Consider the following 57,671-nt stretch of genomic DNA (forward strand, 5'->3'; position numbering starts at 1 on the left):
ACAAGACAATCTTGATGGATAATCAGGATATTCTTGCAGCCTAACCATTTCCACAATCGTTTCTCTAATGGCTCTAATTGTTTGATCCATGTAATTCATAACGACTGTAGCATTTTCATTCTTTATATGTAATTCTTCATTTGTATAATGTTCTTTTAAAATTTGTATAGAATCTTTACCATTAGAATTTAAATGTTTTCTTTCAAAAAAGAAGTGGAATAGCGTATTAGTTTGATTTTTATTAAATTGAATGCTTTGTCCGATCTTCATTTTTTTCCTTGTTACGATATGATATACGAAAAATCCTTGTTCATTCATGGTTCTCCTCCTAGTAGTAATGTTTCAATTTAGTAATTCAACATTGAAATATATAAAACCTTTATAAGTAAAAGTGAGAATTTGAGTTGAAAGCAAAGAAAATATATGAAAACGTTTTAAATTTGTTCACAAAATGTTCACTTACGAAGAGGTTTCCAATATCGATATAATGACAAAGACTCAAAGAGAAAGGATGATGAATTTTGCCAACAACAAGAAAGGAAAACCTCCAATTTGGTATGATGATGTGCCTTGGGATGGTTATCGTAATGACGTTTTACAATTTACTAACGAATGGATCAGGAGGGCCAATTCATATTAGGGAGATTGCATTAGAACTACTAATTGGATTTATTATTGCGCTATTAATTGAAATATGTATCGTTGGACCTTGTGCGAAAAAAATTGTATTCATGCTACCGTTTGATAAATCGAAGAAAATAAATATTATAGTTGCGATGGCGACAGCAATGGTAATCGGAATGGTGTTCTTTATGTCATTTTTCGGAATGACTATGATGCATTTACATGGTGGGCTACAAGGGGATTCATTTGTTTCAATATATTTTACAATTTTTATTAAAAATTTCATTATGGCTTATCCATTACAATTAATTATTATGGGGCCACTTGTGCGTTTCTTATTTGCAAAGTTTATTTTGAAGAATAAAGCTGTAAAAGTAGCGTAAATAAATTTGTATTATCTAATTATAAAAATTATATAATGTTAAATGTGGTCTATTGAAAGATTGTAGCATGCATAATGAAGATAATCTAAATCATACGTTTAGTTAGGTGAAAACATTATGAAAATTAAGAAGGTATTATGAGTCAAAAAAATATAAGTAGAGCTATGTGTGAAAAAGAGATTTTAAAGTAAAACAGTGACATATAAAAAGAGGGGTGCAAATGCAACCCTCTTTTTACATTCTATAAGCTTTACCGTGTCAAAGAATATGGTATATGTAAGAGTCTTGATAGGTTTATTGCTTGGATTGAACCAACTTAAAAAAGGATTGTACGTTTTGTGGGCTTGAAAAATTATCAAAGACAATAAAATCGTCTCCATGGTTCATGGTTATTTTTTTGATAAAGGGAATTGCAGACATCTCTAATACAACCCCATCCGTATGACTGAAATCTTCTATTTCAGTATATTTGAATTCCCATTTTAGTCCTTTTCCAAACATAGCATCAGAACAGAACAATAATCTTTTATTTGTAGCAGCTAAAATGCCAGATCTACTGATATAACCAAAATTTATTACGCAGTAGAGTGTAGAAAGAATATCTTCTTCACTGTTTAAGTGTTCTTTTATTGTTCCTAGATTCGCCTTCATGAGCAGGCCCCCTTATTATTGTAAGTAAAGTGTTGTTAAATTTATTTTATCATATATTAACATTTTGAAATTTGTATTATTGAATTTTAGTTGAGGGATGAAAAGGGAAAGAGAATTCTTTTTAGTTTCTAGTACAATAAAGTAAGGAGAATATGAATAGAAATTAAAATATTACTAAATATACGTAACTAATGAATACAATGTCTTTTTCAGTTATTAAGTTGTAAATCATTTTATGATAAAATCTTTTACATAATTTAATAAAGGGGTAGTATTCAATGGGTTATTTCTCAAATGGTTTATTAGTTTTGTTTGTGCTTATCGTATGTAGTTGTATAATTTTTGGTTAATAATATAATGAGAGTCTTATATAAAAGAAGTTATCTCAAGTGAGATAACTTCTTTTTATTTTATGTTGAGAAGGAATTCTATTTTTCTTATTGAAGTTTGTTCTAGTTATTTTCACGTCAATCGCAATTTTCATAAGGGGCATTTTATGGAACATTAACAAACTATAGAATAAGGAGTATTTACATGAAAAATAGTATACACTACACAAGTGAACATCCTACAAAATTTAATGAATTATTAGCTTTATATGAATCTTTAGGATGGAATTCTCTTAAATTAACAGTGAATGAATTAGAACAAATGTGTAAACAAAGTTGGTATGCAATATATGCATTTAAAGAGGAACAATTAATTGGGATGGGGCGTGTTATATCCGATGGAGTAATAACAGGCGTTATTTGTGGTGTATGTGTAATGCCGGAGTATCAGTATATTGGTATTGGAAAAGACATAGTGAAACGATTAATCCATCACTGCGAACAAAACAAGGTTATTCCGCAACTTATGTGTGTGGAAAAATTGCAATCTTATTATGAATCTATAGGGTTTGAAGCATTCTCTATTGGGATGACAAAACATATTATGAGATAGCGGTGCTTTATATTTTCAGTTTACTCGTACATATTTTCAAACTTCAGTTGTAAAGGAGAATTGCTGTATGGAGATTGCTAAAGGAGTAGAAATGTTACAACTTGAGTTTCAAGAATTTATCATTCACCCAATTCTTTTATGGGATGATGAAATGGCAGTTTTAATAGATACTGGTTTCCCTGGACAATTTGAAGATATACAAGTAGAGATGGAGAGAGTTGGGGTATCTGTTGATAAGCTAAAAGTTGTGATTTTGACACACCAGGATATAGATCATATAGGTAGCCTTCCTAATGTATTGGAGAATGGTGTAAGCGATATTAAAGTATATGCGCACGAGTTAGATAAGTCATATATTGAGGGAGATTTACCTTTATTGAAAGATGTACATGTAGAGAATCCACCAAAAGGAAAAGTGAGTGACACAGTGATTGACGGGCAAGAACTTCCGTATTGCGGTGGAATACGAATTCTTCATACTCCAGGGCATACTCCGGGGCATATTAGTTTATATTTGAAACGAAGCAAAATTCTTGTCGCTGGAGACTCGATGTATAGTGTGAATGGAAAGTTAGGAGGAGTTCATGCTCCAACAACTTTAAATATTATGGAAGCACGGCAGTCTTTGAAGAAGTATTTAAATCTAGATATTGAATCTGTAGTTTGTTACCACGGGGGATTAAGTAAGGGGAATATAAAGATTCAACTTCAAAATTTGTAAAAAATGATAAAAAAGCATGTTTGAAGAAATACAAACATGCTTTTTTATTAAAGGAAACCCATGTAATTTTAACGTCCTAATCCGTTCCAATAAAAAGAAACGATTTCTTGTGCTAATTCATCTATATTTGTAAGAATAGGATTGTCATTTTCATCTTTAAAATTCCCAATTGATAATAAAGATACGAATGCATGAGCGGCAAATTTAGGGTTTCCTTTTTGGATTTCTCCAAATTGCATCGCTTTAGCGAGTGCTTTTTCTAACACTTCATACATGCTATCTTCAGCTTTTTTTAATTCTTTCAATTGTTCTTCAGATAACGACAGTTTTGCATCTTTCATAAAATTTTTCATATCGATATCCATTGTGGCATGTAAGTAAACTTTAGCAAAGTTTAATAATCTCTCTTCTAAAGTATTGTTTGTAGAGAGTATTTGCGACATATTCTCACGTATACGTACCATCATTTGAATCATAGTAGCGGTAAATAAATCTGCTTTTGTTGAATAGTAATAGTAGACGGTTGCTTTCGTAACACCACAAACTTTTGCTACTTCCTCCATAGAAACGACTTGATAATTTTGAGTAAGAAATAACCGAGTTGCAACTTCTAAAATGGTTTCTTTTGTAGATTTTGTATTTTTATTTTGACGAGGCCTTCCAAGAGGGCGTTGTTTTTGTTCCAAATCCATTCGCTCCTGACATGTATTGTTTAGATAATTATAACATAATTTTTATTCATTCTTGATTAATTAACCGACCAGTATATATAATTAATAGTGGAGGAAAAAAGGAAGGTGGGTTTTTTATGAAAAAGCACCCGTTACATATGTTAGGGAGGCTTGTAGCAGGGAAAAATACGCAATGGATCACTTTATCGGTATGGATTCTTATTACATTATTACTTTCATTTACGTTACCACAAGTAAACAGTACGAAAGAACCGAACCCGAAAAATTTACCCGAAACAGCTATGTCGCAGCAAGCGGAAGCACTTATGAAAAAAGAGTTTCCGAATAATGCGGGGAATCCGTTGTTAGTAGTATGGTATAGAGATGGTGGATTACAGTCACAAGATTATAAACTCATACAAGACGTTTATAAAGAGTTAAAAGCTAGTCCTTTAAAGGAACAATCAACGTTACCACCATTTGATACAATCCCGGAACAAGTATTATCAAAAAGTGCTTCAAAAGACGGTACATCATTTGTTACACCGGTATTTTTTAACAAGTCGGCTGGAACAGATATATTAAAAGGAAATCTTGAAGATTTAAGAAACATAGTGAATAGTAAAGTCGATGAAGATCCATTCAAACGAAAAATTAGTGACGCTGGTTTACATGTTCGATTATCTGGACCTGTAGGCATTCAAACGGATGCAGTTAGCTTATTTAGTCAAGCTGATGTAAAACTGTTAGTTGCTACTGTATTACTTGTATTGGTTTTATTAATCTTATTGTACCGCTCACCAATATTAGCGATTTTACCTTTACTTGTTGTTGGCTTTGCATACGGTATTATTAGTCCTACACTTGGTTTTTTAGCTGATTACGGATGGATTAAAGTCGATGCCCAAGCGATATCAATCATGACAGTGCTATTGTTTGGTGCTGGAACGGACTATTGCTTATTTTTAATTTCGAGATATCGGGAGTACTTGTTAGAAGAAGAAAGCAAATATAAGGCGCTGCAACTTGCAATTAAAGCTTCTGGCGGGGCCATAATAATGAGTGCGTTAACAGTTGTACTTGGATTAGGAATATTATTACTTGCTCATTATGGTGCCTTCCATCGATTTGCAGTACCATTTAGTGTTGCTGTATTTATTATGGGAATCGCTGCTTTAACAATTTTACCAGCGTTATTATTAATTTTCGGTAGAGCTGCATTCTTCCCGTTTGTACCGAGAACAACTTCGATGAATGAGGAATTAGCAAGAAGGAAAAAGAAAGTAGTAAAAGTTAAAAAATCAAAAGGTGCCTTTAGTAAAAAACTTGGAGATGTTGTAGTACGTAGACCGTGGACAATCATTATGCTTACTGTATTTGTATTAGGGGGATTGGCATCATTTGTACCACGTATTCAATACACGTATGACTTATTAGAATCGTTTCCTAAAGATATGCCTTCACGCGAAGGGTTTACGTTAATTAGTGATCATTTTTCAGCTGGTGAACTAGCGCCAGTAAAAGTTGTTGTTGACACGAAAGGAAAAGAGCTTCCTATTAAACAAGAACTAGAGAAATTTTCTTTCGTAAAAACAGTGAAAGACCCAAAAGAGGGGAAAGAAAATAAGCAAATTAAAATGTATGAGGTTTCTTTAGCTGAAAATCCATACTCAATTGAAGCATTAGATCAAATCCCTAAATTGAAAACTCGTGTAGAAAAAGTATTAAAAGACGCTGGAGTTAGTAATGCAGAAGATCAACTATGGATTGGCGGAGAAACGGCTTCATTATATGATACAAAGCAAATTACAGAACGTGATGAAGCGGTTATTATTCCAGTAATGATTAGTATTATAGCTTTATTATTACTTGTTTACTTACGATCAATTGTCGCGATGATTTATTTAATTGTAACTGTTGTTTTATCATTTTTCTCTGCATTAGGAGCCGGATGGATATTACTTCACTTCGGTATGGGGGCACCGGCTATTCAAGGTGCAATACCGTTATACGCATTTGTATTTCTAGTTGCTTTAGGTGAAGATTATAATATCTTTATGGTTTCAGAAATATGGAAAAACAGAAAGACACAAAATCATTTGGATGCAGTAAAAAATGGTGTTATACAAACAGGTAGTGTCATTACATCTGCAGGTTTAATTTTAGCCGGAACTTTTGCTGTATTAGGAACACTTCCAATTCAAGTGCTCGTTCAATTTGGTATTGTAACAGCAATTGGTGTATTACTAGATACGTTTATTGTAAGACCACTACTTGTACCGGCAATCACAGTCGTTTTAGGCCGCTTTGCTTTTTGGCCAGGAAAACTTTCAAGGAAGAGTGAAGAGATACAAAAAGTGGATGCGTAGTTGAAAAAGCCAAGGATATTTTCCTTGGCTTTTTTCAATGTAATTAATTTTTTGAAGTCAAATCATCAGATGCAGCATGATCAGCATCTTCAATATCGGTTTCTGGCATTCCATATAACCCGTTCATTGCTTGTTCTTCGATAGTAAGATTGGCAGTATTATTATTTTGAATAGGTGTAGCGTTTTCGATAACATTTTCTTTTTTATTTATATTTTTGTTATTCATGTATGAATCCTCCAAATTTTATTTGATTTATTTATAGTATGTGGATGGATTTCCAGAAATATGTGAATTGATTCTTATAGATGTAATATAATTAAATAAACAATTATGGTGAAATGTAAACTGTTAGGAGTGAACAATTATGGTGAAAGCAAGGAAATTAGCCTCCTAAAATAAAAAGAAAATTTTAGGAGGCTATTAAAATGAAGTTTCATGTAATTGATAGAGAAAATTGGAATAGAGAGCAGTATTTTGAGCATTATTTAAAGTTGAAATGTACATTTAGTATGACTGTTAATGTTGATATCACGATGTTATTAGAGGAAGTATATCAAAAGGGAATAAAATTTTATCCCGTTTTTATATACTTAGTTTCTAAAGTAGTAAATAATCATAAAGAATTTCGAACATCTTTTAATGATGAAGGAGCTTTAGGCTATTGGGAGGAAATGATACCGAGTTATACAATCTTTCATAAAGATGATAAGTCTTTTTCAAGTATATGGACGGATTATTCAAGTGATTTTCGCATTTTCTATAAAAATTATGAAAAAGATATGAGATGTTATGCTAGTGTTCATGGTCTTTTCACGAAAGAAAATATTCCGCCTAATGTATTTCCGATTTCAAGTATACCTTGGACTAGTTTTACTGGATTTAATCTTAATATTAATAATGATGGTGATTTTCTATTACCGATTATAACTTGTGGGAAATATTTTAATGAAGAAAATAAGATTATGCTACCAGTTTCATTGCAAGTACATCATTCGGTTTGTGATGGATATCATGCAAGTCGATTTATAGAGGATTTACAGGAGTTAAGTAATAGTTGTAACGAGTGGCTGAAATAAAAACTAATTTTAAATTATATACAAGTGAAAATAAATAATAGAAGAGATCATGTTTATATTGCATGGTCTCTTTTTTATTCATCTAAAGAACAGTGGAAAATATAGGTTGATTTGTAGTTTAATAATAAGTAGAATGATTAATTTTAATTTTCTTTATTTTATAACTGTATTGTTTACAAAAATATTATCTTGTAATAATAAAGGGGAAAACAAAAATGGCAATAATATCTATAGAAAAAGCTACAATTTTAGATGCTGAAAAATTAACAGAAATAATGACAAGAACATTTGATGAAGAAGCAGAACGATGGTTATGTGGTCAAGGTGATGTTATTGACTATAACATCCAACCACCAGGGTATTCTTCAGTAGAAATGATGAGATATTCAATCGAAGAATTGGATTCTTATAAAGTAATAATGGATGAAAAAATAATCGGGGGAATTATAGTTACGATCTCAGGTAAGTCATATGGCCGGATTGATCGTATTTTTGTAGAGCCTGTTTATCAAGGGAAAGGAATTGGATCAAATGTTATTAAATTAATAGAAGCGGAATATCCAAGCATAAGGATTTGGGATCTCGAAACATCGAGTAGACAAATTAATAATCACCATTTTTATAAAAAGATGGGTTACCAAACAATTTTTGAATCAGAAGATGAGTATTGTTACGTGAAAAGAATAGGGACGAGCTCAAACAAAGAAAGTGTATTTAAAAATGAAGACATGAAAAATAGCCAATACGAAAACTGCAACTTGGAAAATACAGAGTATTATCAAGTAAATTTAAAAAATAGTTCATTTGTTGGCAGCAATATAAGGAATATGAATATGAGCAATTGTAATGTAAGTCAATCCAAGTTTAGAAATATTAATTTTAGAAGTTCTTCATATGCAGATTTAAATCTTTCTGGCAGTAAATTTAGTTTGGTGATTTTAGGTGGAGTTCAATTTAAAGATACAAGTCTTGGAGAAAATAAATATCCTATTTCATTTAATAGATGTGATTTAGAAGGGAGTACGATAAGTAGTAGTAATCTAAAAAATATGGAAATAGAAAATTGTGATATAGCCGGTATGAAAGTAAATGGTATTCCAATGGAAAAGCTGCTTGCGTTATATAATAAAGTAAAAAGTTAACCGGTTAATGTAGATAAGTTTGTTCGTAAAGCTAATATTATGCCGAAATAATTATATAAAAATAACATAAAGAAATAAAGGAGAGAAGGGGTTTCATGCGGGAGGCTAGAATGAATATATGTATTGTTAAGAATATGGAGGGAAGAAAATATGACGATCAAAGTAAGAGCAGTAGAAATACAAGATGCCAGAGCGATTCACCGTATATGCATACAAGATGACGTTTTACCTTATATGATTTTCTTACCTAGCATGCGTGTAGATGCGATGGAAAATAGAATTCGAAATTTAGCACCAAATCAATTTGAATTTGTCGCAGAGTATGATGGGGAAGTTGTAGGATTTGTTGGGTTAACCCAAAGTCCTGGACGTAGATCTCATTCGGGTGATTTGTTTATCGGGGTAGATAGTGAATATCATAATAAAGGCATTGGAAAAGCTCTTCTTACAAAAATGCTTGATTTGGCTGATAATTGGTTAATGTTAGAGAGAGTAGAACTAGGTGTTTTAGAAACGAATCCTAAAGCGAAAACTCTATATGAAAAATTCGGATTTGTAGAAGAGGGAGTAAAGATAGGAAATTTGAAAGCTTACGGAAAGTTTATTAATGAAATTATGATGAGTCGTTTTAGACCTGATGGTTTAATTGTACATAATGGATAGTGAAAGCATGACAGTATAATGTCATGCTTTTTTATTAGAATTTGGTTGTAATAAAAATAATGCAAGACCAATAAAAATAACTGTAATGCCTAGTCCTTGTTGTAAAGAAATAGTCTCATTTAATATAAAGTACGCTAGTATACAAGTCCCAATTGTTTCTCCTAAAATGCTCATGGAGATTACAGTAGCACTCATCCATTTTAATAACCAATTAAAAATCGTTTGCCCTAAAATCGTAGCAATAAACGCCAAACCAATAAAGCATAGCCAAGTTTGTGTAGAGTAATGGATAAGAGATTCGTGTTTCATATAAGCAAATATACCAAGAAAACAGGCGCTACTTCCATAACTAATGAGCGAATACGGTATAAGTGACAAATCTTTACGAACATATTGGCTAATGAAAAAGTATGCGGTAATAATTCCTGCCGCAATAAATGCTAAAATATCTCCGTATAAGGCTTCCACGCTAATTTGGAAATCTTGCCAGCCAATGATGATACTTCCTGAAATAGCAATGAGACAACCGATAATCGCGCCTCTCGTAAACCTTTCCTTGAATAAAAAATAACCACCAATCATTGAGAATAAAGGTTGTAACGTTACGATAACAGTAGAGCTTGCTACAGAAGTATATTGTAACGATTCAAACCATAGTACATAATGTGCAGCTAAAAATAGCCCAGAAATGAATCCGAATCCCCATTGTCTTCTTGTTATTGTTTTTAGTTCGTTTCGATTGTTTCGATTAAAAAGTAATAATGGCAACAGAATTAATACAGCGAAAAATAATCGATAAAAAGCAATGATAGTTGCAGGAGCATCTGCCAATTTTACAAAAATCGCTGAAGTTGATAAGGCGAATACACCGAAAAATAAGATGCAATATGAAAGAATAGGTGATTTCAAAGTTTGTCCCTCCGATAGATTGTCTATTATAATAAACTAAATACGATAAAATGTACAAAGGTAAGTATATAAGTCTCGGAGACGATAGAAAAGGATTATTTGCCTTTGTTTAGTAAGTCAACACAAAAGCGATGAAATATATATTATGATGGACGAAGGAAGGATTTACTATGATACATGATAGGCTTGGACAAACTGTATTAAGTTATCGTAAGAAAAATAAGATGACAATTCGCGAATTTGCGGATTATGCAGGAATTAGTACTTCATTAATTAGTCAAATTGAACGAGGACATGCGAATCCCTCGTTAAGTGTATTGGAATTAATAGCGAAAGCGTTAAATGTACCGCTATTTACACTATTTATTAATGAGATTGATACAGATTCACTCATTTCTAAGAAGAAAGATAGAAAGAAAGTATATCGAGAAAATAGCGATCACATAGTTTACGATGTATTAACACCAGATTTTATGAAAGCGCGTATTGAAATGTTAATGATGGACCTAAATAAACAAGCAAATACAACGGAAAATCACTATTCACATGAAGATAAAGAAGAAATTGCTGTTGTTATGAAAGGAGAAGTTTATGTGGAGTTAGAAGGCAAAGAGTACTTCTTAGAAGAAGGAGATGTTGTACGTATCCCGCCAAATGTGAAACATCGTTTTTTGAATAAGAGTGATGAATCCAATCATATTTTATTTGTATTGACGCCATCTTTAGGATGAGTATAAAGTGATTTTTTTACGGGGGATAGAAAGATGGAAAATAAAACTGTTTTAAAAGGTGGCTTGTCAATTGATTGGGATTTTGGACATGTTTTTAAATTCTCATATAGTTACTTTGATCATATTAGGAGGGCTCCAAAATATAAAGATATAACTTTAGAGAAATTCCGATTTGTTATGAATACGTAATGAAGCCTAATGGTCTGTATTAAGGTACAAAAATATAAATTTATTTGTTGTTAGTATATTATTTTAAAATATGTAAGATTTTACATGAGTATTTTACTTTTACTAATTATGTAAATAGGCTATACTAAAATACATACATTTTAGTATTGGAGAGAGAAGTAAAACGACATGGAATTAGTGAAATTGGAAAAAGTAATTGAAATAAAGAAAGAAGAACTTTTATATTTAGTATCAGATTACGGAATTCAACATGAAAAAGTATTGGCATTAAGTCAAGAAATAGACAAACTGATTAATTACTTTATGTTTTTAAAATAGGAAGAACTATGACATGATGTGAAAATGTTATAGTTCTTTTTTATTTGGAAATTCAGATGTATATTCTATATACTAATAATAGATGGAATATTCTGTTTTAGAGGAGGCGGATACATGATATTACATACGTACATTTCAGGAGAAGGGGAACCAATCGTACTTTTACATTCTGGTGGTATGACAGGTTTAGTAGAATATGAAGAGCAGGTAGCATTTTTTCGAGAACAAAATTATCAAGTCATTCGCCCTGATTTAAGAGGGCATGGAAAATCAGGGGGGACATTGGAGAATTATTTCCTACGTTCTGCAAAGGATTTATATGATACGTTAGAGCATCTACAAATTGATAGATGTCATATAGCGGGTGTTTCACTAGGGGGATTAATCGCTTTATTATTTGCAAAAAAGTATCCAGAGAAAGTGAGAACATTAACTTTTTCAGGAATCTTTCCGGTTAAGAGGGATAATTGGGAAGAGTCTCTGGAGTATGAAGCGAAGTGTCACGAGCAATTGATGAAAAATGAAGAAGTTATAACGTATATGAATCAAATTCATGAAAAAAGTGATTGGAAAGCATTGCTTGAATCGTGGCAAGTTAAAGATTGGTATCCTTTCGATGAAACTGGTGATGTAGCGAATCTTCAAATACCTACACTCTGTATTGCTGGGGGAGATTCAGAAGATGAAGTTACAGCTGTTACAACGTTCAAACAATTAAACGGAAATATTCATATTGCCGTTATTCCGTTTGCCGGTCATTTAGTACATAATGATCAACCAAAAATTTATTCGGATATATTGTCTAATTTCTTACAGAATGCGCAAGTTGCTAGTCGAATATAAGGACTTTTGGGTATAATAATAAAGGAATTATTAATTGTATCGGTTAGGAGCGCAATACATATGAAAACAGTTGTTGTCATCGGTGGAGGTATAACGGGACTTTCTACTATGTTTTATTTAGAAAAATTAAAAAAGGATTATAATATAGATTTAAATTTAATCCTTGTAGAAAAAGAAGAGTACTTAGGTGGGAAAATCCATAGTGTAGAAGAAAAGGATTTTATTATGGAATCCGGAGCAGATTCTATCGTTGCTCGTAATGAACATGTCATGCCGCTTATAAAAGATTTAAATTTAGAAGAAGAAATGGTATATAATGAAACGGGTATTTCTTACATATATTCGGATAATATTTTACATCCAATTCCTTCTGATACTATATTTGGGATACCGATGAGTGCCCGATCGTTGTTTAGCAGTACGCTAGTATCAACGAAAGGGAAAATTGTTGCTTTAAAAGATTTCATAACGAAAAATAAAGAGTTTACAAAAGATACTTCTCTTGCTGTATTTTTAGAAAGCTTTTTAGGAAAAGAGTTAGTAGAAAGACAAATTGCTCCGGTGCTTTCAGGTGTATATTCTGGTAAATTGAATGAGCTTACTATGGCGTCTACACTACCGTATTTACTGGATTATAAAAATAAATATGGAAGTATTATTAAAGGTTTTGAAGAGAATAAAAAGCAGTTTCAATCAGCAGGAAACAAAAAGTTCGTATCATTTAAAGGTGGATTATCTACGATTATTGATCGTTTAGAAGAAGTGCTGACTGAGACGGTTGTTAAGAAGGGTGTTGTAACGACAGCTGTAAGTAAACAAGGTAATCGCTATGAAGTCTCCTTTGCAAATCACGAATCAATCCAAGCTGATTATGTTGTTTTAGCAACTCCGCATGATATCGCAGAAAGTTTATTACAGTCTAATGAGTTAAACGAGCAGTTTCATACATTTAAAAATTCATCACTTATAAGTATTTACTTAGGATTTGACATACTAGATGAACAATTACCAGCGGACGGCACAGGATTTATCGTAACAGAAAACAGTGATTTACATTGTGATGCTTGTACATGGACAAGCCGGAAGTGGAAACATACATCTGGAAACCAAAAGCTATTAGTGAGAATGTTTTATAAGAGTACGAATCCGGTATATGAAACGATTAAAAATTATAATGAAGAAGAACTAGTACGAGTCGCTTTATATGATATTGAAAAGAGTCTCGGAATTAAAGGTGAACCAGAAGTAGTTGAAGTGACAAAATGGAAAGATTTAATGCCGAAATATCATTTAGAACATAATCAAGCAGTTCAAACATTACAAGAAAAAATGACGGATCTATATCCTAATGTATACTTAGCAGGTGCCTCATATTACGGTGTCGGTATTGGTGCGTGTATTGGAAATGGAAAGAACACTGCAAATAAGATAATTGCAACATTAAATGAACCGACAAATTAATATAGCATACATATATAAATAAAATGTCCCTCCAATATAACGGAGGGACATTTTATTTATTTTACTTGAATTGAGATCTTTTTATTCGTTGTATGATTCTCAGTAATCGTTAATGTTATATTACCGGATTCTTTAAATGAATATGATGAGAGTTGATAAAGCTCTTTTATACCATGTTTCTCTTTTAATTTATTGGCAGGAAGTAATGTTATGTTCGGTTTCCATGTTTCCTGTTTACCTGAAGGATAGTTTACTATTATTTCTGGATTATTTAATTGCATTGGTTTCCAAGAGGCAAAATGTAGCTTAACTTCTGTATCTTTTTTTAATAATTCTTCTGAGAAATATCCAAGCTCTCCAACGTTACCGAAAACAGTAAAGTTTTGATTTTGTAATGTGATATCTAAATGTTTAGATTGATATGTTGCTGCGTGATAGATTCCATATGAAAGAGAAAGAGTAGCGGCGATTAAAATGCTGATTGAAAATGTCTTAAAGCTATTGCCTTTAAAACTAGTCATCATGAATGAGTTTGGAGTGAACTTTTTTGCGAATAAAAATATGAGTAATATGAGTAAGAGGGATAAGCTGATGAATATATACAAAGGAAATTTACACCTCCACAATAAAATAATGTATTGACTATATTTTACCATAAATGTATGGGGTAGGGTGTTGTTTTAGAAGGGAAAAGTGAGTATGGAATAAAGAGATGATCAATGTACTATGATCATCTCTTTATTTTTCGCATCATGTAAATGCAAGAAGGGTTACTCTTATTTCGTATTGAATTAAGAGGGGAGGCTACTCTTGAAATATTTGATTAATGGGACATTGAGGACTTTCCTAATTATAAATATGTTTTCTGCTATAATGAATAAGTAGAAAGAAAGGAGTGATCCTATGGCATTTCCTATATTAGAAACAGAACGTTTGCGTTTAGTTGAAATAGAACAATCTTATTGTCAAAAAATATATGAAATCTTTTCATTGGATGAGGTAACGTGTTATTACGGTATGAATTCTTTTACAGAATTTGGACAAGCTTCACGTATGATTGAATCTTTTTCAAAAAATTACTTTGAGAAAAAGGCAATACGATGGGGGATTGTATTAAAAGAAACAAATACTTTAATAGGTACAATTGGATTAAATAATTTACAATTATGGAGTAAACGATCTGAAATTGGATATGACTTACATCCTCGTTATTGGGGGAATGGTTATGCGTCAGAAGCAGCCAGGGAAATTATTCGTTATGGATTTCAAGATTTAGGCTTATTTAGAATTGGTGCTATTACATACCCTGAAAATGTTACTTCTTGTAAAATGTTATGTAAAATAGGTTTTCATAAAGAAGGATTATTACGTGGATATATTCATCAAGGAAATAAGCAACATGATGCATTATTGTATTCTATAGTTCGAACGGATGTTGAAGATTTAAATTTATAATAAAAAACCCCTCTTAAATAAGAGGGGTTAAGTAAAAATTAACCTAACTTAGGTAATAAACGTTCTCCGCTTTTCATGCTACTTTTACATAAAGGGCATTTAGGCTCTTCTTCAAATGAAAAGTTCTTTCTCATCCATCCTAAACAATCCTCTGCTTCACATTCCCAGACAGGGGTTTGTTCTGGTGGTACTTCTGCTACATCGTTCTTTCGATTGCGATACATGTAACCACTCCTTTTATGTAAAAAATTTTAGTTATATATTAAAAAGGTTGTTAACCGTGCTGGTAACAACCTTTTTATTGTTTGAATTATAGCTTTACAACGTTTTTAGCTTGAGGTCCACGGTTACCGTCTTCAACTTCGAAGCTAACTTCTTGACCTTCGTCAAGAGATTTGAAGCCGTCGCCAGTGATAGCTGAGAAGTGAACGAATACGTCGTTGCCACCTTCAACTTCGATGAAACCGAAACCTTTTTCGCTGTTAAACCATTTTACTTTACCTGTTAATGTCATGGTAATGCCTCCTAAAAATTAAAAAGATTACAATATGTTCGGCCTTATTTGAATGAAAAATAAAATTTCACATATTATCAAAAACCCATAAGGAATATAAAATGTTCCTGATTGATACTTGATAATATGCAAAGAAAATATACTGTTAAATTGACCTTAATTACTATCTTACAACAAATGGTGGGAAATAGCAAGTGCTGGTAATACCAGTGTGAAATCGGATGGTAAAAGACACAAAAACATCTCTTTTATTTATATATTATTCCTAATTTTGGTTTATGCAAAATCATGTAAAAAATGGAGTGAAATATTATTAATAGGTCACTTGTGGTAAAATATGGTTGTTAACTGGTGGGAATTAAATATTAATAAAGGAAAAGGAGGAAAGAGAGTGAAAAATAATTCATTTAAAATAATTGAAGCAGCAAAAACAGGGAGAAAAAAAGTCCATCCAATCTTTGCTGTAATATTAGCCATTATATTTTTGACTTTAGGTGAACTATTTATGTTGTTTATGTTATTTTTACCGAAAGTTGAAACAACATTCATGAAAGGGATTTATGATAATATTAGAATGCTGTTAACATTTGGAGGAGCTATACTCATTTTATTTATATGGATTCGTTTTGTAGAAAAAAGGCCATTTTCATCCATTGGTTTTTGGAAAGAGAAATGGATGAGAAAGTATTTAAAAGGTGCATTAATAGGATTTGTATTTATTTCAATACCAGTTATTTTGCTGTTACTAATGGGAAGTGTAAAATTACAAGTACAACATATTACCTCAACAGTAATAGTAGGTATATTAGGATCCTTAGTTGCATTTTTAATACAAGGGGCAACTGAAGAAATTATTGTACGAGGTTGGTTATTCCCGGTTCTTTCTACTAGAGGTCGTATATGGGTTGGAATAATTGTTACTTCTTTTTTATTTGGATTTCTTCATCTCCTTAATCCGGGAATTACAATATTATCTATATCGAATATAATATTAGTTGGAGTATACGCAGCTTTATACGTATTGAAAGAAGATGGTCTATGGGGAATATGTGCATGGCACTCAATTTGGAATTGGGCGCAATATAATGTATATGGTTTCGCCGTTAGTGGTACAAATGTGTATTCCACTCCGATTTTTAAGTCTATAACAAATGGACCAGAAATATTGCATGGAGGCACATTTGGTATTGAAGGCAGTATCATTACAACAATAATGCTCTCCATCGCTTCAATTGTTTTATGGAAACAGTTATGGGGGAGAAAAGCGAAACAAAGAGATTTTAGTTAATGAAAGAGGGAGAAACTATGGGGATTATAGCGTTTGAGGGAGCAAGTGCGGTTGGTAAGAGCACAACGTGTCGTGAGTTAGAAAAGAATTATGGTGCTTATATTATACCTGAAGTGAATTTATTATTTGAAAGACCAAAAAATGAACATAGAACATGGTATTTTGAAAAACAAGTAGAGCGCTGGAAAATAGCAATGCAGAAGTCAGAGCAATATAAATTAGTAATACTTGATGGAGACATTTATCAGCCGCTTAGTTATAATTGGTGTTTCCATTTTGAAATATTTGATCAGCCATTATCTTTAATAGAAAACTTTTATAAAGAAAAGCTGATACATAGGGAAATTGGTTTTCCTGATCAATATTTTTATTTATATACGAATGATGAAGAACTTAGAAAACGGAAAGAATTTGACGAGACAAAAAGAAGAAGAAACTTTGAAAAACATTTACATATATCAAAATCGTTTCAACGTTATTATGAAAATTTAAATGCCATTACAGACGGGTACTGCAAAATAATTGAAGCGAAAAGTGTAAAAACGAATGAACTAGAAATTGTAAATAACTTAAACAGTTTACATGTGTGTGAAGAGAGTCGTTTTGATGTTTCGAGATTAGATGCGATTACGAAGTGGTTAAAAGAAAATCGCGCATAAAAAGAACGAGTACCTTATAAGGTACTCGTTCTTTTTATGCATATTGAATATGTAAGTTCGTTTCATAAATTGTTTTTAAAATTTGTAAGTTTGCTTGTTCATTTTTATGAATAGCATTTTTATATTTAGGTAAGAAAAGTTGAGAAGGATAAACTGGGAGTTCACCACAAATATCAATACCATAAATAGATTTATTCATAATTAGAGAATGAATAAATTGTAAAAGTCTAGATAATTTCATGTGCCCTTGATCCCAATTGGTAATAGTAACTTTTGGATCTAAAACATCTTTATCAATGCTTACATATATTGTTTCTGTATGAATATGTGAAAGTATTGTATGTATGGATACTTCATGTGATATATCAATTGGAAAAATTTCTACGTATGGACAATCATTAGAATGAATTGTAAGAGAAGAAGGCCCAATAATGATTACCTTCTTTAAATTATCATTATTTCGAAGAGAAAATGATACCCAAGATCCACAGGAAATAAGAGTTTGTTCATTTGCTCCCTGTAAGTTCATATCAGTATGATGATCAAATAGTATAAGGGTAAAAGGCTTGTTTATTTCTTCTAATAATAAATGAGATACATAATGATAATTTCCAGAACCTATAAAAGTAATTCCTTTATTCTTTCTGCGATTTAATGCTCTTTTTATATGCATTAAAGAAGTGTTTTCGCAATATAGATTTGCGTGTTCTAAATGAGTAAAATCAATATCTTCATGTGAATAAGAATGTAGTTTATTTTGTAATAAATACGTATCATCAAAGTTTAAAAAAGTTAAACCGTTATGCAATAAACTCATATTTATTCATCTCCTTTAAATATAAGGCTATCATTTATTTTTATAAAATTAAAATGAAATGCTTTGAGTGGAATTAGTATTTAGAAAAGATAGTGTTTTTGACAGAATAATCTTTCAATTTTTAAAGAAAAGAAATACAATATAAGGAAATATGTATGTACTTCAGGAAATAAAAAATATATAACAAATGGAAATGATATTTGGAATTAAATTGAGAAAAAAAGAAAGTTGAGATTAACTATCCGCAGCAGCTCTGGTGATCCAAAAAATAACCAATATTTCGAATTATTATTTGTGAAAGGAGAATAAAGATAAGTATGAAAAAGATTATTATTTCAGACCTTGATGGGACTTTATTAAGAAGTGATAAAACAATTTCAGAGAAATCTATTAATATTCTAAGGGAATGTAAAAATAATGGAGACGAATTGATTTTTGCTACAGCAAGGCCGCCAAGAGCTATAAAACAGTATATTCCCGACGTGTTAAAGAGTGAGATTATCATTTGTTATAACGGGGCTCTAGTTCTTAAAGGGAATGATATTTTATATGAAATGAAGATTTCTAAAAATAACATTTTAGAAATCATAGAAATAGCAAACAAGTATAATCTTCATGAGATTTGCCTTGAAATAGGTGATAAGTTGTATTCAAATTTTGATGTTACTTATTATTTTGGTAATATACCATGTGAAATTATGGATGTAAGAGGTTTAGAATTTGAAAAAGCTTCTAAAGCGATTATTTGTACTAAAGGCTCAATAAACCAGAAATTTATTAAAGAATTGCCTGATGAATGCAAGGCAGTCATTACAGATGACGGGACATTGTGTCAAATTATGCATGCAGAAGTTTCAAAATGGAATAGTATTCAATATGTTCTACAACACTTAAATCGAGACGTATCTGAAGTTATTGCCTTTGGAGATGACTACAATGATATGGAAATGATAGAGAAGTGTGGGGTTGGTGTAGCGATGAGTAACGCTGTTGAGGAATTAAAAGCAGTCGCTAAATTTATTGCTAAAAGTAACGATGAGGATGGAGTTGCTACATTTCTAGAAAGTAAAAGTTATGTTTATGTTGACTAGTATGAAAAAATTGTAGTAAGCAGCGAAAAAAGAGATGCTGCATCTGTTTTTGATAAATAGATATTATGAATGAGATATGCGGGAGGAAACGAGCAAGATGAAAACATTCTTTAAAATAATTGGAATTATAGCTGGCATGGCGGTAATCGGAGTAGGTTTAACATATGGTATGCTGTATTATTTGAATAATAGTAAACCAGCTGCGAAAAAGGCATCACCCGCTGCTCCGGCAGCAGAAGTGCTGGCTGATAGTAATGTAAAAGCTGAAGATGCAAAGGTTTTAGAAAATGGCAATCATTCATTACCAAATAGCGGCTTTAATAAAAATTTTAAATGGACAGATGAGAAAATACAGACAGCGTTACATGAAATGGCACATCAAAAAACGAAAGCTGATCAAAAGTGGGGCTATATTTTTATTACACAAGAACGTATTGAAAGTTTACTTGATATTGTAAAGAACAATGATCTAGTACAAGGAAAAATATATGCAGATATTTTAGAGAGATGGAAACAAGGAAAATATGAAAAAATGGATGCGGATCACAATCAGATTTGGAAATTACAAAGCGGGAATTTAGGCGAAGGAACAGGAGTAATGTCAGAAGCGGAACAAAAAGAGTTGATTAATCAGGTGTTTATGCAAAAAGGTACATATTCAGGTAGTAAATTAATTGCAGGTGGGGGACAGACTAATAAATAAGAGATATGTTGAAACACCTTTGTCATCATAATTACAAAGGTGTTTTTGTTGACACAAGAAATAAATGGGAATATGATTCATATATGAAATAAAATAGAGGGGCTTACATATGAATAACAGAGAGCTTTACGGTAATATTCGTGATGTTTATCATTTACTCCAAAAAAATCTAGATAAGGCAATTGAACAATATGATATAAGTTATGTACAATTTGGAGTGATTCAAGTACTCGCAAAATCTGGGAAAGTATCTATGTCAAAGTTAATTGAAAACATGGGATGTGTTCCAAGTAATATGACAACAATGATTCAACGGATGAAGCGAGATGGTTACGTAATGACAGAGAAGAACCCGAATGACCAACGTGAAACGCTCGTTTATTTAACTAAAAAAGGTGAAGAGACGAAAAAGCAAGTAGATGTGCAATATAGTGATTTTTTAAAAGAGAATTGTGGTTGTTTTACGAAAGAAGAAGAAGGACTTTTAGAGGCTTTATTATTAAAGTGGAAGAAGCACTTGAATTAAATATAGTAAAAATGTAACATTCTGTTACATTTTTATTTATATAAATACTTCATATGTGAAATAAAAACTAGTACAGTGAAAATTAAAGAAGGGATAATAATAAATAATTATTTCATATGTGAAATAAAGGGGAGTTATATATGGAGTTAAAGTCAATGATACGTATTTTGGCAATTGTAGCTTTTTTTGTTGGATTAGATTCATTATTAGTGGCACCTTTATTACCAGTAATTACAGAAACAATTAGTATCCCTGATGGGAGTGGAGGGTTATTAATTACTATTTATGCACTTTGTTATGGAATAACTGCACCCGTATTTGGAATGATGTCTGATAGAGTTGGAAGGAAACGTATGATCATAATAGGGTTTATTATTTTTTCTATTTCTACATTTTGTACGGGATTAGCGAAGAATTTTGAAATTCTTTTATTATTTCGCGGTCTAACAGGTTTATCTGGTGCAATGATTATGCCAAGTATTTTTGCATTAGTAGGAGATAAAGTTACATATGAGTCAAGAGGAAAAGCGATGGGAACAATTATGGGAGCAATGATAGGTTCAACAGTCATTGGAGTACCTATAGGCGCATTTTTATCTGAAATAGGAAATTGGCAATGGACATTTTATAGTATAGGACTTTTAACTTTATTTCTGACATTACTAATTAATCACATATTAAGAAATGAAAAAGAGAGAGAGGATGTACATGTTTCTTTAACGGAAACGGTGGATGCACCATTGAAAATGACTGTAGTAAATATATCAGTTTTATTTGCATTATTAGCAACGTTTCTATGGACAATTGGATTACATGGCATGTTTTCATACATAGGTGTTTATTATGAGAATAATTTTGGAATTTCTGTTGGTAAAATAGGTATAGTAATTTTTTTGGCAGGAGTTGGTAGTGTAGCTGGTAATATTTTAGGTGGAAAATTAGCTGATAAAATAGGAAAGAAGAGTGTTATAGTCATTGCGAGCATTGTATCCTCAATTAGTGTAATGTCATTCTCGCTTTCCACAGAAAATCTAGTAATTGCAATTATTGTACATATTATTTGGAGTTTATTTATTGGATTTGGACAAGCATCATTAACGGCACTAATTTCAGAATTAAAACCAGCTGTGCGAGGGACTGTAATGGCATTAAATAGCTCTGCCATGTATATTGGGATGACTATTGCTTCTGGCGTAGCGTCACTTGCCATAAGTAATGGATTTCCGTTTTTTTCTTTAGGAACAATCTGTGCAATTGCTAGTTTACTTGTCCTTCCAATCATATTTGTTCTAGTTAAAGAAAAAACATCACCTAATAAAAAGAAGATGACTATATAAGTGGTAGTAAAGAAAACGTGGGTTGATATTCTTTAAAGGATTTCAACTCATGTTTTCTTTCATATTATTTTATACTTTCATAACCTTTAATAGTGAAAGAAACGACTGTACTACAGGGGAAATCCATCTAGATTTATGATAGATTACATGGCTTTGAATAACTGTTGGAGTTTCAATAGGCTGAAAACAGAGTTGCTCTTTTTGACAACTTTCTTGTACAACGATGTAAGGAAGAATTGAAATTCCTAATTCACACATGACGGATTGTTTAATGACTTCAACGTTGGAAGTTTCAAATGTTTTAGCTGGAATATTCCCGCTTTGACGTAAAAAACGATCTACCATCGGTCTATAGCCGCAGCTTTGTTCCGTAAAGATAAACTGGGTATCGTTTAGTAAATAAAATGGATTAGAGTGTGTACAGTAATGGGGTGGTAAAATCCATCCAAATGTTTCATTACTAAAAGTACACGTAATAAAATCATTATGTTCTATACTTTCTCCAATTATGAAGACAACGTCTGTTTCTCCTTCATGTAATTTTTGTAATGCTTGTTCATTTGTGTTTGTTTCAAGTACGATATTTACTTTCGGATTTTTCTGTTTGTAAGTACGTAATAATTGTGGTAAACGATATACTGCTAATGATTCGTTTGATGTAATACTCAATGTACCTTCTAATTGATCGGTATTTTGAGGGATTTCTTGCGCTTTTTCATAAATTGCAAGTAATTCTAAAGCATAAGGATGAAATTGATGACCTGCTTTTGTAAGAAGTACTTTTTTTCCTAACCGATCGAAAAGAGGAATATGTAAATCGTTCTCTAATGCTTTCATATGCGCTGTAACTGTAGATTGCACATAACCTAATGCATGAGCAGCTTTAGAAAAACCACCATACTTAACAATCGCACAAAATGTTTTAACGTGTCTCATTTCCATAAACAATCCCTCTTTTATTATCATGATTTGTGAATGATTATATCACGTATTTCAATTTTCCAAATGATTAAATTCCTTATAAAATGAAATTGTAGAAATATTTATTCATTTAACATTGGAGGAGAAAAGATGAGTGAAAAGGGCTATCATGTAGCTGTTGTTGGGGCTACGGGTGCAGTAGGTCAGAAAATTATTGAACTGTTAGAAAAAGAAACAAAGTTTAATATAACTGAAGTTACGTTACTTTCGTCAAAAAGATCGGCTGGTAAGACAGTACAATTTAAAGGGCGAGAGATCATTATACAAGAAGCAAAAATAAATAGCTTTGAAGGGGTAGATATTGCCTTTTTTAGCGCTGGAGGAGAAGTTTCTAGACAATTTGTAAATCAAGCTGTCTCTAGCGGTGCCATCGTAATTGACAACACAAGTGAATATCGAATGGCACGTGATGTACCTTTTGTTGTTCCGGAAGTAAATGCGCACACTTTAAAGGAACATAAAGGGATAATAGCAGTTCCGAATTGTTCAGCATTACAGATGGTAACAGCTCTTCAGCCAATACGAAAAGTATTCGGATTAGAACGAATTATCGTTTCCACTTATCAGGCTGTATCGGGTTCTGGTATTCATGCAATTCAAGAATTAAAAGAACAGGCTAAGTCAATACTTGCAGGTGAAGAAGTGGAGAGTACTATATTACCAGCGAAAAAAGATAAAAAACATTATCCAATTGCATTTAATGTACTTCCTCAAGTAGATATATTCACGGATAATGATTTCACCTTTGAAGAAGTAAAGATGATACAAGAAACGAAGAAAATTTTAGAAGACCCAAACTTGAAAATGGCAGCTACTTGTGTGCGTGTTCCAGTTATATCAGGTCACTCAGAATCGGTTTATATAGAGCTTGAAAAAGAAGCAACTGTTGCAGAAATTAAAGAAGTATTGTTTGATGCACCAGGTGTTATTTTGCAGGATAACCCTAGTGAACAGCTGTATCCAATGCCATTATACGCAGAAGGGAAAATAGATACATTTGTCGGTAGAATTAGAAAAGATCCTGATACACCAAACGGATTCCATCTTTGGATCGTTTCCGATAATTTATTAAAAGGTGCGGCGTGGAACTCGGTGCAAATTGCAGAAACGATGGTGGAAGAGGGAATCATTTAGTATGAAGGAAACTAGGGAACTGTTAAAGATTACAGTTTCCTAGTTTTTATTTTATAACTGTTCGCTTTATTCCAGCCGTATTTGATTTGAAAGACAGTAAAAAACATCAAGAATGAATACAATTTATTTGGTACGATATGGATAAATTCAATAAGGGGGAATTAGATGTATCAAGTAAAGGGGTATTTTTCATCGCTAAAAGGAAGTCATTATGAAATCGGTAAGCAACAAGGGGAATTTGTAAAACAACATCCTTACCTTATTCCGCAATTTATACAGAAAGAAAATTTAATATCGCATCAGCATTGGACAGAATCTAGGAACATATTACATAATTATTGTCCAGGAATTAATGAAGAGATTGAAGGGTTTTGTGAAGTATTAAAAATTTCATCTGAAAATATGATGTATTATTATCAAACACTATTAAAAGCAGGTTGTAGCCATTGTGCTGTTTTACCTAAAAAGACAGATTTAAAGCATACTTATGTATTAAGAAACTATGATTTGTCACCAGTAATAGATGATATGCGTTTTTGTTCGACTCATGTTGAAGGTGCATATGCACATAGTGGCTTTTCTACTCAATATTTTGGCCGAACGGAAGGAGTTAACGAGCATGGATTATCTGTTACATTTTCAGCATGTGGTCAACCGGTTGGAAATATTGCGGGTTTAAGAAAGCCAGCGGTAAGTGGTTTACAATGTTTTGCGGTCATTAGAGTATTATTGGAGAAATGCAAAAATGTGCAGGAGGCTAAGTCACTAATAGAAGAAATACCAATTGCTAGTAATATGAATCTAATAGTAGCCGACCCTGTAGATGCAGTATGTATTGAAATATTTGATGGATATAAATCAATAATCACAATTGTTGAGGAAAGCCAAGATTTTATCGTATCAACAAACCACGCAATTAGTTTACCTATTCAAAAACTGAATAGTAGAAGATTAGAACAATCTACAAACCGATATCACACATTGTATGAACATTTAAATCGAAATGAACAAGTGAGTATAGAGTCTTTAAAAGGATTAGTACAAAAAGAATATCCTGCCGGGCTGACGGTGCATAATTATGAAGAATGGTTTGGAACTTTACATTCCGTATTATTTGATTTGCATGAATGCACAATGAATATTTGTTTCGGGTCTCCACTTTTAAATGACTGGTACTCGTTGGAGGTTGGAGGGAGTCTTCCTTTTTCTGAGGTGAATGTGAACTTTGAAAATAAAACTTATACTGATTTTTGGAGAGAAGAGAATAATAAATTGATTCCAAAAGGGTAAATGGGGTAATATGGTAGCACCGAAGGAGGTTATTTATACTGGAGGGATTACCGATGCTAAACATTTTATTAATGTTTGTTTTTATCATTTTTTTAGCCGTTTCCATGTATATTGCGTATCAAAAAAGAAAAAAAGCAGAAATAAAAGGATTGAAGAGTGCATTAACTTCAATTTGTTTCTTTTCACTTGCAATTTTTAATTTGTTCGCATATTGGTTTCAGTTCGGCGGTATGTTGACAGTGCTATTTTCAATCGTATTATTGTTAGTTGGGGCTTATTTTACAAAATATATTCCAATTTCCAAAAAGGTACACTAAAATTTATAGTTAATACTTTATTTCATTATGAAAAGAGATTATTCTACTAGGTCGTTATGAAATGACTTCATAGGATAATCTCTTTTGTTCGTTTAATTTTGTAAAGAATGTACGGTTAGTTTCAATTGTTTAATAAATTCTCGAGTTGCAGCACACATATATTTATCTTTTCTATAAATAAGCCCTATTTCTATTATTGGAGTAGGATTTTCTATTTTAATAGCTTGAATGTTTTTATTTTGTAAAAAGTCTATATACGGTTTTGGTAAAACTGTAATCCCCATGCCTTTTGAAACCATTTGGATTAAAGATTCCATTGTACTAATTTCTAAAATTGGTTTTGGTTTAAAGTTGAATTTTTGACAATGGGATGTAATTAATTCGGTTAAAAAGAAATTTTTAGGTAAAAGAATTAAAGGGTAATTCTGCAATTCAGCAATAGATACATGATTATGTTCAGCTAATTGATGACCAGTTGGTACGACTATTATAAGTTCACTTTTGTAGAGAGGGATAGAAATAATTTCTTTATCGTGCACTGGTAGAAATGTAATGCCAATATTTAGTTCGTTTTGTAATAATTTTTCACGAATATCTCCTGTGCGAAGTCCTAATACAGAAAGTTCTATATTGGGATATAAATTATTAAAATTTAAAATAGCTGGTGGTAGTAAGTAATTTACGACGGTTAATAATGATCCAATTGTTAAGGAACCTTGTTGTAATCCGTTTAAATCTTGAATAGCAGAACGGGCTTGTTCAACTTCATGAAAAATTGTTTTACTATGTAATAATAAAATCCTCCCAGCTTCGGTTAAAGATATTTTTTTACCAATTCGATCGAAAAGGGGCATTCCAACTTCATGCTCTAATGCACGTATTTGTTGACTTAGTGAAGGCTGTGAAATATTTAATTTCTCAGCTGCTTTTGTGAAATGTAATTCTTTTGAAACAGCTAAAAAGTATTCAAGTTGTCGTAATTCGATTGGAATCACCTCAAGTATAATAATAGGATATACCTATCATTATTATATAAATAATTGAATTGAACAATGATTTTAGAGGTTTTATAATCATCTTTATAAAACAGAGAGGGTTATAAAAATTAACCGAGAGAAAATACATGTAACACCTTTAAAGGAGGCAATAGAATGGCTAATGAATATCAATTATTATCTTTAAATATAGGATTACCAAAAGAGGTTACATACGGCGGAAAAGTAATTCATACAGGCATAAATAAGAAACAAGTAAAGGAACCGGTATATTTATCTTTTGTAAAATTTAATGGGGATGGACAAGCTGACTTAGTTCATCATGGAGGAGTAGATAAAGCAGTTTGTGTTTATACTGGTGATCACTATCCATACTGGGAAAAAGAGTTGAATCAAGATCTTGTATATGGGGCTTTCGGAGAAAATATAACAGTTAGTGATATGCGCGAAGAGGATGTTTGTATTGGTGATACATTTCAAATTGGAGAAGCAGTTGTACAAGTAACGCAGCCAAGGCAACCTTGTTTTAAATTAGCTAAGAAATACAATATCCCGAAGTTACCACTATATTTTCAAGAAACAGGATATACAGGGTTTTATTTTCGCGTATTAAAAGAAGGATGGGTATCATCAGTCGATACTTTAAAAAGACTACAGTCTGATCCAAAGGGTGTTTCAGTAGCGTTTGCTAACCGTATCATGCACAAGGAAAAGCAAAATATTGAAGGGATAAAAAGGATATTAGAAGTAAATGCACTTTCAAGTAGTTGGAGAAAGTCTTTTGAAAAGCGTATAAGTGGAGAAGAAATTAATACGAAGGAAAGACTTGAAGGGATAAAAGAATAAAAATCTTTTATTATAAATAGTGTATTTCTATTAGTAAAAACGAATTAGAAAGCGCTATTTTTATATAATAAACTCATTAATATCCAAAAATCCTAATATTGTTTTATTCGACTTGTTTTCGAATAGTCGAAACATAAAATTAATTAGACTTTTTTTTTATATTTTATGATAGTATATTGATTGGTAAGACCTATTACTTTAAGAGCAGGTTCTACAACTATATCTAATTTGATGGAATTAACATATGGAGGGACAACATGGGGAATGTTGAAAGTTTTGAAAAACTTCTTTTAGAAGAACCGAAAAGAGAGCAGTTATTTCCTTTATTTGAAGAAGTGTTTGGGATTCCAAGTCAAACATTGCATGATTTTTCAGAGAGAGGTTATTGGGATGATACATATAAAGCTTTATCATTTTTACAAGAAGATAAAGCGATTGCAAACGTTGCGGTATTCTCGTTACCATTGCTAGTGAATGGTGAAAGAATAAATGCAGCAGGCATTCAATCGGTAATGACACACCCTAATTTTCGAAGACAAGGACTCATGACGCAATTAATGAGTAAAATGATAGAAGAAATCGATAAGAAATGTGAATGCACATTATTGTTTACGGAAAAACCTGAACTATATACATCATATGGTTTTAAAGTTGTGCAGGAGTATTTGATGACTATTCCATATGATAAAAAGAATAATAATGATTCCTTACTTAGAGAGCTAGATTATTATATGGAAGAGGATAGAAAATTAATACATGAAACTATAGATAGTAGCCAAAGACTTTCAAATAATTTTTCAACATTAAACTTCCATCCTTCGTTTTATTTGAATATGTACAATTCGGAATGGAATGAGAAATTGTATTATTCAGAGAAACTAGATGCTCTAATTGTGTATGAAGTAGATAATGAAAAGTTGAAATTATATGGAGTGTTTGCACCAGTAATTCCAGTTTTAGATGAAATATGTGGGGAGATCGCTGAAAGATTTACAGAAATCGAATTTTACTTCTCTCCAGATCAATTAGGGGTTGAGGATGTACAGTTTACAGAATTACAATCAAGTAAGTATTTAATGGTTCGAAGTAATAGAGAGTTGGATTTGAAAGGTTATAAATTCCCAGTATTAGTAGAATTTTAAATGTGTATATAGATGCTTTATTAGGGAGGAACTATGAAAATATCACATATACCAGAACATATTGAGCAACTTACTATAATGAATGTACCTGAATATTATAAGCTTAATAACAATCATGCGCTTATTGTCCGCTCGAAAGCCGAAACAGATTTTTGGCTTAAAACACATTATGGATTCGAAGTAATGAATGGTCATGTATTTTATACAGAGACGATGACAGACTTTCAAGCTGAAGTTCAATTGCGTATGAATCCAAATTCAAAATTCGATCAAGCTGGTCTTTTTGTTATGGTTTCGGAAAAGTGTTGGCTGAAAACTTCATTAGAATATATTCCAGATGGTCCATCTCATTTAGGAGCTGTCGTAACGAATAATGGATATTCCGATTGGTCCACGCAAGACTTTCCGACAGAATTAGCTAACGAGCAACTGCGTTTTCGAATTGTTCGTAAACGTGGTGATTATACAATATATGTGAAGAAGATCCACCAATGGGAACAAATAAGAATCGCTCATTTGATGGAGGATATAGGAAATAAGCCTATTAAAATAGGTTTTTACACGTGTAGTCCGTCTAAAAATAATGGATTTGAGACTGAGTTTTTAGAGTTTACAACTGAAAAAATATAGATGAAAAACCGTATTCTTTTCATTAGGAATGCGGTTTTTATATGTATATAATAAAAAGCACATTTATTGACCGTAAAGTCATTAATGCTTATCATTTAATAATGTTAAATATTAATTTACATAATATAATAGGAATAAGAAAGAAATTACAAACTACAGCGCTTAAATAAGGAGGGATATGAGTTATTCGGGGGTAATTTCATGGGAAAAGGAGATTATGTATGAAATCATTTCGTAAATTATTACAGTATTTAAAACCATACATGTTCTTCGCTATTATTGGACCACTATTTATGGTACTTGAGGTTGCGATGGACTTAATTCAACCGACTATTATGCAACATATTATTGATGTTGGGATAGCAAATCGGGATATGAATTATGTAATAAAAATGGGACTTCTTATGATAGGAGCTGCAGCACTCGGTTTAGTTGGAGGGCTTGGGTGTATGATGTATTCTACAAAAGCAGCTGTTAATTTCGCTACTGACATACGAAAAAATGTGTTTACGAAAATAGAAACATTTTCTAGTGAAAATCGTGATTCGTTTGGAACTGGAAAGTTATTAACGATAGTGACAAATGATATTACATCTATTCAATCGGCGATGACGATGACATTACGTGTTCTCGTTCGTGGTCCTTTGTTATTTATCGGAAGTATCATAATTGTTTTTGTGACAGCACGCGAGTTATTTCCTATATTACTCGTAGTCGTTCCAATTTTATTACTTGCCATTATATTCATTGCGAGTAAAGCGAGCGGGACGTTCAAAAAGGTGCAAGAAGCATTAGATAAAGTGAATACAAAGTTACAAGAAAATTTATCTGGAGTACGTGTTATTAAAGCGTATGTAAGACAAAAATATGAAATTAATCAGTTTGGAAATGTTAATACAAATTTAACGAAGATAAATATTCGAGCGGTGCAGCTTATTTCCTTAATGATGCCAATCATAATGTTAGTTGTAAGCGGAGGGATTGTCGCAACATTATGGATTGGTGGAGAAAAAGTATTTAACGGGACTCTTCAAGTAGGAGCTATATTAGCGTTTATAAATTATTTGAATATCATTTTAATGTCACTTATGTCTATCAGTATGGTATTTATGCAAATCGCGCGAGCATTTCCGTCTGCGGATCGAGTACAGCAAGTTTTAAATACTGAGGTTGATATTACGAGCGAAACAAATGCGCTTGTACCTAAGGAAATTGAGGGGAATATTGATTTTAAAAATGTTAGTTATAGTTATACGAAAAATAATGAATATGTTTTAAAAGATATTTCATTTCGCATATGTAAAGGTGAAAAAGTAGGGGTTATCGGTTCTACAGGAAGTGGTAAATCTACTTTAGCAAAATTGTTACCACGCTTATACGATGTTGATCAAGGTGAAATATGTATTGATGGAATAAATGTTAAGGCATACGATTTACAAAAACTTCGTGGTTCAATCGGGTTTGTACCTCAAAAGGCATTGTTGTTTTCAGGTAGTATAGAAGAGAACTTACGTTATGGAAAAGAAGATGCAACGAAGGAAGAGCTGGAAGTGGCGGCTTCATCAGCTTGTGCGACTGAGTTTATTAACAAACTGGAAGATTCTTATCAATATCATGTAACACAAGGTGCGACGAATTTATCAGGTGGACAAAAACAACGTGTATCCATTGCAAGGGCGCTTGTGAGAAAGCCATCTATTCTTGTATTAGATGATTCTACATCAGCAGTTGATGCTAAATCAGAATCTAACATTCAATCAGCATTAAGGAGAGAATATAAAGGAACAACAACATTATTAATTGCTTCTAAAATCTCATCAATAATAGATGCTGATAAAATTCTCGTGTTAGATAATGGTGAATTAGTTGGTGATGGTACACATAAAGAACTGCTAGAACAATGCGAGGTTTATCAAGAAATCTATCTTTCCCAAGGTGGCAATTTGTATAAGGAAGGTGGGAAAGAACATGCGTAATTTTCAAGGGCAATTTGCTAATAAAGGTGGGCGTAACGCAACAAAGATGGGGAAGGCTAAAAATACGAAAGGAACTGTGATGAGAGTATGGAACTATATGGGCTATCAAAAGGCTGCTCTTACGTTCGTTATATTTTTAGTATTTGCTACAACGTTACTTGGATTATTAGGTCCTTATTTAATGGGAGTAATTATAGATCAATATATTGTACCGAAAGATTTAAATGGCACAGCAAGAATGTGCATGTTACTTATCGCAATTTATGGTATTACAGTGTTTTTAACTTGGTTACAAACATTTGTCATGGTTAACGTTGCATTAAAAACGATACAAAAAATAAGACAAGATATTTTTGAGAAAATCCAAACGCTTTCTTTACGGTTCTTTGATGTACGTTCTCAAGGGGATTTAATGAGTCGTGTAACAAATGATATAGATAATTTGAATCAAGCGTTGACACAAAGTGTTGTACAAATTATTTCATCAGCGCTAACTTTTATAGGTGTGACGATTGCGATGTTCGCATTAGATTGGATTTTAGCGATTGTTACTTTAATTACAGTACCTATTATGTTTTTCGTTACAAAAAAACTAGTTGCTTATAGTGGTAAAAACTTTGCAAAGCGTCAAAAAGATTTAGGAGAATTAAATGGATTTATTGAGGAAGCTATAACAGGTGCGGATGTTACAACGTTATATGGGAAAGAAAAAGAAACCGTACAAAATTTCAATAAAATTAATGAACAGCTAAGAGTTTCTGCAACGAAGGCGGATACATTTTCAGCTTTTATTTTTCCGAGTATGAACTTTATTAACAACTTAGGTATGGGACTTGTAATTGGGACTGGGTCAGTAATGGCTTTAAATGGAATGACAACAGTAGGTGTCATTGCAGCTTTTATTAATTATTCTCGTCAATTCTCAAGACCACTCAGTCAATTCGCAACTTTAATGAATACGATTCAAGCGGCAGTGGCTGGTGGGGAACGTGTCTTTGAAATTATGGATGAAGTACCGGAAATCAAAAATAAAAAAGATGCATTCGTTGTACAAAATTTACAAGGACATGTTGCACTCGAGAATGTTTCATTTGGGTATGAGGAAAATAAAACGATTTTAAAAGAAGTGAGTCTTAAAGCGCGGCCAGGGGAGACAATTGCTTTAGTAGGTCCAACTGGATCGGGCAAAACAACAATCATTAATTTGCTAACGCGCTTTTACGATATACAGCAAGGACAAATTCATATTGATGGAAAAAACATAAAAGAATATGATATGAATTCGTTGCGAAGTAAAATAGGAGTAGTTTTACAAGATACGTATTTATTTGCTGGGACGATTATGGATAATATACGTTATGGTCGATTAGATGCTAGTGATGAAGAGGTAATCAATGCAGCTAAGGCAGCATCTGCACATTCTTTTATAAAACATTTACCGAATCAATATGAAACGAAAATTGCTTCAGAAGGATCGAATTTAAGTCAAGGACAGAAACAACTTCTTGCGATTGCACGGGCAATTTTAGCAGATGCAGATATATTAATTCTCGACGAAGCAACATCTAATATTGATACGAGAACAGAATTACAAATACAAGAAGGACTAAACAATTTAATGAGAGGTCGAACAAGTTTCGTAATCGCTCATCGACTGAAAACGATTGAAAAAGCAGATCAAATCCTTGTTATAAAAGATGGAAGTATTTTGGAAAAAGGGAACCATGAATCTCTCATGGAAGATAGAGGATTTTACTTTGATCTGTATACGAGTCAGTTTAAAATTTAAGAAGAATTTTTGATAGGGTGCGGTTTCTCTAGAAAGGAGAAACCGCATTTTTATATTTATAAAGATAATTAGAAATATAGACTTGAATTTTTTTAGATACACGAATTGTTAGCAATTTCAGTGCCAGACGGGAACAATAATTTACGAGGTATTGTAATAATCTCAAGAGCCATCTGGGCTGAATGGAGAAGTATTGGAGTTAACTCTAAAGCGTGTGTTAATAATAATATAAAGCTTGTTAGGATTGCAAAGCTTCCCCAAAAGAAACTTTTTGAAGTGTTACGGAAATCTTTTATTAAGGAAAAGAAAGAAAAAAATGCTGTAACAACAAGAATTAAAAATTTATACTTATCAGTCATTAAACCCCTCCTAAAGAACAATAACTTATATTATAGCGTATTTTTCTGTATTATTATAAAGAGATTTTAAAATGAATAATAAAAAGTAGAGGCCGCAACTTAAAGGAATGACGGATTACCTTGAGCGTAGAGGCTGGTGGTATGGAAAGTTAAGTAAAGATTTTATTTTAGTGAAACAGAAAAATCACTCGGCCTCAAAAAGAGGATACTTTTATTGAGTAATCCTCTTTTTTTTAATAAAGGAAATTTAATTGATTATAATGGAAAGCGCACTGAAAACTAATAAAACGGCCATAAGGATGTTAAATGATTTAGTATGCTTCAACAAAAGTTTTTGAAACATGGAACCGAATAATGTCCAACTAAATGTGCTCATTAATCCAACTACACCTAGAAATAATGAAAAAAGTAGATAACTTGAATATGAATTGTAGTAAGGAAGAATAAAAGTTGATACTACAGTTAGTCCGAATAGTATTCCTTTAGGGTTAATAAACTGAAGGAAAATCCCAACTGTAAATAAATTTTTATTATATTTTTCATCGGGATTTATGCTAGTTTTACTTGTGAGTATTTTAAGGGCTAAATATAGCATATATGCTACACCTAAGATTTTTAAAGGGAATTCGATTATAGGTAGGATTTTAATTAGTACAATATTAAAGAAACTACATAAGGAAGTGAGGATGAAAAAACCGAAAGCTACTCCGAAGCAAAATTGCATACTCCTTTTTAAACCATGTTGATTAGCGTATGTCATAGCTAAAAAATTGTTAGGTCCGGGTGTGAAGCTACTTATAAAAACAAATAACAAAAAAGAAAATATAGGCATTTCAAACCCCCTAAGTATTTTGTATGTTATAATGACCGAAAGGAACAATATAACGTGTGCTTTTTATTATACATAACGGTCGTTATATTGTATATAGTGTAGGAGTGTTTCTTATGGAAGAAATTCAACTTATTCTGGCGAAAAATTTAAAAACAATTCGAGAAAAAGAAAAATTAAGTTTAGAAAAGGTTTCCCAATTAACAGGTGTGAGTAAAACGATGATTGGACAAATTGAACGTGGAGAGTCAAGTCCAACATTAACAACGATATGGAAAATAGCTAATGGGTTGAAAGTGTCTTTTACTTCTTTAATCAATAATCCGCAACCGGATACGAAAGTTGTTTTACGAAATGATGTTCAAGTATTATCAGAAGACAATGGAAGATATAAAGTGTATCCTTCTTTTCCTTTCCAAGATGATAGGAACTTTGAAATCTATACGGTTGAAATTGAAACAGAAGGAAAGTTAAATTCGGAAGGTCATAAAGAAGGGACTGAAGAATTTATAACGGTGTTTGAAGGGGAATTGACACTTGAAATAAATGATTGTCAGTATAAATTAAATAGCGGGGATTCAATTCGCTTTAAGGCGGATAGACCACACTCTTATCATAATTTCGGAAGAACGCTAACTAGGTTAAGTATGACCATACATTATCCGGTTATATAAATTTACTATTATACGAAGAATATAAAGAAAAGTGCGTTGATAAACCATCTATAAAAGATGGTTTTATTTTTGAAATTCATAAAAAAGGACACTCGTTTGAGTGTCAACATAGTATTGCTCTCGCGTATAGGATTGGAGTTTGTTTCTCATATACGTATTGAGATGGTTCGCATTTGAGAAACTACCTTCACCTTTAATGTAACATTGGCAGAGAGCAGTGTAAATTGATAATGTATATACGGAAAATTTAGTATAGATACTTTGTACTATGAATATAGTACAAAGTGTTTCTTATTGCAAAATCACTGTCGTGAAGTTATTAATATATAAGCTTAAGGAATGATGTAATAGTTACTATTTTAGCATTTAAGAATGGTTATTATAAAAAAGAACGAATCATTTTTTAATCGATTCGTATAATTGTTAAAGAGGCACCTGTTGAACCACCCCCAACTAAATTAACTATGGATAATACGCCGAATAGTTGAAGTGAAATTGTATTACCAGCAATTAAATTAATTATTAAATTATTATTATAATTTGAAGTTGATAATGCGGGTGAAAAGATAGATCCGGAAAGTGGAGTCGAAGAGTTTAATAGTAGCGATTTAGTATTTTGGAATGGAACTATCATTTTATTATATTAATACTACTAGTTATAGTAACGGTAAAAAGTTTACTTTATGTAAAATCATTTGAGTATGAAAAAGTAGTTATGGAATTTTTCTAAAATGATAGAGGTTTTATTTTGTTAATTAGTAAACAAAATGTGAAATGAGGTAGAAAATTGAACAGCGATGAAAAATTATCTTTGAATAAAGGTATGGTAAGACCAGAAAATATTGGACCTACTTTTCCGGTTCTTCCGCCAATTTATATTCCAACGGGAGCAACGGGAGCAACAGGAGCAACAGGGTCAACGGGAGCAACAGGAGCAACAGGGTCAACGGGAGCAACAGGAGTAACGGGAGCAACAGGGTCAACGGGAGCAACGGGAGTAACAGGAGCAACAGGGTCAACAGGAGCAACAGGGTCAACGGGGGCAACAGGGTCAACGGGAGCAACAGGAGTAACGGGAGCAACAGGGTCAACGGGAGCAACGGGAGCAACAGGAGTAACGGGAGCAACAGGATCAAGGGGAACAACGGGAGCAACAGGAGCAACAGGGTCAACGGGAGCAACAGGATCAGCGGGAACAACGGGAGCAACAGGAGCAACAGGAGTAACGGGAGCAACAGGATCAAGGGGAACAACGGGAGCAACAGGAGTAACAGGAGTAACAGGGACAACAGGAGCAACAGGAGTAACAGGAGCAACAGGAGCAACGGGAGCAACAGGGACAACAGGAGCAACGGGAGCAACAGGGGCAACAGGAGTAACAGGGACAACAGGAGCAACGGGAGCAACAGGAGCAACGGGAGTAACAGGAACAACAGGAACAACAGGTCCAACTGGAGTTATTGGCCCCATAACAACAACTAATTTATTATTTTACACTTTTTCAGATGGAGAAAAACTTACATATATAGATTCAGATGGGCTAGCTCAATATGGTACAACTCACATATTATCTCCTGATGAGGTTTCTTACATTAATTTGTTTATTAATGGAATAATTCAACCACAGCCATTATATCAGGTTAGTACTGGCCAGCTAACTTTATTAGATAATCAACCACCATCACAAGGTTCTTCAATTATTTTACAATTTATCATTATTAATTAAAAAAGACAGATTCTTAAATAAGAAGGATCTGTCTTTTTGCTCTACATTAAAATAGTTAAAACTAAGTGACGATAAATTCGATTGTAATTGGAATTCAACCGTCTAATGCATCTCCGCCAGGAATTGTAATAGCACCAGTAGGTCCAGTAGTAACACTGGAGTTCACACTAGGTTGAAGAATGCCGTTTACATATAAGTTGTAATACGTAAAAGTCGGAAAAGCAGTTGCAGTAGTGCCAGCATCGTTTAAACAAGCTGTAGCAGCAATTGCAAAAGCTGCACCTGTTCCTGTACCAGCTCCTAATGTAGATGTAAATCTTCTAGATGCCATAAATGGTTGAATAATTGGCAATTAATTCTCACTCCCTATATTGTTTTTTGGAACGAAGTATACAATAACTTGTCCACTATATTGTATGAGAGTTTTTGATAATAGAAACGGCTTTATGATAATAGAGGGAACACAATTTAAGTAAAGATATTATTGTTATTTATTTGAAAAGGTGGTGTTATTACTTATTATTTGTAAGTTATTGGTTATATGCTAATGCTTAGTTTTAATATTTAAATTAAAATGTGCTTTTAAACCTAAGAGATAAACGTGGAAAAATAAAATAAACTTTTAAGTTTAGGTGTTTAATCTAAGCAGTCAATTATTAAAAACATATAATTAATATGTGAGTCATGAACATAATTAAATAACGTTTTAAAGTTTAATTATTATTCATGTTTCCTATTTTAAGTGAATTAAATCTATGCACAATTTTATAGTTCTTATAATAGGAAAATACTCAAATAAAAGAAAGGTAAGGAGGAAATAAATGAAACATAATGATTGTTTTGGTCATAACAACTGCAATAATCCGATTGTTTTCACACCAGATTGTTGTAACAATCCACAAACAGTTCCAATTACTAGCGAACAATTAGGAAGATTAATAACTTTACTAAACTCTTTAATTGCGGCTATTGCAGCGTTTTTTGCAAATCCAAGTGATGCAAACAGATTAGCTTTACTCAATTTGTTTACTCAGCTATTGAACTTGCTAAATGAATTAGCACCTTCTCCAGAAGGAAATTTCTTAAAACAATTAATTCAAAGTATTATTAACTTACTTCAATCCCCTAATCCAAATCTAAGTCAATTACTTTCTTTATTACAACAATTCTTCAGTGCTCTTGCACCATTCTTCTTCTCTTTAATTCTTGATCCTGCAAGCTTACAACTTCTATTAAACTTATTAGTTCAACTAATTGGTGCTACTCCAGGAGGAGGAGCAACAGGTCCAACAGGTCCAACAGGTCCAGGAGGAGGAGCAACAGGTCCAACAGGTCCAACAGGTCCAGGAGGAGGAGCAACAGGTCCAACAGGAGCGACAGGTCCAACAGGTCCAACAGGAGCGACGGGTCCAGCAGGTACTGGTGGTGCAACAGGTTTAACAGGAGCAACAGGCCCAACGGGAGCAACAGGTCTAGCAGGAGCAACAGGCCCGACAGGAGCAACAGGTCTAACAGGAGCAACAGGCCCGACAGGAGCAACAGGTCTAGCAGGAGCAACAGGCCCGACAGGAGCAACAGGCCTAACGGGAGCAACTGGAGCAACTGGTGGCGGAGCTATTATTCCATTCGCTTCGGGTACAACACCAGCTGCGTTAGTTAACGCGTTAATAGCTAATACAGGAACTCTCCTTGGGTTTGGTTTTAGTCAGCCTGGTATAGCTTTAACGGGTGGAACAAGTATCACGTTAGCGTTAGGTGTAGGTGATTATGCATTTGTAGCACCACGCGCAGGTGTTATTACGTCATTAGCAGGTTTCTTTAGTGCAACAGCTGCATTATCTCCATTATCACCTGTTCAAGTGCAGATACAAATATTAACTGCACCAGCTGCAAGTAATACGTTTACAGTACAAGGCGCACCTCTATTATTAACACCAGCATTTGCTGCAATAGCAATTGGTTCTACAGCATCAGGGATCATACCTGAAGCTATTCCAGTAGCAGCTGGGGATAAAGTATTATTATATGTTTCCTTAACAGCAGCAAGTCCAATAGCTGCAGTAGCTGGATTTGTAAGTGCAGGTATAAATATCGTCTAGTTTGTTACAACGCCTGTTTGAAATTTGAATTGGCGTTTGTATATAGCCCATCCTAATTTTATTAGGGTGGGCTATATTTTATGGAAAGATAGGTGATAAATCAATTGAGAAAGTACTCTTTGTTAAAAAAATCAAAATTAATGATTTATAATCTATTGTTTATGGAATAAGTTATATGATTTGAAAAATTATCTATAAATAAAAAAGATGAATTCTATTAAAAACAGAATTCATCTTTTAAATAAAAGGGAAGTAATTTATTTATCGTGAGTGTTAAAATGTTATTGTACAAATTAGTAATCAACTATTTGTTTTTATTACAGTTACATCCTTTTTTCTTTACATAGCCTTGATTGGCTAAGTCTCTTTGTGATTGGGAATTGGAAGATTGAGAATTCGAAGACTGAGAGGATGTTGATGAACTACTATTTTTATTATGAGAGTAGCTTTTTCGATAGTTATAATTACTCATAGTACTATCACCTCCAATTAAATATATAACTATTATATGTAGCTATTCTATTAATTGTTACGATAATAAATAGGAATGGGTATATAATAAAAAAATCTCCTACGTATTTTCCGAGGAGATAAATAATTGTCCTTTCATAATATAAATTAATATCCCCAGTAAAGAGGAAAATAATATGAATCTTGGTAATATAAATTTTGTTGTGGATTAGGAGGATGAGTTGCAGGGGGTATCGTTCCGCGGTTCTGATTACAATTTGCTGGAGGACCGATTACTGTAGTGGATTGAATAGGGGATACCGCTTGTTTCCATTGTTGCTCATCGAGACAGTAAGTATGGGCCATTATATTAGTGGGAGTTAATCTTAACATGTCAGAACCAAAAATAACTTCTGGTGTTGGTGCGTCGAAGATTGCTAATAAATGAGTGTTATCTGCTGTAGCAATTTCATAATGCCACCACGCTTGTGGAATGTTGGCAACTTGCCCCGGTTTTATTGGTAAGTTTAATATTTGATTTGTAAAAGGATTAAGTAAAGAAACAACTGCAGAGCCTGAAATGCAGTAAACAAGTTCAGCTGCATTTTGATGTATGTGCGGCTCTACAACATTTCCTGTACTTAAATAGATATCTAATAAAGAAGTGTTTTCTAACGTATTTAATTGTTTCTCGCCAAGTACGTTTATATAGTTTTGAGCATCTTTCTGAAAAAAATTACTTTTATTTAAATCATAAGTGAAATTAATTGAGGGGGAAGTGTAGTCGATATTGGAACTCAATTGTATTACCTGCCTTTCTATTAGTAAGTAAGGTTACAAAATTAGGATATGTGTCTATTGTTGGTTGTGTGCAGTTGTTGGTATCTTATTAAATTTGCTTATTCCATAAAGAATATGGGGTGTATTTCGTATCATAAAAAACAGACCAATACTTTTTATAAGAAGCATTGGTCTATTTTTTATGATAGTTTTTGCTGAATAATTAATTGTGCTTTAGCGGTATTGGCATAATTGAGCCAATCTAATACCAAGTTTTGTTTTTAAATCAAAGTAGATTTCTATGACGTCAAAATGGGATACCTTTGTTTTAAGTGGAACAGGTATACCGTTTACTTTTGCATTTTTCATGTTATGTGCAATTTTTGGAAATGCAGAGAAAGTAAAATCAATAATTGTAGCACCATCTGGTAAATAAATAGGTTGTAAATCTGAAGTATAAGCCGTTATGGTATTTTCAAATAGTTCGTACGATACTAGATTGTGGAACGCAATTGGATCTGTAGTTAATAAATTGTTATGCACAATTGTATCATTCATTATTTTATAAGATATGGATTGGATATTTGCAGTTCTATTATTTAATAAAGAAAAAATGCCGTTATCTTTTAATGTTTTTGCTAATTGTGTTTGAATGATAATTGTTTGTTCAGTATTATTCATATTGACTTTAGTTTTTAAATTGTTATTAAAATAGCTTTTTTCAAGAGTTTTAATTCATTAAATTGTAGATAATTTGCCTTTTGTAATAATACCTCGCTCATATAAATCCGTCCCTTAAAATTATTTTTAATAGTAATTCTATATAATAGAATAAATCCCCTTTGAAATTATTTTAATTATGTAAAAAATAAAGGTGTTGAGATGAAACTATATTCGTATATCCATTCATACTTTGGATTGATGGAAAAAAGTAAAGAACGTGTTAATTTAATATTACATCAATCATTAATAAGGGGTGAAGGTTCATGTCATTTAGTGAAATGATTAGAAATGAAGTGCTCAGCTGGGCGGGTGTTTCTGAAAAACCGCATCGATTTGGCGGCATTGAAATAAATTACGGTAAGAAAGAACTTGGTCATCTGCATGGAGATAAGTTAGTCGATTTACCATTTCCAAAGTTAAAGCGGGATGAATTAGTAAACCAAGGATTGGTCAAACCACATCACGTATTACCTGAATCAGGATGGATCAGTTATTATATAAAGAGTGAAGAGGATATACCATTTGCAATTGAGTTATTTCGTATGCAATATGACCGAATAAAAAAATAATGTAATAAAATAGATGAGTAAAAATATATTTTCATGTCACATCCCTCCTTAATCGTTCGTCTTGTATGTAGAACGATAAGGAGGGATTTTATTATGAAGAAATTTGATGTAGCAATTGTTGGTGGTGGCCTTGCTGGATTAACAGCGTCTATATATTTAGCGAAAGCTGGAAGAAAAGTGATTGTTTTAGAAAAGTCCAATCGCTTTGGTGGTCGAGGGATGACTATTAATAAAAATGGGATCTGTATGAATCTTGGTGCACACGCCTTATATAGAGGAGGAGCCGCATTTTTAACTTTTAATGAGCTCGGTATGAATCTGCCGGGTGGAATTCCATCTACAAAAGCACATGGAATATGGAAAGGGGAGATTTTCACCATACCAACAGATTTCCGTTCAATTTTATCAACACCACTACTTTCGTGGTCTGCAAAAGTACAATTCTCACGTCTTATGATTCGTTTAGGGAATTTAGATGTAAGAAAAGTTCAAAAAGTGAGCCTAACTACATGGGCAGAAAATGAAATAAAAGATCCAATGGTTCGCAATATATTTTATGCGCTATGCCGAACAACAACATATACGTTTGCTCCTACAATACAATTAGCATCATCTGTACTAAAGCAAATACAGCTTTCGATAAAAGATGGGGTATTTTATGTAGATGGTGGCTGGGAGACGATAATAACAAAATTAAGAGACATTGCGAATCATGCCGGGGTGCAATTTTTGGATAAAAAGCATGTTTTGGAAATAGAGCATTACGAAGATAAACAAAGAATATATTGTTTTGATGATGAGGTATTTGAAGTAGGTACAGTCATTGTGACGACTCCACCGAAAGAAGCTTGTAACATAATTAAAGGTGTGGAAGGAACAAGTTTGTATAGATGGAGTGAACAATCGGTACCGGTTACTGTTGCTGCATTAGATATTGGTTTGAGACGATTACCTAATCCGACACATCAATTTGCGTTAGGGTTAGATCAGCCTATATTTTTCACGAATCAATCAAGAGCAGCTAAATTAAGTGATGATGGATCAATTGCAGTGAGTTTAATTAAGTACCATAATCCTGTACTAGAGATGAAACATACTCATGAAGATAAAGAACAGTTAGAAAGTACAATGGATTTGCTACATCCAAATTGGAAAAGAGAAGTTGTTGCGCAACAATATTTACCGAAAATAACAGTAGTATATGATTTTCCTCATATAAACCGAGTTGAAAAATCAGGTCCTAATATCCCTGAAATGCCAGGTGTTTACGTTGCAGGTGATTGGACTGGGCATGATGAAATATTAGCTGATGCTGCAGTAGCAAGTGGAAAACGTGCAGCGTTACACATTTTAAAGCAATTAGAAAGTGAGGGAGTTCATCATGGAAACGGAGCAATTATATGAAGCGTATCAACCATTATTATTTTCGTTAGCATATAGAATCCTTGGGAGTGTTATGGATGCTGAGGATATCGTTCAGGATGTATTTATCTCGTTAAATAATATAGAGGATCTTCAGTCTATAGAAAATATGAAAGCATATTTGTGTAAGATGGCGACAAATCGTTCAATTGATAAATTACGTTCGGCAGCGCATAAACGTAACGTGTACGTAGGGATGTGGTTACCAGAGCCACTTGTAGAAGAAAGTAATGAGCCATCAGAGTCATTTGTTATGAAAGAATCCCTTTCCACAGCATATTTATTACTTTTACAACAACTGTCTGAGGTAGAAAGGATTGTTTTCATATTAAGAGAGGTTTTCAGTTATGAATACGAAGAAATAGCTTCAATTGTTGATAAGAGTAGTGTGAACTGTAGAAAGATCTTTCAACGGGCACGAAATAGTATATTGGATAAGCCGAAGCAATCAACATTAAGTACGAAGAAAATGGCTGATTATGTTGAAAAGTTTGTATCATCACTACAATGTGGTGATGCGCAAGGTATGTTAGAAGTATTAAAAACAGATGCGATATTGAAAGCAGATGGTGGTGGTAAAGTTACAACTGCGATTCATCCAATCTATTCTGCAGATAGAATTATTCGTTTATTCTCTGGAATTAGAAGTAAGTTCCCATCAGCGTACAATGTTGATTATAAGATAGTAAATGGTGCCCCAGGTGTTATTGTTAAAGTGAAAAACAAAGTGACTTATGTACTTTCATTCACATTTGAGAATGAGAAAATCTCAAATATTTATATGATGGTTAATCCTGAAAAACTTATGCACTTAAATAGAATAGTATAAAAAAGACGCATTTCTTTAGAAGTGCGTCTTTTTATTATTTTTCTAACATTTCAAGAGGTACATCTTTTTCGCCAGCTACCTCAAATTTAATTTCCCCGTCTTCTTCATAAATACGTGTAATAATCGGTATAGTAATCATTAATTTTTTGTGCTGCTTTCGTTTTCGAGCAGCATCTAAGCTAATCACGTTCATTTGTAAGCATCCTTTCTTCTAGAAATATATAAACAAAGAAAATGCGTCCGGAAAGGGCGCTTAATTGAATTTGAAATACCGATTCATTTAAATGGGGTTTATATGATTTAACAACTGCAATTGAATTAAAAATAGTATGAATGGAATAATTGCACGTAGAAATTAACTTTACCAAAAAACGAAACAATATGCTATAAAAAATTATAAATCTTTGTCATATAACGAGAAAAAGGTTTTTGTTTCGCATATAATGAAAGTAGACGAGCAACAAGAGCTTTTTCATCATATTGCTTTAGAAAGGCGATGAAAAAAATGGATACATTAAATTCATTATTATTTCAACTTGAACAATATGGAGAAGAGCATGATCGAAATAAAAAAACACGGGAAGAAAAATTACGGAATATTTCTCGTGAGATGGGGCAATTTTTATCAATTTTAGTAAAAGGGTGTAGCGCAATAAACATTTTAGAAATTGGAACTTCTAATGGTTATTCTACATTGTGGTTAGCTAATGCGGTAGAAGAAACAAATGGAAATGTAACAACTGTGGAGCTTTCTTCAGAACGAGTTGGAGAGGCACTTGTCAATTTTGAAAAGGCAAACTTGTTGCAAAGGATTGATGTTCACAATCAAGAAGCAGGGGCATTTTTAGATTCACAACTAGATCATTCATTTGATTTTATTTTCCTAGATTCAGAGCGTACGCAATACATGTGGTGGCTTGAACATATAAAACGCATTTTACAACCACAAGGTCTTCTTGTTGTCGATAATGCTACTTCTCATGCGAGTGAATTAGCTGAGTTTATAAAAATGATTGAAGAAGATAAAATGTTTGAAACAGTGTTATTGGCATTTCAAAATGGTGCATTTGTAGCGCGTAAGAAGCAATAGGATTGAACGCAATATAATTATCACATTGAAAAAGGGTGTATGTCAAAAGATTGAGTACAGTAGGATGGGAAGGTCGTAATTTATATACGTAACATACGAAGAATCCGCCTTCAGCATGTCGGTCTCTAGGTCTTAAGTCTGAGGAAAATTATGTTGTTTACAGGTATACTTATAGTAAGAAACAGGGAATGACTGCATAAGCAGGTATTTCTTGAAAATTGATTTCATATAGGCTGTTTGCACATGAAATACAATATATTAGATGAAATATAGTGCACATAAATTCGCACATATAAATAAAGGAGCGATTTTGTTGACTGAACTCGAGAAAAAAGAACCCGTATCAATTGTGAAAGATAATAATGTAGAAGTAGTAGTTGATACAGTTATAAAAGATGAAGAACTTGATGAATTAAATAAAGAAGCCGATCTTTATGTACAAAAATTAAATAGCGAGCAAAATACAGATTTATCGAAAGTATTGTCTCAGCTAGGAGATTTAGGGGATAAAGAACAACAAGCAGCAGGACAAACGTTATCAGCATTAAAACGTCCTGTCACAGCGATGATGAACGGGAAAAATGAAGAAATCCCGAATACATTGTTAGAATTACGTAAAGTAGTATCAGAGCTTGATCCGAACTCATTAAAAGCAAGTGGCATGAAGAAAATTATGTTTAAAGTATTCAAGAAAAATCCACTTGAAACATACGTGCATAAATACCAATCTATAGATAAGCAAATTGAGGAGATTATAAGATCGCTTCTAATTGGCCGTGACAACTTACAAGAAGATACTGTTGGCCTAGAGATGCTTAAGGAACAATCACACGATAAAATTCACGCGCTTGATAAGCAAGTATACTTAGGGAAAAAACTTGCTGGCATGCTGGAAGCTGAGAAACAAAATCCAGAACGTCAAAGGGATATTCCATTAATTAATGATGCATTAGAAAAGATACTCGTACGTACGCGCAATATGCAACAAGCGAAAAGTGTGTTATTACAATCTATCGCATCAGTAGACATTATTAAGAAAAATAATGAAAAGTTAACAGAGGCAATTCGTAATGCAATTACGATGACGCAAAACGTTGTAACAGTTTCTGCTGCTATCCAGTTAGCATTAACAAATCAGCGTAAAACAATTGATGCAGTGAATGCAACAAATGAAGCAATTGAGTCTATGGTATTAAGTAATTCTCAGGCATTAAAACAAAATACAGAAGAAACAACAAAACTTCTTGAAAATCCTGCAATTAGCATGGATAAATTACGCGAATCATTCCAAAATGTATTTGCTGCAATTGAAGCTTCTGAAAAATCGTCAGAACGTATTATCGAGTCAAGTAAGAAGTTTGTTATTGAACTAGACACATTTAATGATGAAATGAAACAAAAACTCATTCAGCGCCCAAGAAAATAGCAGACTTTTAGAGGAGGTGAAAAAATGAGTTTTATTCAAACTGTATTATTACTACTCGGTACATTGTTTTTAATCGCATTTACTGTCGTTGTTTTAGTTGTATATTTCGGACGTAAACTGTATTTTTCGTGGACGAAGCCATATAAAAGAGCACACGATTCTTTAGATAAGTTATCGAATAAATCATTACCGTTTCTACAAGAATTTACACAACATCCACTCTTTTATCGTTGGATTCGTACGGAAGGAAAGAAAGAACAACATATATTAAACACGCTTTTCTGTGCATCGGGTCAACGTACGAGAGAGCAAGTATTCTCAATGTTACCGAAAGAAAAACAGAAAAAAGTACATGTAATGGCAAAAACGACGAAAAAGCTTACTAATGAAGATATTGATGTAGCAGCGATGAAAGTAAAAGATTTTTTAAGACAAGAAACGCAGCAAACAGTAAAACCGACAGATTTATCGTTTTATAAATTGTATTTTTATGATCGATATCCAGATGCATTAAATACAATTCAAGCGTATAAACGTTCAATAAATCCTTCATTACAAAAAACAGTTGATGATATTACAATTTCAGTATTAAATGCACTGCCATACTATCAAGAGCAACGTATGTTTGAACAACAACATAAACTTGAAACGTTCTTAATGAAAGATTTAATAGCAATGTTATCTTTAGTGGTGCAACTACCACCATCACAACGTCCCGAAAAAGAAGAAGAATTGAAAATCTACTTACAAAATTTCCAAAAAGAAATGGAAGTAGTAGAGCGGGATATTCGTGACTCGATTGATCACGATTTGAATGTGAAGATGAGAGCAGCGACTGAGAAGTTTAAGAATAAATAAAAAAGACGCCTTAAAGCTATAATACTTAGCTTTAAGGCGTTTTTTTTATTAGTTGTTATTTTGCTTTAACGGTAGTATGACTAGAAGCAACACTTTCATTATGCAATCGATCAACTGCAGTTACTACATACGTATATGTTTCTCCAGAAATAACGGTTTTATCTAAATAAATTTCTCCAGGCTTTGTCTTTCTTACAGTAGTAAGTAAATTTTTCGGATTTTCTATATTCACTTCACTTTTTCCATTCACGCGGTAAATAGCGTAATAAGCAGAATCATTCTCTCTATTATCAATGATACCTACAGCAATACCTTCATCTCTTGGAATAGCACCTTTTAAAGTCGGTTGTTTTGGTGGATCATGATCAAGCCAAGGCATAGAGGGGATTAATGCAGGATATTTATATATGTCTTTTGAGAGTCTATCTTTAATTCCTAGTGGATTGTTATTAATATCTTTCAAGCTAAAATGCATACTACCTTTTATTTCAGGATATAACCGATTTAATTCAATTTGTCTTGGGTATTCTTCTGGATCAGACCAAGCTGGGACAGAATTATTATTAATTTTATAGGCCGCCTGACCGATGTATAGGTGGATCGGTTTATTATTTGTTTCTTTTACCCACCAATCTACTAATATGTCATACGCAGCAGGAGTGAAACCTATATTCCAATATATTTGCGGTGTGATGTAGTCAATGTAACCTTTTTGTATCCACTCACGTGCATCAGCGTAAAGGTCATCATAGTTTCTTTGACCTGCAGTTGTGTTAGAGCCAGTTGGATCGTCAGCTATATTTCGCCATACGCCGAACGGACTTATGCCAAACTTTACGTATGATTTTTCTTGTTTTATAGCAGTATTTAAATCTTTTACAAGTTCATTTACATTGTTACGTCGCCAATCTTCTATATTTGTAAATCTACCGTTATTATACGTTTCGTACGTTTTTTGATCGGGGAATTGTTCACCTGCTACTTTATATGGATAAAAATAATCATCCATATGCAGCGCATCAATGTCATAATTTTGCACGATTTCTAAAGCACCTTCAGTTATAAATTTTTTCACTTCTGGAATACCGGGATTGTAATATAACTTCCCGCCATAAGGTACAATCCAATCGGGGTGTTGTTTTGCAGGGTGATTATTTGATAATCGATTTATATCAGTGTGATTCATCGTTATTCGGTATGGGTTAATCCATGCGTGAAATTCTATATTTCTTTTATGTGCTTCATCGACCATAAATGCGAGTGGGTCATAACCAGGATCTTTTCCTTGTGTGCCCGTAATGTATTCAGACCAAGGACCGTAATTTGAAGGATAGAAAGCATCAGCAGTTGGTTTTATTTGTACAATGACTGCATTCATACCAGTGTTTTTTACATCGTCTAATAATTTAATAAATTCTTGTTTTTGATTTTCAATTGGTAAGCCAGTTTTTGAGGGCCAATCAATATTAAGAACAGATGCGATCCATACAGCACGTAATTCGTGTTTTTTGTACGTAGTAGTTACTTCAGCATAAGTAAAGTGAGGGGAAATGAAAGAGAAAGGGATGAACAAGATGACGATGCAACATATCATAAATAAACGTTTAACGATCATGTATACGCCTCCTTATCATATGATTATCTAAGATAATATACGAGGCAAGGTTGGCCTTGCAATAGAGAAAATTGTATATTGAAACATTAATTTAATAGGAAAAATATTTTTAATGAAATTTACTTTCAGTATAACTAAATTCATTTACTACTTCATATGCTTGTTAGTAAAGTGAAACTTCCTTTCATTTGAAGGGGAATAAATTATAAGTATAGGAGGATTCATAAATGAAGGTTTTGTTCGTTTGTTCTGGAGGAATGTCCAGCGCAATTGTTGTAAACGCTTTAAAAAAGGAGGCGGAGAAAAAGGGTATGAACATGGAAGTGCATGCGATTGGAACAAATGAGGTAGAGGAAGAAGTAAAGAATGGCTGGGACGTTGTAATGGTTGCACCTCAAGTTAGACATCGATTTGATTCTGTTAAAAAATTCGCAGAAGAGGAATCTATCCCGTGTGGTATTATACCGCCGCAAGCATATACACCTCTTGGTGGACCGACTTTATTAAAGACTGTAAATGATTTAATTCGTTAGGGGGAACCGTTATGAATAAGTTTGTCACGTTTCTCGATAAAAACTTATCTGGACCGATGGCAAGACTTTCTGAACAGAGACATTTACAAGCAATCCGTGATGGAGTGATTTCAGCATTACCATTTATCATCGTAGGAAGTTTCTTTTTAATCGTAGCATTTCCACCTTTACCGAAAGATAGTTTCATATCCGTTTGGGCATTAAAAAATCAAACAAGTATATTAATACCATATCGGTTAACGATGTTTATTATGTCTTTATATATAGCATTTGGAATAGGATATAATTTGGCGAAAAGTTATAAACTAGATGCTTTATCAGGAGCACAGCTTGCAGTATGTTCACTGCTATTAACATTAACTCCTGAATTAATTGATAAAAAAGGATTTATGCTTCCGATGACAAATCTTGGAGGTCATGGATTATTCGTGACGATGATTGTTTCTATTTTATCCGTAGAGATTTTAAGGTTTTGTAAGAAGAAAAATGTAATGATTAAAATGCCAGAACAAGTACCGCCGTCAGTATCGCGTTCGTTTGAAGCACTTATACCTGCTGCATTCGTTATTATTATTATGAGTCTAGTAACTGTCGTTTTTAGCATTGATTTACACCATGTTGTTGATAAACTAGCAGCACCATTAGTAAAAGCTGGCGATAGTTACTTCGGTGTAATGATTCCAGTGTTTTTAATTACGTTTTTTTGGTCATTCGGAATCCATGGTGTGTCGGTTGTTGGAACTGTTGCTCGGCCATTATGGGAAGTATATCTAGGGAAAAATGGAGAAGCAGTTGCTAGTGGAGCAGATCAGTTGCCATTTATTTCACCAGAGCCGTTATATCAATGGTTTATATGGATTGGCGGTTCTGGTGCGACATTAGGGCTTGTATTAGCTATGATTGTATTTGGTCGATCAAAATATTCGAAAGCATTATCAAGAACTTGTATTGTTCCGGGTATTTTTAATATAAATGAGCCAGTCATATTCGGATTACCGATTGTACTAAATCCAATTTTAATTATCCCATTTATCATTACACCACTTGTAACGGCAACTGTTGCATATTCTGCAACTGCAATGGGATTTGTAACACCAACGCATATTATGCCGCCATGGACATTACCTGCTCCAATTGGTGCTTATTTAGCAACAGGTGGGGATTGGCGTGCGATTGTATTAGTTTTTATAAATATAGCAATATCGTTCCTTATATATTTACCATTCTTTAAAATGTACGACAAAAATATGCTTGAAATTGAGAAGAGTGGTGAAGGCGAATCTGTTAATCCATAATCTTTATGCTTTAATTTATGAGTGATAGGTATTTTGCCTATCACTTCTTTCACATGAAGTCCAGAGAGGATGAAATGGAATGAATATAAAATTTAGTTATAAAGGTGTATTTTTATTATTATTTGGAGTGATATGTGCGAATTTACTTTTTGTGCCTTTATTAAGAATGCTACATCTATCACAAATGCATAGTATATGGCTTGTTACAAGCATTGCGGCAAGCATTTTGCTTACAGTAGTTGTTTCTTTCATTGATGGATCGTTTGCATCGAAAGCTCAGTTGTTTTTTAGATTTATATTGTTTTCAATCGGTTGTACATTTGTAACTTACATGATTGCTTTTTAGTAAATAGGAGGTCATGCATGTTATGTATATTGCAGGGGTAATGTCCGGTACTTCATTAGATGGAATAGATGTAGCGCTCGTTCGTATAGAAGGGAGTGGTGTAGATTCTAAGGTTAAACTCATCCATTTTACTACAGTTCCATTTCGTAATGATATAAAAAGTGAAATACAACAAGCATTATCAATAGAAAATTCAAATGTCCAACTCATATGTAGTTTGAATTTTAAGTTAGGTTTATGTTTCGCCAACGCTGTAAAAGAAGTTTGTAAAGAGGCCAATTTTTCTTTGGAACAATTAGATTTGATAGGTTCTCACGGACAAACGATTTACCATCAGCCAAAGCCAGAAGGGAATATGATAGCTTCCACATTACAAATTGGGGAGCCTGCAGTAATAGCATATGACACGAACACGACGGTTATCTCAAATTTCCGAACGATGGACATGGCAGCAGGAGGACAAGGTGCACCACTTGTACCATATTCAGAGATTATTTTATATCGTCATCCAACTAAAAATAGACTACTACAAAATATCGGCGGGATTGGTAATGTTACCGTAATACCAAGTCAAAAAAGTGATCAGAACGTTATAGCTTTTGATACTGGTCCGGGTAATATGATAATTGATGAAGTATGTCAAAGGTTATTTCAGTTGCCATATGATCAAAATGGTAACATTGCAAAACAAGGGGTAGTTGTAGAAGAAATTTTGACATATTGTATGAATCATTCATTTTTGAAAATGAATCCACCGAAATCAACAGGTAGAGAACAGTTTGGTGAAGAGTTTGTAAGTCAGTTATTGAAGCGGTATGAAAAGTATAGTAAAGAAAATATATTAACGACTGTCACGATGTTTACAGCAAGTTCAATTGTTCATCATTATAAGGAGTTTATTCTGCCGTATTATGAAATTGATGAGGTAATTTTAGGCGGTGGCGGCAGTTATAATAACACACTTGTTGAAATGATACGGTATGGATTGAAGGATGAAAAATGTACAATATTCATTCAAGAAGATATAGGCTATTCTTCAGAGGCGAAAGAAGCAATCGCCTTTGCCATTTTAGCAAACGAAACGTATCATCGTAATCCGAGTAATGTGCCGAGTGCAACAGGTGCAAAGAAATCTGTAGTTTTAGGGAATGTAACGTACCCTTCAATATGAAGAAAATGAGGAGAACGTATATGAAGTATATGATTGGAATAGATGGCGGGGGAACGAAGACAGAAGCAATTGCATTTGATAAAGACGGAAATGAACTTGTAAGAGCTACTAGTGGATTTGGAAACATATTAATAGATTTTGAAGAAGCTCTTGTGCATATTATGGAAGCGATTGATCATTGCCAGATAAGTGTAGTGAAAGAGCATTGTGTTTGTATTTGTTTAGGATTAGCAGGTATAAGCGGAGCAAATATAAATGAATTAACATTACGTCTAAAACAGAAGTACGGAATACAAATTGAAGTTTTTAATGACGCAATGATAGCACATGCAGCCGCTTTAGAAGGAAAGGATGGAATTTTAACGATTGGTGGCACAGGTGCGATTTGTCTAGGGAGAAAAGGAGAAGTACATGAGTATAGCGGTGGATGGGGACATATTTTAGGAGATGAAGGAAGCGGATATTGGATTGCATTACAAGCTTTAAAGAGAATGGTAAATCAATTGGATCAAGGAGTTAGACTTTGTCCATTAAGCTTAAGAATTCAAGATGAGTTTCAACTTTTGACATCGTCTCATATAAAAAGTCTAGTTTATAGATCTGCAAAAGATAAAGTTGCAGCAATCACACCATTAGTTATTCGGGAAGCTAGAAATGGGAATGATGCTGCACATGAAATTATGATGCAAGCTGGAAAGGAATTAGCAAGGATTACAATAGATGTTTATAACAAGATGCAGTTTGATTTATCAGCTTCCATTGCAGTAAGTGGCAGCATATTGCGTTTCGTTCCTGAAATATATGATGAATTTAAGAAATGCTGTGAGAAAAGCATAGGAAAAGTTACATTTATATCACAATCACAATCAGCAGTGAAAGGAACATATTATTTAATGAAAAATATATATTTTAAAAAATAGCTGTATGAGAATTTTTGTATGATTTGTAAATATATGATGTTAAAATGTATAAAGGGATGCGGATAGAAACGTACAATATACATTGTTCTTGAATATTGTATAAGTACTCCTACGTAGAAAGTGAATGATTATATGATTAATAGTATGCAATTTTTGTATTTGGTGGCTTCTTATTTATTTGGAAACATATTGACTGCTTATATAGTAACGAAATGGAGACATAACGTTGATATTCGGGATGAAGGAAGTGGTAATCCTGGTGCAAGAAACATGGGCCGTGTGTATGGAAAAGGGTATTTCGTCGCTACATTTTTAGGCGATGCGATCAAAGGGGCAATCGTAGTTTCTATTGCAAAATACCTTTTTGAAGATTCTACATTTGTAATGCTAACATTATTGGCTGTAATAATTGGACATATTTATCCAGTTTTATTTAAAGGTAAGGGCGGTAAAGGTATTTCAACATTTATCGGAGGACTAATCGCATTTGATTATTTGATAGCGCTTACCCTCGTTGCAGTTTTCATTATATTTTATTTAATCTTTAAAGGATTTACGAAGCCAGGACTAATTACAATTGCTTGTTTACCACTTTGCATGATTTTGTATTCTTACTCAATTGTTACGACTATTTTAAGTGCACTCATCATTGTACTTATTTTATATGTAAATCGCGAATGAAATAAACATTTAATAAGTGGGGTTAATCTCCACTTATCATTTTTTATTAAATAGATAAAGGAGATAGGGCATGGGGTTAATTTATAAAGTTGCTGATCAAGTTTGGGAATTTGAAAGTATACATAAATTGAATTATAAAACATTTGTAGAAGAAATTCCGCAACATGAAGAAACGAAAGATCGTGTTCGTATAGATTGTTTTCATGAAGAAAATACATATTTAATTTGTTTAGATGACGATAAGTTAGTAGGTATGGTTGCGTTGCGAGGAAAACGACCATTCTCGTTAGATTATAAAATTTCAAATCTAGATTTTTATTTGCAAGAACATGGAGAAAACGTATATGAAATTCGTTTACTTTCAGTAGAAAGTGAATATCGAAATGGAAGAGTGTTATTAGGTTTAATTCGCTTTTTACATCGTTATTTACTTCTAAATGGATATGAATTGGCACTCATTTCTGCAACAACACGTGAACTACCTTTATATGAGCAAATGGGATTCAAATCTTTCCATTCGTTAGTTGGTACAGAAGCAGCAGCATTCCAGCCTATGTATGTTACCCCTGCTATGTTTGAAGCATCGAGTGTTGGGGGAATTATGACGAAAGAGTATACGTTTTTACCCGGCCCAGTAGATATTGAAGAGAATGTTCGAAAGGCATTTTCTACTAAGCCTATTTCACACCGTTCTAAGTCATTTCAAGTGACTATGGATAATGTAAAGAAACGATTACTTCAAATGACAAAAGCAAAACGTGTGCAAATCATGTTAGGAACAGGGACATTAGCGAATGATGCCATTGCTTTACAGTTACGTTCTTTAAAAGGAAAGGGGCTCGTATTAACAAATGGGGAATTTGGTAATAGATTAGTCGGGCATGCAACACGTGCAGAGTTACATTTTGATACGTATAAAAAAGAAATGGGAGAACCGTTTATTTATACAGAATTGGAAAAAATAATGGGAGCTGGACATTATGAATGGCTTTGGTTTGTTCACCACGAAACATCAACTGGAATGTTAAATGATTTAGACGAGCTAAATGTTTTATGTGAAAAGTATAAAGTGAAACTATGTGTAGATTGTATTAGCTCAATTGGAGCGATACCGATAGATTTAAAGGATGTATATTTTGCGAGTGGCGTGAGCGGAAAGGCAATTAAATCGTTGACTGGATTATCTTTCATTTTTCATAATCATAATGTGAAAGTAAACGAGACATTACCAGCCTATATGGATATTGGTATGTACGAAGAAAATGAAAGTATTCCATATTCCCATTCATGGAATTTAATTAATGCTTTGCAAGAAGCGTTGAAGAGATTTGAAGATGAAAAAGCATTTGTAAAAATTAAAGAGACATATGATTATATGGAAGAAGCTATTACTAGTATAGGGTTAAAACTTGTTTCACCTAAAGAATATGCCGCGCCAATTATACTTACGATTCAATTAAATGGAGGTCTTTCTTCTAAAGCGGTCGGTGATGCGTTAGCGTTACAAGGATATATTGTTCATTATGAATCAGCGTATTTACGAAAGAATAATTGGATCCAAATTGCATGCTTAAATCATTATAAAGAACGTGATATGAAGAGGATGTTGAATTGTTTGCAGATGTATGTATTACAGAGTGGGGTACATATATAAAGACTTTTTCATTTCGAATAAAGGAGCTGCGACTTACGAAAACTTAGGAAGAGAACATTGGAAGAGGTGTTAGTATGATAACTAAAAAACTACCATTGCATATAGACGATATTAAAAAAGCTCAAACTATTTTGGACAGAAATGTTCGTAAAACGCCATTAGTAAAATCATTTTATTTGACTAGTAAAACAGGTGGAGAAATTCACTTGAAATTAGAAAATATGCAATTAACAGGTTCGTTTAAATTCCGTGGTGCGTTTAACAAAATGTCACAGCTTACAGATCAAGAAAAAGAAAGAGGAGTAATTGCTTGTTCTGCTGGTAATCATGCGCAAGGAATTGCTTTATCTGCTCATTTACTTGGTATTAAGAGTAAAATCGTTATGCCGATTTCTGCACCGCAGGCGAAAGTTGATGCGACTAAAGGATATGGATCTGAAGTAGTTTTACATGGTGAAACCTTTGATGATGCGAAGGCAAAATGTGAGGAGATTATTAGGGAAACAGGTGAAACATACTTACATCCATATGACGATGTAGAAGTAATGGCTGGTCAAGGTACAATAGGATTAGATATTCTTGATGATATGTGGGATGTTGATACGGTCATTGTACCAATTGGTGGAGGAGGAATTATTTCTGGAATTGCTGTCGCATTAAAATCTTTTAATCCGTCGATTCATATAATTGGTGTCCAAGCAGAAAATGTTCATGGGATGAAGGCATCTTATGACAAAGGTACAATTATAGAACATTATGAGGCACCTACGATAGCAGATGGTTGCGCGGTAAAAATACCAGGCAATTTAACTTTTGAAGTTGTAAAAGAATTAGTAGATGATATTGTAACAGTATCAGAAAAAGAGCTGGAATTAGCGATGAAAGACTTATTACAACGCGGGAAAGCTGTTGTAGAAGGTGCAGGCGCATTAGCTACTGCTGCTCTACTTGCAGGGAAAGTGGATACATATATTAAGGGAAAAAAAGTAGTAGCGGTTATATCTGGTGGGAACGTAGATTTACAGCGTATTTCGAGTGTTTGTGAGCAGTTTTTTGTGGCTAATGAAGTGAAATAGTATTTTAAAGAATAGTTTTATGAACGAGGAGCTAAGAGAAATGATCTTAGCTCTTCTTTTTTGTCTACTGTTTACTGTAAGTAGCAATACACTTGCAGTATTTGATGTTTAATGAATTGCGCCGTACATTAGGTATTCAGATAAAAGGATCTAATGGAAATTTTCGTAGATGGTGGTGAGTCTATTATGCTACGAAAATATTGAATTAGCCGGAGGGAAACTCGTGCTTAGTCCTCAAGGCGTTGACCAAGTCTTAGCGGAAATCGAAGCACATTTGAAGGGGCGATAAGATGAGCGAAGCAAATGAGCAATATACAAATATCAAGCTGGAAATGATTTTGGACAACTTTGTAAAGTCATTTCCAATGCAAATGCGTATACTGCGTGAAATGTCTAAGTTATATAAAGCACGTTTCGATGCACTTGTTTCGGAAGGTTTTACGTAGCAACAAGCACTAGAACTCGTAAAATCACGTGGTATAGAGTGAAAGGTTCCAAAGCAATCTTACGGGCTATGCACCAGGCAGGAGGAGAAAACCCGGCTACGTAGTTTAATACGTGGCTGGGACAACTCTCTCAGTTAGGTCTCCTGGAGCAAGTCACGAAAGATGATAAGTATGTTTATTACTATCGGCTTACAGATAGTAATAAACATTTTTTAGCGAAGAAAGGGATTAACTAAATACCAAATTCTTTTAGTGATGGTACAACGTTATTAAAAAAGTCTGTCGCTAATTCTTGTATAGTAGAGTACCTGTGAGCGGTTTCGAAATTAATCCCTTTTTTGAAGAATTTTTCAAAAGCAGGATTATAAAACACCCCAGCGTCGATTCTACCTGTAAACATGTAATAAATTAGTCTTGTTAACGCGTATGTTTCATGACGCATTTCATAATTTTTAAATCCGATGTACCATAGCTGCGGATCATTGAAGGAGCCTTTAGGGTCTGTAGGAAAACGTGTAAGCTGACTTTCTGGAATTTTCACCAAGCCGAAGTCGGCAACTTTGGTTATCTTTGTACTATCAAAATGTTTTATGAGTATATTATTGGGTGAAATGTCTCTATGAAGAATACCTTTACTATTTATTTGTTGAAATGCTTTGCAAATTTGACGAATAAATATAAGTTTCTCATCTGCGTTTTCAAGACCCGGGTGTCGTTCGATATACTTTTCAAGAGTTTCATCAGCATATTCCATTACGTAATAATTCTGCTCTTTATTTAGGGTATAAACTTCGAGAATAAAAGGTGATTTTAAATCTTTCATTATCTCGAATTCCCTATAAAAGCGCACTTTCTCTTCCGTTTTTAAGGTAGTATGTGCTTTTTTGTAAGCAAACTCTTTATCATATAATGGATC

General features: G+C 33.1%; 64 protein-coding genes and 2 pseudogenes (2 of these 66 only partly in view). 46 read left to right on the plus strand and 20 right to left on the minus strand.

The annotated features are described in order from the left end of the window. Positions 1-318, minus strand: the 5' portion of a protein-coding gene (locus PSR14_RS12515; RefSeq protein ID WP_001005240.1) for a DUF2441 domain-containing protein. Its footprint begins 285 nt before the window's first position; only the first 318 of its 603 coding nucleotides appear in the window; its start codon is at positions 316-318; the stop codon falls past the left edge of the window. A gap of 203 nt (positions 319-521) precedes the next feature. Here PSR14_RS12515 and PSR14_RS12520 point away from each other — a divergent pair, with 203 nt between their 5' ends. Beyond that, complete coding sequence (locus PSR14_RS12520; protein ID WP_074532980.1) at positions 522-1,007, plus strand: DUF2798 domain-containing protein; 486 nt, start codon at positions 522-524, stop codon at positions 1,005-1,007. 294 nt (positions 1,008-1,301) lie between these two features. On the opposite strand, the gene PSR14_RS12525 is transcribed toward PSR14_RS12520, so the two are convergent. Then, positions 1,302-1,658, minus strand: a complete 357-nt coding sequence (locus PSR14_RS12525; protein ID WP_000646618.1) for a PH domain-containing protein — start codon at positions 1,656-1,658, stop codon at positions 1,302-1,304. A 534-nt stretch (positions 1,659-2,192) separates the two neighbouring features. Here PSR14_RS12525 and PSR14_RS12530 point away from each other — a divergent pair. Continuing rightward, positions 2,193-2,600 carry a GNAT family N-acetyltransferase gene (locus PSR14_RS12530; protein ID WP_000797949.1) on the plus strand — a complete coding sequence of 136 codons (408 nt, stop codon included), beginning with the start codon at positions 2,193-2,195 and terminating at the stop codon, positions 2,598-2,600. A gap of 67 nt (positions 2,601-2,667) precedes the next feature. Then, positions 2,668-3,321, plus strand: a complete 654-nt coding sequence (locus PSR14_RS12535) for an MBL fold metallo-hydrolase (RefSeq protein ID WP_074532981.1) — start codon at positions 2,668-2,670, stop codon at positions 3,319-3,321. Between the two features lie 68 nt (positions 3,322-3,389). Here PSR14_RS12535 and PSR14_RS12540 read toward each other — a convergent pair whose 3' ends face one another. After that, a complete protein-coding gene (locus PSR14_RS12540; RefSeq protein WP_000436042.1) occupies positions 3,390-4,007 on the minus strand; it encodes a TetR/AcrR family transcriptional regulator in 618 nt (205 codons plus the stop codon). A 122-nt stretch (positions 4,008-4,129) separates the two neighbouring features. On the opposite strand from PSR14_RS12540, the gene PSR14_RS12545 reads away from it, so the two are divergent. Further along, positions 4,130-6,361: an MMPL family transporter gene (locus PSR14_RS12545; RefSeq protein WP_074532982.1), complete on the plus strand. Its 2,232-nt coding sequence runs from the start codon at positions 4,130-4,132 to the stop codon at positions 6,359-6,361. 43 nt (positions 6,362-6,404) lie between these two features. Here the strand turns inward: PSR14_RS12545 and PSR14_RS12550 are convergent, their stop codons facing one another. Further along, positions 6,405-6,587: a DUF4021 family protein gene (locus tag PSR14_RS12550; protein WP_001060594.1), complete on the minus strand. Its 183-nt coding sequence runs from the start codon at positions 6,585-6,587 to the stop codon at positions 6,405-6,407. 200 nt (positions 6,588-6,787) lie between these two features. Between PSR14_RS12550 and catA the strand changes: the two genes are divergently transcribed. The 3 genes from catA to PSR14_RS12565 all read left to right on the plus strand — a co-directional run bounded on the left by catA (position 6,788) and on the right by PSR14_RS12565 (position 9,243). Continuing rightward, positions 6,788-7,438 (plus strand): type A chloramphenicol O-acetyltransferase, encoded by a 651-nt coding sequence (gene catA / locus PSR14_RS12555; RefSeq protein WP_000668564.1) that lies wholly within the window; start codon positions 6,788-6,790, stop codon positions 7,436-7,438. Positions 7,439-7,653: 215 nt separating this feature from the next. Further along, a complete protein-coding gene (locus PSR14_RS12560; RefSeq protein WP_000974857.1) occupies positions 7,654-8,580 on the plus strand; it encodes a GNAT family N-acetyltransferase in 927 nt (308 codons plus the stop codon). 150 nt (positions 8,581-8,730) lie between these two features. Beyond that, positions 8,731-9,243 (plus strand): GNAT family N-acetyltransferase, encoded by a 513-nt coding sequence (locus PSR14_RS12565; protein WP_000153561.1) that lies wholly within the window; start codon positions 8,731-8,733, stop codon positions 9,241-9,243. A 21-nt stretch (positions 9,244-9,264) separates the two neighbouring features. Here PSR14_RS12565 and PSR14_RS12570 read toward each other — a convergent pair whose 3' ends face one another. Further along, positions 9,265-10,152 carry a DMT family transporter gene (locus tag PSR14_RS12570; protein WP_000841801.1) on the minus strand — a complete coding sequence of 296 codons (888 nt, stop codon included), beginning with the start codon at positions 10,150-10,152 and terminating at the stop codon, positions 9,265-9,267. A 170-nt stretch (positions 10,153-10,322) separates the two neighbouring features. On the opposite strand from PSR14_RS12570, the gene PSR14_RS12575 reads away from it, so the two are divergent. The 5 genes from PSR14_RS12575 (at position 10,323) to PSR14_RS12595 (ending at position 13,694) form a co-directional block, all read left to right on the plus strand. Beyond that, positions 10,323-10,883, plus strand: a complete 561-nt coding sequence (locus PSR14_RS12575; protein ID WP_000581024.1) for a helix-turn-helix domain-containing protein — start codon at positions 10,323-10,325, stop codon at positions 10,881-10,883. Between the two features lie 33 nt (positions 10,884-10,916). Next, the gene (locus tag PSR14_RS12580; RefSeq protein ID WP_000428945.1) at positions 10,917-11,072 is read left to right on the plus strand and encodes a hypothetical protein; all 156 of its coding nucleotides are present in this window, start codon (positions 10,917-10,919) and stop codon (positions 11,070-11,072) included. Between the two features lie 168 nt (positions 11,073-11,240). Continuing rightward, entirely contained in the window at positions 11,241-11,390 is a 150-nt protein-coding gene (locus PSR14_RS12585; protein ID WP_000424361.1) for an aspartyl-phosphate phosphatase Spo0E family protein, read from the plus strand. Between the two features lie 114 nt (positions 11,391-11,504). Next, positions 11,505-12,233: an alpha/beta fold hydrolase gene (locus tag PSR14_RS12590; protein ID WP_000600658.1), complete on the plus strand. Its 729-nt coding sequence runs from the start codon at positions 11,505-11,507 to the stop codon at positions 12,231-12,233. A gap of 60 nt (positions 12,234-12,293) precedes the next feature. Further along, positions 12,294-13,694 carry a protoporphyrinogen oxidase gene (locus tag PSR14_RS12595; protein WP_000860368.1) on the plus strand — a complete coding sequence of 467 codons (1,401 nt, stop codon included), beginning with the start codon at positions 12,294-12,296 and terminating at the stop codon, positions 13,692-13,694. 56 nt (positions 13,695-13,750) lie between these two features. Here PSR14_RS12595 and PSR14_RS12600 read toward each other — a convergent pair whose 3' ends face one another. Next, positions 13,751-14,299 carry a hypothetical protein gene (locus PSR14_RS12600; protein WP_073541502.1) on the minus strand — a complete coding sequence of 183 codons (549 nt, stop codon included), beginning with the start codon at positions 14,297-14,299 and terminating at the stop codon, positions 13,751-13,753. Between the two features lie 298 nt (positions 14,300-14,597). Here PSR14_RS12600 and PSR14_RS12605 point away from each other — a divergent pair, with 298 nt between their 5' ends. Next, on the plus strand, positions 14,598-15,149 hold the full coding sequence (locus PSR14_RS12605) for a GNAT family N-acetyltransferase (RefSeq protein ID WP_000885380.1): 552 nt from the start codon (positions 14,598-14,600) through the stop codon (positions 15,147-15,149). 38 nt (positions 15,150-15,187) lie between these two features. Here the strand turns inward: PSR14_RS12605 and PSR14_RS12610 are convergent, their stop codons facing one another. After that, positions 15,188-15,373, minus strand: a complete 186-nt coding sequence (locus PSR14_RS12610; protein ID WP_000286198.1) for a cold-shock protein — start codon at positions 15,371-15,373, stop codon at positions 15,188-15,190. 86 nt (positions 15,374-15,459) lie between these two features. Then, positions 15,460-15,663, minus strand: a complete 204-nt coding sequence (cspD, locus tag PSR14_RS12615) for a cold-shock protein CspD (protein WP_000176368.1) — start codon at positions 15,661-15,663, stop codon at positions 15,460-15,462. Between the two features lie 391 nt (positions 15,664-16,054). Here cspD and PSR14_RS12620 point away from each other — a divergent pair, with 391 nt between their 5' ends. Both PSR14_RS12620 and PSR14_RS12625 read left to right on the plus strand, forming a co-directional pair. Then, positions 16,055-16,951: a CPBP family intramembrane glutamic endopeptidase gene (locus PSR14_RS12620; protein ID WP_000794828.1), complete on the plus strand. Its 897-nt coding sequence runs from the start codon at positions 16,055-16,057 to the stop codon at positions 16,949-16,951. Next, positions 16,951-17,610, plus strand: coding sequence for an AAA family ATPase (locus PSR14_RS12625; RefSeq protein WP_000657887.1), 660 nt, complete (start codon positions 16,951-16,953; stop codon positions 17,608-17,610). Before PSR14_RS12620 ends, PSR14_RS12625 begins: the two co-directional genes overlap by 1 nt. Before the next feature lie 34 nt (positions 17,611-17,644). On the opposite strand, the gene PSR14_RS12630 is transcribed toward PSR14_RS12625, so the two are convergent. Then, positions 17,645-18,427: an arginase family protein gene (locus PSR14_RS12630; RefSeq protein WP_000054634.1), complete on the minus strand. Its 783-nt coding sequence runs from the start codon at positions 18,425-18,427 to the stop codon at positions 17,645-17,647. Positions 18,428-18,744: 317 nt separating this feature from the next. On the opposite strand from PSR14_RS12630, the gene PSR14_RS12635 reads away from it, so the two are divergent. The 4 genes from PSR14_RS12635 (at position 18,745) to PSR14_RS12650 (ending at position 22,084) form a co-directional block, all read left to right on the plus strand. After that, positions 18,745-19,518 (plus strand): Cof-type HAD-IIB family hydrolase, encoded by a 774-nt coding sequence (locus PSR14_RS12635; protein WP_000720249.1) that lies wholly within the window; start codon positions 18,745-18,747, stop codon positions 19,516-19,518. A gap of 97 nt (positions 19,519-19,615) precedes the next feature. Then, a complete protein-coding gene (locus tag PSR14_RS12640) occupies positions 19,616-20,221 on the plus strand; it encodes a PRK06770 family protein (protein ID WP_000846580.1) in 606 nt (201 codons plus the stop codon). 109 nt (positions 20,222-20,330) lie between these two features. Then, positions 20,331-20,747, plus strand: coding sequence for a MarR family winged helix-turn-helix transcriptional regulator (locus PSR14_RS12645; RefSeq protein WP_001065034.1), 417 nt, complete (start codon positions 20,331-20,333; stop codon positions 20,745-20,747). A gap of 140 nt (positions 20,748-20,887) precedes the next feature. Further along, positions 20,888-22,084 (plus strand): MFS transporter, encoded by a 1,197-nt coding sequence (locus PSR14_RS12650; protein WP_000421209.1) that lies wholly within the window; start codon positions 20,888-20,890, stop codon positions 22,082-22,084. A 69-nt stretch (positions 22,085-22,153) separates the two neighbouring features. On the opposite strand, the gene PSR14_RS12655 is transcribed toward PSR14_RS12650, so the two are convergent. Further along, complete coding sequence (locus tag PSR14_RS12655; RefSeq protein ID WP_000425885.1) at positions 22,154-23,026, minus strand: LysR family transcriptional regulator; 873 nt, start codon at positions 23,024-23,026, stop codon at positions 22,154-22,156. A 129-nt stretch (positions 23,027-23,155) separates the two neighbouring features. Between PSR14_RS12655 and PSR14_RS12660 the strand changes: the two genes are divergently transcribed. The 3 genes from PSR14_RS12660 to PSR14_RS12670 all read left to right on the plus strand — a co-directional run bounded on the left by PSR14_RS12660 (position 23,156) and on the right by PSR14_RS12670 (position 25,806). After that, positions 23,156-24,199, plus strand: a complete 1,044-nt coding sequence (locus tag PSR14_RS12660) for an aspartate-semialdehyde dehydrogenase (RefSeq protein ID WP_098487832.1) — start codon at positions 23,156-23,158, stop codon at positions 24,197-24,199. Between the two features lie 165 nt (positions 24,200-24,364). Further along, positions 24,365-25,489, plus strand: coding sequence for a C45 family peptidase (locus PSR14_RS12665; RefSeq protein ID WP_000285217.1), 1,125 nt, complete (start codon positions 24,365-24,367; stop codon positions 25,487-25,489). Positions 25,490-25,542: 53 nt separating this feature from the next. Beyond that, complete coding sequence (locus PSR14_RS12670; RefSeq protein ID WP_000932117.1) at positions 25,543-25,806, plus strand: hypothetical protein; 264 nt, start codon at positions 25,543-25,545, stop codon at positions 25,804-25,806. Between the two features lie 92 nt (positions 25,807-25,898). On the opposite strand, the gene PSR14_RS12675 is transcribed toward PSR14_RS12670, so the two are convergent. Then, entirely contained in the window at positions 25,899-26,801 is a 903-nt protein-coding gene (locus tag PSR14_RS12675) for a LysR family transcriptional regulator (RefSeq protein WP_000612252.1), read from the minus strand. A 156-nt stretch (positions 26,802-26,957) separates the two neighbouring features. Between PSR14_RS12675 and PSR14_RS12680 the strand changes: the two genes are divergently transcribed. The 5 genes from PSR14_RS12680 (at position 26,958) to PSR14_RS12700 (ending at position 33,184) form a co-directional block, all read left to right on the plus strand. Further along, positions 26,958-27,647, plus strand: a complete 690-nt coding sequence (locus tag PSR14_RS12680) for an MOSC domain-containing protein (RefSeq protein WP_001262994.1) — start codon at positions 26,958-26,960, stop codon at positions 27,645-27,647. A 257-nt stretch (positions 27,648-27,904) separates the two neighbouring features. After that, positions 27,905-28,789 (plus strand): GNAT family N-acetyltransferase, encoded by an 885-nt coding sequence (locus PSR14_RS12685; protein ID WP_000528697.1) that lies wholly within the window; start codon positions 27,905-27,907, stop codon positions 28,787-28,789. 33 nt (positions 28,790-28,822) lie between these two features. Then, a complete protein-coding gene (locus PSR14_RS12690; RefSeq protein WP_000703153.1) occupies positions 28,823-29,419 on the plus strand; it encodes a DUF1349 domain-containing protein in 597 nt (198 codons plus the stop codon). Positions 29,420-29,640: 221 nt separating this feature from the next. Further along, positions 29,641-31,395 carry an ABC transporter ATP-binding protein gene (locus tag PSR14_RS12695; protein WP_000834810.1) on the plus strand — a complete coding sequence of 585 codons (1,755 nt, stop codon included), beginning with the start codon at positions 29,641-29,643 and terminating at the stop codon, positions 31,393-31,395. After that, positions 31,388-33,184: an ABC transporter ATP-binding protein gene (locus PSR14_RS12700; RefSeq protein WP_001243539.1), complete on the plus strand. Its 1,797-nt coding sequence runs from the start codon at positions 31,388-31,390 to the stop codon at positions 33,182-33,184. Before PSR14_RS12695 ends, PSR14_RS12700 begins: the two co-directional genes overlap by 8 nt. Positions 33,185-33,276: 92 nt before the next feature. On the opposite strand, the gene PSR14_RS12705 is transcribed toward PSR14_RS12700, so the two are convergent. Further along, positions 33,277-33,543, minus strand: a complete 267-nt coding sequence (locus tag PSR14_RS12705; RefSeq protein ID WP_000130519.1) for a hypothetical protein — start codon at positions 33,541-33,543, stop codon at positions 33,277-33,279. 247 nt (positions 33,544-33,790) lie between these two features. Continuing rightward, positions 33,791-34,375: a LysE family transporter gene (locus tag PSR14_RS12710; protein ID WP_001121288.1), complete on the minus strand. Its 585-nt coding sequence runs from the start codon at positions 34,373-34,375 to the stop codon at positions 33,791-33,793. A 56-nt stretch (positions 34,376-34,431) separates the two neighbouring features. On the opposite strand from PSR14_RS12710, the gene PSR14_RS12715 reads away from it, so the two are divergent. After that, positions 34,432-35,046, plus strand: coding sequence for a helix-turn-helix domain-containing protein (locus PSR14_RS12715; protein WP_113732506.1), 615 nt, complete (start codon positions 34,432-34,434; stop codon positions 35,044-35,046). A gap of 403 nt (positions 35,047-35,449) precedes the next feature. On the opposite strand, the pseudogene PSR14_RS12720 reads toward PSR14_RS12715, so the two are convergent. Beyond that, positions 35,450-35,650: pseudogene (locus PSR14_RS12720) on the minus strand (BclA C-terminal domain-containing protein); the annotation flags it as partial. Positions 35,651-35,833: 183 nt separating this feature from the next. Here PSR14_RS12720 and PSR14_RS12725 point away from each other — a divergent pair. Then, positions 35,834-36,772 carry a DUF4183 domain-containing protein gene (locus PSR14_RS12725; RefSeq protein ID WP_270792675.1) on the plus strand — a complete coding sequence of 313 codons (939 nt, stop codon included), beginning with the start codon at positions 35,834-35,836 and terminating at the stop codon, positions 36,770-36,772. Between the two features lie 94 nt (positions 36,773-36,866). Here PSR14_RS12725 and PSR14_RS12730 read toward each other — a convergent pair whose 3' ends face one another. Next, complete coding sequence (locus PSR14_RS12730; RefSeq protein WP_406644217.1) at positions 36,867-37,124, minus strand: DUF4183 domain-containing protein; 258 nt, start codon at positions 37,122-37,124, stop codon at positions 36,867-36,869. Between the two features lie 469 nt (positions 37,125-37,593). Here PSR14_RS12730 and PSR14_RS12735 point away from each other — a divergent pair, with 469 nt between their 5' ends. Next, entirely contained in the window at positions 37,594-38,871 is a 1,278-nt protein-coding gene (locus tag PSR14_RS12735) for an exosporium glycoprotein BclB-related protein (RefSeq protein ID WP_000682188.1), read from the plus strand. Positions 38,872-39,489: 618 nt separating this feature from the next. Here PSR14_RS12735 and PSR14_RS12740 read toward each other — a convergent pair. Both PSR14_RS12740 and PSR14_RS12745 read right to left on the minus strand, forming a co-directional pair. After that, the gene (locus tag PSR14_RS12740) at positions 39,490-40,122 is read right to left on the minus strand and encodes a cupin domain-containing protein (protein ID WP_000097590.1); all 633 of its coding nucleotides are present in this window, start codon (positions 40,120-40,122) and stop codon (positions 39,490-39,492) included. A gap of 179 nt (positions 40,123-40,301) precedes the next feature. Continuing rightward, positions 40,302-40,827: pseudogene (locus PSR14_RS12745) on the minus strand (TGS domain-containing protein); the annotation flags it as partial. Between the two features lie 260 nt (positions 40,828-41,087). Between PSR14_RS12745 and PSR14_RS12750 the strand changes: the two are divergent. The 3 genes from PSR14_RS12750 (at position 41,088) to PSR14_RS12760 (ending at position 43,644) form a co-directional block, all read left to right on the plus strand. Then, positions 41,088-41,393, plus strand: a complete 306-nt coding sequence (locus PSR14_RS12750) for a luciferase family protein (protein ID WP_000010324.1) — start codon at positions 41,088-41,090, stop codon at positions 41,391-41,393. A 93-nt stretch (positions 41,394-41,486) separates the two neighbouring features. Continuing rightward, positions 41,487-42,797: an NAD(P)/FAD-dependent oxidoreductase gene (locus PSR14_RS12755; RefSeq protein WP_000712992.1), complete on the plus strand. Its 1,311-nt coding sequence runs from the start codon at positions 41,487-41,489 to the stop codon at positions 42,795-42,797. Further along, positions 42,775-43,644 carry an RNA polymerase sigma-70 factor gene (locus PSR14_RS12760; protein WP_000447135.1) on the plus strand — a complete coding sequence of 290 codons (870 nt, stop codon included), beginning with the start codon at positions 42,775-42,777 and terminating at the stop codon, positions 43,642-43,644. The genes PSR14_RS12755 and PSR14_RS12760 overlap by 23 nt, the downstream gene beginning before the upstream one ends. A gap of 34 nt (positions 43,645-43,678) precedes the next feature. On the opposite strand, the gene PSR14_RS12765 is transcribed toward PSR14_RS12760, so the two are convergent. Then, positions 43,679-43,837, minus strand: coding sequence for a hypothetical protein (locus PSR14_RS12765; protein WP_001100984.1), 159 nt, complete (start codon positions 43,835-43,837; stop codon positions 43,679-43,681). 303 nt (positions 43,838-44,140) lie between these two features. Here PSR14_RS12765 and PSR14_RS12770 point away from each other — a divergent pair, with 303 nt between their 5' ends. From PSR14_RS12770 to PSR14_RS12780, 3 genes are all read left to right on the plus strand, one after another. Beyond that, positions 44,141-44,734: an O-methyltransferase gene (locus PSR14_RS12770; protein ID WP_001997477.1), complete on the plus strand. Its 594-nt coding sequence runs from the start codon at positions 44,141-44,143 to the stop codon at positions 44,732-44,734. A gap of 313 nt (positions 44,735-45,047) precedes the next feature. After that, complete coding sequence (locus tag PSR14_RS12775; protein WP_000137402.1) at positions 45,048-46,160, plus strand: toxic anion resistance protein; 1,113 nt, start codon at positions 45,048-45,050, stop codon at positions 46,158-46,160. 24 nt (positions 46,161-46,184) lie between these two features. Next, the gene (locus PSR14_RS12780; protein WP_000008358.1) at positions 46,185-47,018 is read left to right on the plus strand and encodes a DUF3974 domain-containing protein; all 834 of its coding nucleotides are present in this window, start codon (positions 46,185-46,187) and stop codon (positions 47,016-47,018) included. 55 nt (positions 47,019-47,073) lie between these two features. Here the strand turns inward: PSR14_RS12780 and PSR14_RS12785 are convergent, their stop codons facing one another. Next, positions 47,074-48,633 (minus strand): glycoside hydrolase family 10 protein, encoded by a 1,560-nt coding sequence (locus tag PSR14_RS12785; RefSeq protein WP_073541665.1) that lies wholly within the window; start codon positions 48,631-48,633, stop codon positions 47,074-47,076. A 227-nt stretch (positions 48,634-48,860) separates the two neighbouring features. Here PSR14_RS12785 and PSR14_RS12790 point away from each other — a divergent pair, with 227 nt between their 5' ends. The 10 genes from PSR14_RS12790 to PSR14_RS12835 all read left to right on the plus strand — a co-directional run bounded on the left by PSR14_RS12790 (position 48,861) and on the right by PSR14_RS12835 (position 56,755). After that, a complete protein-coding gene (locus PSR14_RS12790) occupies positions 48,861-49,166 on the plus strand; it encodes a PTS sugar transporter subunit IIB (RefSeq protein ID WP_000865887.1) in 306 nt (101 codons plus the stop codon). A gap of 11 nt (positions 49,167-49,177) precedes the next feature. Then, positions 49,178-50,461 carry a PTS sugar transporter subunit IIC gene (locus PSR14_RS12795; protein ID WP_001032282.1) on the plus strand — a complete coding sequence of 428 codons (1,284 nt, stop codon included), beginning with the start codon at positions 49,178-49,180 and terminating at the stop codon, positions 50,459-50,461. Positions 50,462-50,540: 79 nt separating this feature from the next. Continuing rightward, positions 50,541-50,807 (plus strand): hypothetical protein, encoded by a 267-nt coding sequence (locus PSR14_RS12800; protein WP_073541666.1) that lies wholly within the window; start codon positions 50,541-50,543, stop codon positions 50,805-50,807. 22 nt (positions 50,808-50,829) lie between these two features. Next, a complete protein-coding gene (gene anmK / locus PSR14_RS12805) occupies positions 50,830-51,978 on the plus strand; it encodes an anhydro-N-acetylmuramic acid kinase AnmK (RefSeq protein ID WP_073541667.1) in 1,149 nt (382 codons plus the stop codon). A 20-nt stretch (positions 51,979-51,998) separates the two neighbouring features. Continuing rightward, positions 51,999-52,898, plus strand: coding sequence for a BadF/BadG/BcrA/BcrD ATPase family protein (locus PSR14_RS12810; RefSeq protein ID WP_073541668.1), 900 nt, complete (start codon positions 51,999-52,001; stop codon positions 52,896-52,898). A gap of 132 nt (positions 52,899-53,030) precedes the next feature. Further along, complete coding sequence (gene plsY, locus PSR14_RS12815) at positions 53,031-53,579, plus strand: glycerol-3-phosphate 1-O-acyltransferase PlsY (RefSeq protein ID WP_000610858.1); 549 nt, start codon at positions 53,031-53,033, stop codon at positions 53,577-53,579. A gap of 70 nt (positions 53,580-53,649) precedes the next feature. Beyond that, positions 53,650-55,233: an aminotransferase class V-fold PLP-dependent enzyme gene (locus PSR14_RS12820; protein ID WP_073541669.1), complete on the plus strand. Its 1,584-nt coding sequence runs from the start codon at positions 53,650-53,652 to the stop codon at positions 55,231-55,233. 74 nt (positions 55,234-55,307) lie between these two features. Further along, entirely contained in the window at positions 55,308-56,309 is a 1,002-nt protein-coding gene (tdcB, locus tag PSR14_RS12825) for a bifunctional threonine ammonia-lyase/L-serine ammonia-lyase TdcB (protein WP_073541670.1), read from the plus strand. Between the two features lie 169 nt (positions 56,310-56,478). Further along, on the plus strand, positions 56,479-56,598 hold the full coding sequence (locus tag PSR14_RS12830; protein WP_239692564.1) for a hypothetical protein: 120 nt from the start codon (positions 56,479-56,481) through the stop codon (positions 56,596-56,598). A 1-nt stretch (position 56,599) separates the two neighbouring features. After that, positions 56,600-56,755, plus strand: coding sequence for a hypothetical protein (locus tag PSR14_RS12835; protein ID WP_073541671.1), 156 nt, complete (start codon positions 56,600-56,602; stop codon positions 56,753-56,755). A 232-nt stretch (positions 56,756-56,987) separates the two neighbouring features. Here PSR14_RS12835 and PSR14_RS12840 read toward each other — a convergent pair whose 3' ends face one another. Then, positions 56,988-57,671, minus strand: the 3' portion of a protein-coding gene (locus PSR14_RS12840) for a protein kinase domain-containing protein (protein WP_073541672.1). It continues 525 nt past the right edge of the window; only the last 684 of its 1,209 coding nucleotides appear in the window; its start codon lies beyond the right edge, outside the window; the stop codon is at positions 56,988-56,990.

Origin of the sequence: Bacillus sp. A01H (genome assembly GCF_045277205.1) — a bacterium.
Classification (GTDB): Bacteria; Bacillota; Bacilli; order Bacillales; family Bacillaceae_G; genus Bacillus_A; species Bacillus_A paranthracis.

Bases quoted from the DNA above. Each gene is read 5' to 3' on its own strand.
- PSR14_RS12585 (WP_000424361.1), top strand. From the start codon at position 11,241: ATGGAATTAGTGAAATTGGAAAAAGTAATTGAAATAAAGAAAGAAGAA.
- PSR14_RS12650 (WP_000421209.1), top strand. From the start codon at position 20,888: ATGGAGTTAAAGTCAATGATACGTATTTTGGCAATTGTAGCTTTTTTT.
- PSR14_RS12810 (WP_073541668.1), top strand. From the start codon at position 51,999: ATGAAGTATATGATTGGAATAGATGGCGGGGGAACGAAGACAGAAGCA.
- PSR14_RS12630 (WP_000054634.1), bottom strand. From the start codon at position 18,427: ATGAGTTTATTGCATAACGGTTTAACTTTTTTAAACTTTGATGATACG.
- PSR14_RS12545 (WP_074532982.1), top strand. From the start codon at position 4,130: ATGAAAAAGCACCCGTTACATATGTTAGGGAGGCTTGTAGCAGGGAAA.
- PSR14_RS12565 (WP_000153561.1), top strand. From the start codon at position 8,731: ATGACGATCAAAGTAAGAGCAGTAGAAATACAAGATGCCAGAGCGATT.
- PSR14_RS12590 (WP_000600658.1), top strand. From the start codon at position 11,505: ATGATATTACATACGTACATTTCAGGAGAAGGGGAACCAATCGTACTT.
- PSR14_RS12785 (WP_073541665.1), bottom strand. From the start codon at position 48,633: ATGATCGTTAAACGTTTATTTATGATATGTTGCATCGTCATCTTGTTC.
- PSR14_RS12550 (WP_001060594.1), bottom strand. From the start codon at position 6,587: ATGAATAACAAAAATATAAATAAAAAAGAAAATGTTATCGAAAACGCT.
- plsY (WP_000610858.1), top strand. From the start codon at position 53,031: ATGATTAATAGTATGCAATTTTTGTATTTGGTGGCTTCTTATTTATTT.
- PSR14_RS12580 (WP_000428945.1), top strand. From the start codon at position 10,917: ATGGAAAATAAAACTGTTTTAAAAGGTGGCTTGTCAATTGATTGGGAT.
- PSR14_RS12655 (WP_000425885.1), bottom strand. From the start codon at position 23,026: ATGGAAATGAGACACGTTAAAACATTTTGTGCGATTGTTAAGTATGGT.
- PSR14_RS12690 (WP_000703153.1), top strand. From the start codon at position 28,823: ATGAAAATATCACATATACCAGAACATATTGAGCAACTTACTATAATG.
- PSR14_RS12755 (WP_000712992.1), top strand. From the start codon at position 41,487: ATGAAGAAATTTGATGTAGCAATTGTTGGTGGTGGCCTTGCTGGATTA.
- PSR14_RS12695 (WP_000834810.1), top strand. From the start codon at position 29,641: ATGAAATCATTTCGTAAATTATTACAGTATTTAAAACCATACATGTTC.
- PSR14_RS12795 (WP_001032282.1), top strand. From the start codon at position 49,178: ATGAATAAGTTTGTCACGTTTCTCGATAAAAACTTATCTGGACCGATG.
- PSR14_RS12710 (WP_001121288.1), bottom strand. From the start codon at position 34,375: ATGCCTATATTTTCTTTTTTGTTATTTGTTTTTATAAGTAGCTTCACA.
- PSR14_RS12605 (WP_000885380.1), top strand. From the start codon at position 14,598: ATGGCATTTCCTATATTAGAAACAGAACGTTTGCGTTTAGTTGAAATA.
- PSR14_RS12660 (WP_098487832.1), top strand. From the start codon at position 23,156: ATGAGTGAAAAGGGCTATCATGTAGCTGTTGTTGGGGCTACGGGTGCA.
- PSR14_RS12790 (WP_000865887.1), top strand. From the start codon at position 48,861: ATGAAGGTTTTGTTCGTTTGTTCTGGAGGAATGTCCAGCGCAATTGTT.
- PSR14_RS12760 (WP_000447135.1), top strand. From the start codon at position 42,775: ATGGAAACGGAGCAATTATATGAAGCGTATCAACCATTATTATTTTCG.
- PSR14_RS12595 (WP_000860368.1), top strand. From the start codon at position 12,294: ATGAAAACAGTTGTTGTCATCGGTGGAGGTATAACGGGACTTTCTACT.
- cspD (WP_000176368.1), bottom strand. From the start codon at position 15,663: ATGACATTAACAGGTAAAGTAAAATGGTTTAACAGCGAAAAAGGTTTC.
- PSR14_RS12575 (WP_000581024.1), top strand. From the start codon at position 10,323: ATGATACATGATAGGCTTGGACAAACTGTATTAAGTTATCGTAAGAAA.
- PSR14_RS12525 (WP_000646618.1), bottom strand. From the start codon at position 1,658: ATGAAGGCGAATCTAGGAACAATAAAAGAACACTTAAACAGTGAAGAA.
- PSR14_RS12610 (WP_000286198.1), bottom strand. From the start codon at position 15,373: ATGTATCGCAATCGAAAGAACGATGTAGCAGAAGTACCACCAGAACAA.
- PSR14_RS12705 (WP_000130519.1), bottom strand. From the start codon at position 33,543: ATGACTGATAAGTATAAATTTTTAATTCTTGTTGTTACAGCATTTTTT.
- PSR14_RS12800 (WP_073541666.1), top strand. From the start codon at position 50,541: ATGAATATAAAATTTAGTTATAAAGGTGTATTTTTATTATTATTTGGA.
- PSR14_RS12665 (WP_000285217.1), top strand. From the start codon at position 24,365: ATGTATCAAGTAAAGGGGTATTTTTCATCGCTAAAAGGAAGTCATTAT.
- PSR14_RS12670 (WP_000932117.1), top strand. From the start codon at position 25,543: ATGCTAAACATTTTATTAATGTTTGTTTTTATCATTTTTTTAGCCGTT.
- PSR14_RS12835 (WP_073541671.1), top strand. From the start codon at position 56,600: ATGAGCGAAGCAAATGAGCAATATACAAATATCAAGCTGGAAATGATT.
- PSR14_RS12535 (WP_074532981.1), top strand. From the start codon at position 2,668: ATGGAGATTGCTAAAGGAGTAGAAATGTTACAACTTGAGTTTCAAGAA.
- PSR14_RS12780 (WP_000008358.1), top strand. From the start codon at position 46,185: ATGAGTTTTATTCAAACTGTATTATTACTACTCGGTACATTGTTTTTA.
- PSR14_RS12645 (WP_001065034.1), top strand. From the start codon at position 20,331: ATGAATAACAGAGAGCTTTACGGTAATATTCGTGATGTTTATCATTTA.
- PSR14_RS12625 (WP_000657887.1), top strand. From the start codon at position 16,951: ATGAAAGAGGGAGAAACTATGGGGATTATAGCGTTTGAGGGAGCAAGT.
- PSR14_RS12750 (WP_000010324.1), top strand. From the start codon at position 41,088: ATGTCATTTAGTGAAATGATTAGAAATGAAGTGCTCAGCTGGGCGGGT.
- PSR14_RS12820 (WP_073541669.1), top strand. From the start codon at position 53,650: ATGGGGTTAATTTATAAAGTTGCTGATCAAGTTTGGGAATTTGAAAGT.
- PSR14_RS12700 (WP_001243539.1), top strand. From the start codon at position 31,388: ATGCGTAATTTTCAAGGGCAATTTGCTAATAAAGGTGGGCGTAACGCA.
- PSR14_RS12735 (WP_000682188.1), top strand. From the start codon at position 37,594: ATGAAACATAATGATTGTTTTGGTCATAACAACTGCAATAATCCGATT.
- anmK (WP_073541667.1), top strand. From the start codon at position 50,830: ATGTATATTGCAGGGGTAATGTCCGGTACTTCATTAGATGGAATAGAT.
- catA (WP_000668564.1), top strand. From the start codon at position 6,788: ATGAAGTTTCATGTAATTGATAGAGAAAATTGGAATAGAGAGCAGTAT.
- PSR14_RS12765 (WP_001100984.1), bottom strand. From the start codon at position 43,837: ATGAACGTGATTAGCTTAGATGCTGCTCGAAAACGAAAGCAGCACAAA.
- PSR14_RS12830 (WP_239692564.1), top strand. From the start codon at position 56,479: ATGGTGGTGAGTCTATTATGCTACGAAAATATTGAATTAGCCGGAGGG.
- PSR14_RS12530 (WP_000797949.1), top strand. From the start codon at position 2,193: ATGAAAAATAGTATACACTACACAAGTGAACATCCTACAAAATTTAAT.
- PSR14_RS12560 (WP_000974857.1), top strand. From the start codon at position 7,654: ATGGCAATAATATCTATAGAAAAAGCTACAATTTTAGATGCTGAAAAA.
- PSR14_RS12770 (WP_001997477.1), top strand. From the start codon at position 44,141: ATGAAAAAAATGGATACATTAAATTCATTATTATTTCAACTTGAACAA.
- PSR14_RS12635 (WP_000720249.1), top strand. From the start codon at position 18,745: ATGAAAAAGATTATTATTTCAGACCTTGATGGGACTTTATTAAGAAGT.
- PSR14_RS12680 (WP_001262994.1), top strand. From the start codon at position 26,958: ATGGCTAATGAATATCAATTATTATCTTTAAATATAGGATTACCAAAA.
- PSR14_RS12640 (WP_000846580.1), top strand. From the start codon at position 19,616: ATGAAAACATTCTTTAAAATAATTGGAATTATAGCTGGCATGGCGGTA.
- PSR14_RS12685 (WP_000528697.1), top strand. From the start codon at position 27,905: ATGGGGAATGTTGAAAGTTTTGAAAAACTTCTTTTAGAAGAACCGAAA.
- tdcB (WP_073541670.1), top strand. From the start codon at position 55,308: ATGATAACTAAAAAACTACCATTGCATATAGACGATATTAAAAAAGCT.